The following is a 41,717-nucleotide window of genomic DNA, read 5'->3' as shown; positions in this document are numbered from 1 at the left end:
CTCGCTGGTCACCCGCGGCGAGCGCGGCGGCCGCGGCGGCAAGGGCCGCTTCGACCGCAAGGGCCGCAACGACCGTGGCGGCCGCTTCGACCGCGACAACCGCAACGATCGCGGCGGCAACAAGGGCGGCCATCGCGGCAAGGGCGGCGCCGGCCGCAACGGCGAGTGGCTCTCCGACGAGGAGTTCCGTTCCCGCCGCAACGCCAAGAACGCCCAGGCTCGTCTGCACAAGAAGGAGCGCAAGGCCCAGAACGGCAACCCGCACAAGGCCAACAACAAGAAGCGCGGCGGCGAGGGCGGTTACGACTATAGCCGCTTCTCCAAGTAGCATCGCGAAAGCCGTGCGATAAGAACGAAAGCGGTCGCTGAGCTGCCTCAAGCCATAAGCGTCGACGACGACCGCCAACGCGAAGCCAACGCCCCGGAACCATTCCGGGGCGTTTTTCGTTTTGCGGTCTGCAGCGCGTACGGCAGACGGAACCCAGCGCGCCAGACAAGCGCCGTCTCGGTCTTAAGCCCGCCGTAGCCGCGACGACCGGGCCGGGCAAAATTCCAACGAACAAGCCACCAAGCCGTATCGTGGACAAAAGACCGAACCTTGCCCGCCCGCGGCGCCTGGCAACCCATCGCCGCCCAGGATCGAAAGTTCGCCAACGTGCACAAAGCTCTCCCAGACAGCGCGTTCATCTCGTATGATATGAAGCGACGCTCCATCACGTAGACGAACGCCAAGGAGAAGCTATGGCAACGCCCGACAAGCCCTCGCAAAGCTCATCGAACGGTTCTAAGAACGGCAGCGGCGATAATACCGTGGCGTTCATCGTCATCGCCGCGATCGTCGTCCTTGCGGTGCAATACTTCCTCACGGGAACGAACTTCGCCTTAGATATCTGGGAGGAATTCACCGCTCCCGAGCTCTCCAATGCCGAGATCGCCGAATTCGAGGAGACCCTCAATCAAATCGACCAGAACGCCGCCACGTACGCATCGGGTGGATTTCAAACCGAAGAAGATGCCAAAAACGCCATAGCAGCACAAAAGTCCTACGCGAAGGAGCTTGAGGCGCAAGGGGTCGTATCCTCTTACACCGCCGACGACAACAGCGTGTACTTCAAGTTCGAGAACGGCCTGTCATATCTCTACATAGCCGCGCCCGAGGGAACCGATGCCTTGAGCACCGATTCCGAAGCCACCGTCAGCTCGGTGGAGACCACGGGACGAACCGATTCGCTCGCGGCGATCAGCACCATCACCAGCGCGTTTTCCTCAGCTTCCTCGAAATGGTCCGCCTCCACGGCGAAAACCCCGAGCAACATCACGCTTGCCGGGCTTAAAGAGCTCGGCGGCAAACAGCAGCTGCTTATCTGGGCCGGCCACGGCGGGTACAACCGCAAGACCGGCAGTGTCCTTGACACCGGGATTGATTCCGACCTAAGCGACAAATCCCAGCTCATCGAGATTAAGAACGACCGCGCCACGATCGTCAACGTTGCTGGGGATCCCGACAGCCACCTTGCGATCACGCCCGGCTTCGTCAAGCGCTACGTGCGCGGCATGGGCGGGTCGGTCGTGTACCTGTGCGCCTGCAGCACGGGAGAGGATAGCCAGCTGGCCGACGCGTTCCTGGACAACGGCGCAACGGCCGTCTTCGGCAACACCGGGTCGATCTCGCACGTCTACAACGTCGCCATGCTCCAGGGCGTGCTGACCACGTTTTTGACCCCCGACGAGAACGGCAACTACCCCACGCTGTCGAAAAGCCTGAGCACGGCGAAGAGAACCATCGGGAACGATTCCGCCGAATATCTTGAGCGCGTGGGCGCGGACGCCAACTTCATCGAATCGCAGCGCAACGTCAAGGTGAAGCTGTTCGGCGGAACCGAGGCCGGAGACCTCAAGGTGCAGGCAGACTCGGCGAGCAAGGGCAAAACCCAGGACAAACCCGCCGAAAGCAGCACGAGTTCCGGCTCGACAAGCAGCTCGAACAACTCGAGCACGGGCAAGGAGACCGAGTCCAAGTCGAGCGAGTCATCCGGCGGCAGCTCCGCCAACAGCGGTTTGCCCGCAACTGAGAGCAAGCCGAGCGAATCCACCGGCGGCAGCTCCGCTAACAGCGGGTCGAGCGCTTCCAGCAGCGGGCAGACGGCGCCCATGCCCGAGACCACGCTGACGAACAACATGATCGTGGGCCTTTGGAGCCCCGACCCGAACGCCCAGGAGCCCCGTTATATCGACTTCCTTGCAAAGGGCGATCTGGTGACCTACGACTATTACTCGCTCATCGACTCGCGCGCCCTTGGCAGGCCCCAGCCTTCCGGGCCCGTGAAGTTCGAATTCTGCAACGGCGTCGTCGACATGATGCTGAACCAGGGAAGATGCTCCTGCCTGACGAGGGACTCGAGCGGGGTGTACATCTCATTCTACATCGACGAGATGGCCAACGACGTCATCTATGACCAGGAGACCGGAACGGCGTGGCACCGCGTCATCCCGCACGTCATTGAGAACCACTGATAAACAGGACGCACATAGCGCGCAAAATGGCCCGGGGCCTATTCCCAGGCTTTTTGCGTTCGCTGATCGTTTCCCGTCTGACACTTGGGGACGTAGCGTTATGCGTCCGAAACCCGCATGCTTGGCGAACGCTCGTATATAGCGCAAAAGCCGTCGTTGATGACAGGTCCATCGGCAGATGGCTTCCCGATAAGCCCGTCATCTGGGCTTCGCGTGCATATGTCCCCCGCCGACACTGCGCGTGATACACTTTCCCCTTGTAGTTACAGGCAAGTCAGGAGTGTTATGCAGAACAACGGAAAGCATTCGCGCCCGGACCAGGCATATGGGCAACAGGCCAACCGTCCCGCCAACATGGGCCGGCAAGCACCGGCGCGCCCGCAACAGCCATACGGCCAGCAAGCATATCAGCGCCCCCCGTATCAGCAGCCGCGCTACGCCCAGCAACCTGGGCAGCAGCCGCCGCAAAACGGGTACGGCAACCCATACGGAAGGCAGGATTTCAACTTCCAGCCTCTTCCGAGCAATCACGAGCACGACGGCATGATCCGCGTGAAGAAGAAGCGCCGCAAGAAGCACACCAAGCTGATCGTCTGCATCGTCGTCATCGCGTGCCTGTTGGTGGGCGCGTGCGGCTACGGCGCGGCGCTGGCGCTGTCCGCAAAGGACGTGAAATCCCAGGCCGAGACCGCGCTTTCCAACGTCAACGGCATCCAAACCGCCATCGCCGGGCAGGACTTCGCAACGGCGGCGAAGAACGCCTCCAACCTGCAGTCTTCGGCACAGGCCATGAACGAGGAGCTCTCCTCCCCCGTTTGGGACGTGGCCGCCATGCTGCCCGTCGTAGGCAGCGACGTGAAGGGCGTGCAGGCCATCGCCTCCGCACTGGCCGACGCATCCGACAACGCCATCGTGCCGCTGACCAGCAGCCTGTCCACCACGCCGCCATCCGCCTGCATCGATGCCGACGGCAAGCTGAACATCGCCGCCATCACCACGCTGCTCGGCGCCATCCAAAACGGCGCCCCGGCCATGCAGCGCTGCACCGACGAGCTATCCTCGCTTCCCGCCTTCCATATCGAGAAGCTGCAGAAGCTGGTGGGGCCCGCCCAGGAGAAGATCACGGGCATCAACGACGTCTTCCAGGAGGCGAACACCTTCGCGCCCATCATCGGCTCCATGCTCGGCGCGAACGGCAACCGCACGTACCTGCTGGCCGCGCAGAACACCGCCGAGATCCGCGCCTCGGGCGGCTTCCCCGGCTCCATGGGCACCGTCTCCATCGACAACGGCGCCATCGAGCTGGGCGATTTCACCAAGGTCTACGACATGATGGCCGAGGAAACGCCCGCGCAGTGCGCCATCACCGACGAGGAGAACGCGCTGTTCTATCCCTGGTACACGCAGTATTCCTGGGATAACAGCTTCAACCCCGACTACCCGCGCGTCGCCGGCATTTGGGCGGCCGCCTATCAGGAGAAGACCGAGCAGTCCGTCGACGGCGTCATCTCCATCACCCCGACCATGGTCCAGGACCTGCTGGCCGCCACGGGCGATAGCTTCACGCTGTCCGACGGCACCACCATCGATGGCACGAACGCCACGAAGGTGCTGCAGCACGACCTGTACTGGAAGTACCTGTCCAGCGGCTCGAACATGTCCGAGGGCAACGACCTGTGCGATGCCCTGTTCGCCGAGGCCGCGGAATACGCGTTCGATTCGGCTTTGGAGAACATGAACGCATCCTCGCTCATGAAGCTGGTCTCCACCATGATGGGCGGCCTTGAGGATCGCCGCGTCATGATCTGGCTGGCCAACGCCACCGAGCAGAGCTACATCGAGGATATGGGCTATTCGGGCTCCATGACCGCCGCATCGCAACAGGAGCCCACCCTTGGCGTGTTCGTCAACTTCTGGGCAGGCAGCAAGCTTGGCTGGTGGCTGGGCATGGACACCCAGGTCTCCAGCCCCGTCACGGGCAACGACGGGTCCCGCACCTATCACGTGACCACCACGCTGACGAACTTCATGACCGCGCAGGAAGCGAAGCAAGGCGGCGGCTACATCGTCTCGGACAACGACAAGAGCCTGGGCGATGCCGACCCGTTCATCTACTTCTACGCTCCTGCAGGCGGCACGATCTCCGACGTGACGGCATCGAACGGCGCCACGCTCGGCAAGGCAACCTATCAGGGTCTTGACGTCACCTTCACCTGCCAGGTGGGCGACTTCTCGGTGCTGCCCAAGCCGAACAACCCGCTGCCCGTGGAGTCCACCGTGACCTACAGCTACACGGTCACCCTGCCGGCAGGCGTCGAGGGCAACCTGCAGCTGGCAACTACACCGACGCTGACGAAGTACCACCAGTAAACGACAACGCGGCTCACACGCCATGAGAAAGGCCCGGGGACACATCCCCGGGCCTTTTGCGTTCGCTTGTTTACATGCGGAACCCGAAGGGGATAGCGTTGGCTTCCGGCGGCATCTCGCCCAGCCAGCGGGTAGATGCCGTTTCTCCTAACGTGAAAGTTTCGCCGTCGTACGTCACCTGGGTGACGCTGGCGTTCTTGATCTTGAGCGGGTCGTTAACGCGCGAAGGATCCAGCAGATACATGACCGATCGCACCACGAACGAATGCGTGACCACCAGCACGTTGCCGCCGCCCGCGGCAAGCGCCTGCTTGCCCGCTTCGCTGAAGAAGCTTTCCAGGCGCGCCTTCACCTGGTCGAAGCGCTCCGCGCGCCCGGTGTCGTCCTGGTCGGCCAGCACCTCGGCCACCTGAGGCAGGCGCCGGTTCAGCTCATCGAAGGACAGATCCTCGCCGAAGCCGCGGGTGAGCGCCGCGTGCAGCTCGGCCCCCGGCCCCGCTTCAAGGTTGCCATAGCACCATTCGCGAAGGCGCGGGTCGGGAACGTGAATGAACGGCAGTTCGGCCTGCGGGTTCTCCTTGGCCCTGGCAGCGAGCACCGCATTGAGCGTTTGCACGGCACGACCGGCATCGCTGCAGTAGGCCTGCGCGAACGGGACCTCCGCCAGGCCGCGGCCCAGCAAGCGGGCCACGCGGATGCCCTCATCGGTGAGCTGCGAATCGCACCAGCCCTGCACGCGGCTTGCGACGTTGTAGACCGTCTGCCCATGCCGCGTGATGTAGAACGTCACCGTGCCGTCACCCGAGGTCAACGACGCCTGAGGATCTTTCTCTTCCAAGCTTCCGCCTTTCCCATGCAAAAGCGCCCGGATGTCCGGGCGCTTTCCCCTGCAGCGCATTGCACGCCGCAAACCGTTTCGTTAATCCCCGTAGTTCGCCAAGAACAGCTTCGTGCGCTCCTGTTGCGGGTTGTTGATCACCTGCTCGGCAGGGCCCTCCTCCACGATGTAGCCGCCGTCCATGAAGATGATGTGGTCGGCGACGTCGCGGGCGAAGCTCATCTCGTGCGTGACGATGACCATGGTCATATGCTCGTCGGCAAGGTCGCGGATAACCTTGAGCACACCTTTGGTGAGCTCGGGGTCAAGGGCGCTGGTGGGCTCGTCGAAGAACAGCACGTCAGGGTTCAGGGCCAGGGCGCGCGCGATGGCCACGCGCTGCTGCTGGCCGCCGGAGAGCTCGCAAGGAACCATGTTCTCCTTGCCCTCCAGGCCCATTTTCGCCAATAGCTCGTGCGCCTGGGCCATGACCTGGTCCTTCGGGCGCTTCTGCACGGATAGCGGCGCGTCGGTGATGTTCTTCAGCACCGTGTAGTGCGGGAACAGGTTGAAGTTCTGGAACACCAGGCCGAAGCGCGTTTTCGCCTGCGAGAGCACGGCCTTGCCGCCGTACACAGAACCGGAACCGTTGTCGGTCGCCACGGCAAGGTCGCCGTAGGACAGACTGCCACCGTCAAGGGTTTCAAGCAGCGTCATGCAACGCAGAAGCGTGGATTTGCCGCCACCGGAAGGGCCGATGATGGCGACGACCTGGCCCTGCTCCACCGACAGGGAGATATCTTTGAGCACCTCGGTTTTGCCGAAGCTCTTACGTGCGTGCGAAAGGGAAACAAGGGGGTTAGTCATGATAGTAGTTCATCCTTTTCTCGACGCGGTTGAGCACCATGACCACCACGAAGTTGAACACCCAGTAGATCAGGCCGGCGATGACGTAGGGCATCATGCTGGTTTGAGCGGCTGCGATGGCCTTGGCCTGCGTGAACATCTCCATGATGCCGAGCACGAACGCCAGCGACGTGTCCTTGACCAGCGTGATGACCTCATTACCCATGGCGGGAAGGATGCGCTTGAACACCTGCGGCAGGATGATCTTCATGAAGGTCTGCGTGCGCGTGTAGCCGAGCACCTCGGCGGCCTCGTACTGGCCGCGCGGGATGGACTGGATGCCGCTGCGGTAGATCTCGCCGAAGTAGGCAGCGTAGTTCAGGATGAAGCCGATGCAGCACGCGAAGTACTTCCAATCCGGGCCCATTGAGGCGCCGAACAGGTAAAACGGACCGAACATCCACATCATCAGCTGCAGCATAAGCGGCGTGCCGCGCATGACCGATATATAGAACTGCACCAAAAGCGACAGCGGCTTGAACTTGCTCATGCGGCCAAGCGCCACCAGCACGCCGAGGGGCAACGCGCCCACAAGCGTGATCACGAAGATGATGGCGGTGAACTGCAGGCCGGAGAGCAGCAGCCCCATCATGGTTCCGAATTCCATTGGTCTCCTTCCAAGAGAAACGCTCTTGTCTTAACACGCCGAATGCCAACCTTCGCAGGTTGGCGGGGTACATCAGCCGGAAGGCCGGGGATGCTTCCCCAGCCCACCATGCACGTGAACGCCGTTGGATTCGCGTCGCATCGTGCATAGGGGCAAGGGTTCGCATCTCCGGCCCTAATAGGATACGCTATCAAGCTGCTTGCCGGGGGCAAGCGGGGGCATTACTTGCCGAGCACCCAGTTGTCGTAGCTGATGCCATAGCTTGCGTACTTCTCGCACAGCTCCTTGACGGTGCCGTCGGCGTCGAGCTGCTTCAGGGTCTCGGTGACCTTCTGGGCCAGCTCGGTGTCACCCTTCTTGAAGCCCACGGCGTAGTGCTCGGTGGACAGCGGGGTGGACAGCTGCACGTACTTGTCGGGGTTCGCAGCGATCTGGTACTGCGCGATGGACAGGTCGCAGGCGACGGCGTCGATCATGCCGGAGTCAAGCTGCATGAAGGCATTGTTGTAGTCGCCGATGGTCTGAGCGGCACCGCCCTTGAAGGTGGCGGCAACCTCGGCCTGGTCGCCCTCGAGCACGTCAAGTGCGGCGGAGTCGACCTGGGTCATGACGGTCTTGCCGGACAGGCCCGCGAAATCGGAGATGTCGCTGCCGGCCTTCACGACGATGACCTGCTCATTGAGCATGTAGGGATCGGAGAAGGTGTAGCCATCCTCGCGGCCCTCCATGGTGAAGCCGTTCCAGATGCAGTTGATGTTGCCCTGGGCCAGCAGCGCGTCCTTGGCATCCCAGTCGATGGCGGACAGCTTCAGCTCCCAGCCGTTCTTGTCGCACACGGCCTGAGCCAGATCCAGGTCGAAGCCGGTGAACTTGCCGTCGTCGCCGACGAAGCCGTACGGCGGATAGCTTTGGTCGAAGCCGACCGTCAGGGTTTCCTTGCCGTCAGCGGAGTCGCCGCCGGTCTTGTCGCCAGAGCCCGAGCAACCCGCCAGCAGGGCGCCGGACAGGGCCAACGTGGCAACGCATGCCACCAGGCCGAGGAGCTTCTTCTTCATGTTCCCTTCCCTTCCGCGCATGCCCGCGGGCATGGCTGCTTGGTTCCTTAGCAATCACTTTATCACAGTAGAGTGCTGAAGTGAAGTATACCAGACGTGCGGGAACGTGCAACCGCTGGCGCGAAAACGGCCGCGAACGGCACAAGATGCGCTAACGAACCTTCCACGCGATGGTTACGAGCAAGCACAGCGACAGCACCGCCGAGAAGCCGAACGCCAAGTGGTACGGCAGCGCCGCAAGCGCATCCGGAGCAGATCGCAGGCCGTCGGCCAACCCGCCACGGGACGCGATCCCCTGCCCCGCCGAGATCGCCAGCACCATGGCCGACGTGCCGAAGCTGGCGCAGGCCTGGCGCACCGCGATAGACAGCGAGCTGCCGTGCGGCACGAGCGGCCGCGGCAGGTCCGCCAGGCTCCACTGGGTAAGCGGCCCGATGAGCAGCGACACGCCGCATGCGCGCACGCCTTGGAACACGACCGCCTGCCACAACGGCGAGGCGGCGTCCAAAAAGCACATGGGAACGGCACCGGCTGAGAGCATAAGCCCGCCCACCAGGCAAACCCGTCGCGCGCCCAAGCGATCGGTCAACACGCCGCCGAGCGGGTTGAGCACGAGCGCGGCAACGGTACCCGGCAGCAGCACCATGCCCGCCTGAAGCGCCGTGCCGCCGCACAGGCCTTCCACGTAAAGAGGCACTACCAGCGTGACGCCCATGAAGGAGGCAAACAGCAGGTTCTGCGCCCCGAAACCGGCGTTGAATCGGCACGAGCGGAACACGCCCAGGTCGATGAGCGGGTTGCCCGAACGTTTTTGGCGCACGATGAACGCCGCGCACAGAGCTACGCCCACGGCAAGCGGGCCCCATACATAGGGGCTGATCAGCGCGAAGGACGATGCGTTGCTGAAGCCCAGCAGCACGCCTCCCAGGCCCAGGGTGGACAAGGAAAGCGAGACCGCGTCCAGGCGGGCAGCAGCATCATGCGGCTTCGTGGGCTTCACCAGCACCAGGGCGCACAGCGTCAACACGCAGGTCAGAGCCGCCAGAAGAACGAAGAAGCTGCGCCAGCCCCATGCCGATGCCATAGCGCCGCCCACGGTGGGCCCGATATTGGGCGCGAAGCCCATGGCCACCCCCGCGATGCCCATGGCCGTGGCCTGACGGCCCGGAGGGAAGCTGACCATGGCGATGGTGGTCATGAACGGCAAAAGGATACCTGTGGAAACCGCCTGCAGGATGCGCCCGGCCAGCAGCACCCAGAAGCCGGGCGCAGCCAGGCACATGAGCGAACCCGCAAGGGAAAGCCCCAGACCGAGAAGCAGATGCTGCCTTGCGCTGAAGCGTTTGGAAATCCACGTGACAGCGGGCACGGCAACCCCGAGCATGAGCATATAGCCGGTGCTCAACCACTGGCCAAGCTCCACGGTGACGCCCATATCCGCCACAATACCCATCATCATGGCGTTCACGGCGGTTTGCGACAGGTTACCGCACGCCGCGGTGAGGACCACGAGCGCGAACAACGAATACGCAGCGCGTTTATCGGTTGCAGGCAAAAGGCCCTCCTTTCGCACGGCGCTCGTTAGTTGAAGCGTTGCTGGGTTTTCTCCAGACCATCCGTGACCAGGCCCAGGGCGGCCTGGCTTGCCAGGTGCGTGGCCTGGGTGAAATCGTCAGCCTGCTCCTTCTTCGGACGGCCCAGCACCCAATCGACCACCGGCATGCGTCCCGGCGGGCGGCCGATGCCGCAGCGCACGCGGAACCAGTCGCGCGTGCCCAGCTTGTCGCAGATGCTGCGAAGCCCGTTATGACCGGCATGGCCGCCGCCGAACTTCACGCGGATGGTACCCGGGTCGATATCCAGCTCGTCATGGATGACGATCAGGTGATCGGCCTTCACGCCATATGCGTTCATCAGCTGCTTCACCGGTCCGCCCGACGTGTTCATATAGCTTTGCGGCTTTGCCAGCACCACATCGTGGTCGCGCCACACGCCCTTGGCCGTGAGCGCGCCGCACTCGGTCTTCCAATAGCGCGCGCCCACTTCTTCCGCCACCAAATCAAGCGAATCGAAGCCGGCGTTGTGACGCGTGTGCTCATATTCCTCGCCTGGATTTCCCAAGCCAACGATTAGAAACATAGGTCCTTCCAAATCACCGATGCGCAACAGTTAGAAAGGGGCGCTTCTGCGCCGCGCTTTCGCCCAAAACCGAACACAGGGTTCGCCCTGGTTTCGGCATACGGCGAAGGCAAGCTGCAGAAGCGCCCGCTGTGTCGTATCTGCTACCGGCAACGCGCCGGCGGATACAGCTACTCGAAGAGAGAGGCGACGGAGCCGTTGTTGTACACGTTCTTGATGGTCTGCGCAAACAGCGGGGCCAGCGTGACAACCTTGATCTTGCCGGTCTGGCGCTCGAGCGGCACGGGCACGGCGTTGGTGACCACGACCTCTTCGATGCAGGAGTTCTCAAGTCGCTCGTAGGCAGGGCCGCTGAACAGGCCGTGCGTTGCGCAGGCGTAGATCTTCTTTGCGCCCTTTGCCTTGAGCGTGGTGGCTGCGGCCACCAGGCTGCCGGCGGTATCGATCATGTCGTCGTTGAGGATGCAGATCTTGTCCTTCACGTCGCCGATCAGGGCCGTGATCTCGGCCTGGTTGTGCTTCGGGCGGTCCTTGTGCATGATGGCGATGTCGCAATCAAGCAGCGTGGAGAACTTCTTGGCGGCCTTTGCACGGCCCACGTCGGGAGACACCACGCACAGCTCCTCGGACTTGAAGCCCTTCTGCTCGAAGTAGTCCACGAAGATGGGCATGGCCGTCATATGGTTGACCGGCTTGTCGAAGAAGCCCTGGATGGCGTCCTGGTGCAGGTCGATGGCGATGATGTTGTCGGCACCGGCGGCGGTGAGCAGGTCGGCTACCAGCTTGGCGGTGATGGGCTCGCGCGGAGCGGCCTTGCGGTCCTGGCGCGCGTAACCGTAATGCGTGATGACGGCACTGACGCTGTGCGCGCTGGCGCGCTTAGCGGCGTCGATCATGATGAGCAGCTCCATGAGGTTGTCGTTGACGTCGAAGCCGTTGGGGCTCGAGCACACGGACTGCACGATGAACACATCGGCGCCGCGAACGCTTTCCTGGTAGCGAGCGTAGATTTCGCCGTTGGCGAACTTCTCCAGCTTCACATTGCCCAGGGAGATGCCCAGCTCCTGTGCGATCTCATCGGCCAGCTTCAGGTTCGAGGAACCCGAAAACACTGCCATCCTCTTACGCTTTTCCATTTCCGCAGTCATGCGCGTGCTCCTTCGCATCGCTTCGCAGTTGTTCATACGGAAGTCATTTTACCTGGCGGAAAAGGAAAAGGCCAGCTGGCACGCGAACCCTCTATGAGGACTTCACGGCCAGCCGGCCCTGCGGATTGCGAAAGGCTTATGGCAGACGCGGTTTACTTGCCTTCAGCGGCCTGGCGGGCGCGTTTCTTGGCCGCCCAGCCGGGGATCTCCTTCTGCTCGGGGCGCGTGAGCGCGAGCGCGTCGGGCGCCACCTCCTTGGTGATGCACGACGCCGCGCCGATGATGGCGCCGTCGCCGATGGTCACGGGGGCCACCATCATGGTGTCGCTGCCCACGAACACGTTGTCGCCGATGGTGGTGGGCCACTTCTTCTTGCCATCGTAGTTGCAGGTGATGGAGCCGGCGCCGATGTTGACGCCCTCGCCCATGGTGGTGTCGCCGATGTAGCTGAGGTGCGGGACCTTGCTGCCGCGGCCGATGGTGGACTTCTTGATCTCCACGTGCGTGCCGGCCTTCGCGCCCTCGCACAGGTGCGTGCCCGGGCGCAGGTAGGCGCGCGGGCCGGCGGTTGCGGCGTCGTCGAGCTGAGCCTCGATGGCCACCGTCTCCTCAATGACGCAGCCGCGGCCGACCTTCGTATCGGTCAGGCGCGTGTTCGGGCCGATGACGCTATCCTCGCCGATCTCGGTGGCGCCCATGAGCATGACCTGGGGAAGCAGCTCGACGTCCTGGGCGATCTTCACGTCCGGGCCGATCCACACCTGGTCGGGATCGACCATGGTGACGCCGGCGGCCATATGCTCGTGATTGATGCGGCGTTGCATGACCTTGGTGACCTGGGCCAGCTGGATGCGGGAGTTGACGCCCAGGCACTCGGCGGCGTCGTCGGTGGCAAGCGCCAGCACGGGGCGGCCGGCGTTGCGGCAGATCTCGAGCACGTCGGTGAGGTAGAACTCGCCCTGGGCGTTGTTATTGCTGACCTGGGCCAACGCGTCGAACAAGGCGCGGGCGTCGAAGCAGTAGAAGCCGGAGTTGCACTCGTTGACCGCCGCCTCCTCGGGCGTGGCGTCCTTCTGCTCGACGATGCGCTCCACCTGGCCGTCGGCGTCGCGGATGATGCGACCGTAGCCAGTGGGATCGTCCAGCTTCATGGTGAGCACCACCACGGCGGCGTTGTTCTCGTCGCGCACCTGTGCCAGGCGGGCGATGGTCTCGGGCTTGATGAGCGGGCAATCGCCGGTGAGCACCGACAGGGAACCGTCGAAGCCGGCGAAGGCGTCGGCGCAGGCAAGCACCGCGCCCGCCGTGCCGTTCTGCACTTCCTGCACCACGACCTGCGTGTCGCCCTCGACCAGCGGGATAACCTGCTCGCGGGCATGGCCGACCACCGTTGCCACCTGGGTGACGCCGGCGGCGTGGGCGGCATCGACCACCCAGCGCACGAGCGGCTTGCCCAAAACCTCGTGTGCCACCTTGGGCTTTTTGGACTTCATGCGGGTACCCGCGCCCGCAGCCAAAACGATAGCGGCAGCTTCCATGCGATCCTCCTTGGTCGAAAACGCGAGCGCCGCGAATGCGCAGCGCCCGCGGGCGCGCCCGAGGCCTTTGCCGGCGGGGCGCCATAGGCCGATGCGCACATGAGCACATCGACGTTGCAAGCGATTGAACTGCCGAAAAGTATACCGCAACGATTCCCCCGCGCGCCGCGCCTGCGCAGCTTGCGCACACAGCGGCGGCGGCCCCGTCGCAAACGGCGGCGTTCAAGCAGCGAACGCAGCTCCTACGCTACGCCGCGCGGGTCGAGCTCCTCGTCCTCCTCCAGGTCGTGCAGCATCTCACGGCCCTCGAGCGCGGCCTCGCGCGCCGCGGTGGGCAGCGCCTCAAGCTCCTCGTCGGCGCTCTCGGCGGCCGGGTCCACGAATGCCACGCCCTGCCTCTGAGCGCCGCGCGCCTGCACCAGCAGGAAGGTGAAGCCCAGCACGCCAGCCGCAAGCGATGCCAGCAGGATGCCCAGCTTCGCCGTTGCCACCAACACCGCATCGGCGAAGGCCAAGTTCGCCACGAAGATGGCCATGGTGAAGCCGACGCCGCCCAGGATGGACGCGCCCAGCATATGCTGCCAGTTGACGTTCTCGGGCAGGCTGGCCAGCTTGAGCTTCACCACCAAAAAGCTCATGAGCATGATGCCGAGCGGCTTGCCCACCAGAAGACCGAAGAAGATGCCGAAGAACACCGGGGAGGCGAACAGCGACCCCACATCCATGCCGGCGAAGCTCACATCGGCGTTGGTCAGGGCGAACAGAGGCAGGATGCCGAAATACACCCACGGGTACAGCTTGTGCTCCAGGCGCGTTGCCGGCGGCACCACCTGGCGCGCCACATGCGACAGGTGCCGGACGGTTTCCATATAGCGACCCTGCGCCAGCACAGGCTCCTCGGGATCGAAGGCGCGGTTCGCTTCTCGGACCTTAGAATCGGACCAGGTGGCGAAGGTGCGCAGGTTCACGCGCGAACCGGACGGGATGGCGAACGCCAGCAGCACGCCGGCGATGGTGGAGTGCACGCCGGACATATATACGCAGTACCACAGCAAGGCGCCCACCAGCATATACGGAAGCAGCGAGTACACATGTCCCCTGTTCATGGCAACCAGCACGGCGAGCACCACGCCCGCAGCCAACAACCAGGCCAGCGACGGGCTTTGACCGTAGAAGATGGCGATGACCAGGATGGCTATGATGTCGTCGGCGACGGCGAGCGTGGAAAGGAACACGCGCACGCCGGCCGGCACGCGGTTGCCCAGAAGCGCCAGGATGCCTAACGCGAACGCGATGTCGGTTGCCGTGGGCACGCCCCAGCCGCCCACGGTTTGCGGGTCGGCGGCGTTGAACACCAGGTAGATGGCGATAGGCGCCAAAACGCCGCCGACGGCCGCCATGATGGGCAGCAGCGCCTGGCGGATGTTCGTCAGCTCGCCCACCGTGAGCTCGTATTTCACTTCCAAGCCCACCAAAAGGAAGAACACTGCCATGAACACGTCGTTGATCACGTGCGCAAGCGACATCTCGACGACGGATTCTCCGAAGAAGACGCCCACGTGCGAATGCCAGAACTCCAGGAACGGCTCGTGCGCGGCGGTGTTTGCCACTATGAGCGCCGCCACGGCGGCAAGCAGCATGGCACCGGCGGCCTTCGTGGACGAATGCGTCAGCTGGATGAGCTTCTGGTAGCGATGCTGGTGGCCCTGCACCTCTTTGATATAGATACGGCTGTCGGTCATGTCCTGCCTAACTTGCGGGAAGCGCCTAAGCCGCCCGCGAAACGAAGCTTGCTCTTTCATGAGGCCCGTTTTATGGCGAAAACGAGCCGGCGGGGATTCGGAACGCCCCCTGTCGCCCTTCGCGATAGGCGCCTTGCGGGCCGTCCTCGCGGATTCGGCACAGTCTATCATGGCGGCGTTGCGACACGCCCGGGAACGTGGCGTTGACGTTTTCAAATCGTTTACGAACGAACCCGAAAATACCGGGAATTCGCCGATTAAATCAACGTAAAGTGCGCTATGCTGTACCTACAGATTCGACGGAAGGGGATAACCTGCCACCCATATTGAAAGAACTTTTTACGGTTCTGAGCAGGAAAAACACCGTCGGTCTTTTTTGTCCGCCGCGAAGAAGAGGTGATTGACATGAGCATTACCGTCACCGGACGCAAAATGCCTGTAACCGATGCGCTGCGCGAGTACGCCGAAGACAAAATCGGCAATTCCATGAAGGTCATGGACATCAATCCGCTGGATGCCGAAGTCGTGCTGCATGTGGAGAAGAACCCCGCCAACGCCACCCCTGCCATCTGCGAGGTCACGCTGCGCACCAAGGGCCACATCGTACGCGTGGAGGAGTCCGAAGAGGACATGTACGCCGCCATCGACGTTGCGGCAGCCAAGGTCCTTCGCCAGCTTCGCAAATTCAAGACCCGCGTGCTCGACCGTAAGCCGCGCGAGGCTGCAGTCGCCCCTGTCGGCGAGTTCGATCCCGAAAGCCTGATGGCCGAGTTCACCGCCGACGAGGAAGTCGTGCGCGTGAAGGAGATCGAGTTCGCGCCGCTGACCGAGGAAGAGGCCCTGGTGCAGATCGACCTGCTGGGTCACGACTTCTTCGCTTACACCGACCGCGACACGAACCTGGTCAACGTGCTGTATCGCCGCGACGACGGCGGTTACGGCCTGCTGAAGCAGACGGAGTAGCGCGAACGCACCGCATCTGCGCGGTGATCGCCAGTGCGGGACATACGCATTTTGCAAGGGGGCGGCCTTTGGGTCGCCCCCTTTTCGTACGCGGCATGCTTGCGAGCGGGATGCGCGGCTGCAAGCAAGGCGCATGGTGCTCGAGCAAGCTCGAGTGCCGACTGCGCGGGTCAGCACGAATAGGGCGCGGGCGAATTCGAGCTTTCTCGCACATGGGTGCGAAGGTCGCATCGGGGCCTTCGCGCCCATAAGAGGCGAAGGCGACTCGCACGCTCCGCTGCCCGCTTCCCCGTTATCAGCTTGAAGGCAACAAGCAACGGGAAAAGCGAGAACCGGCCCCGGGCGATTCCGGGCCGGTCCTCAACATCCGACTTAAAAGTCGGCTTCGGTTATCGCGCTTTTGTTTGTGCAGTCGAGCGCGCTAGCCGAGGGCTAACGTGCTCGATAAGCTTTGCGGCTTACAGGGAGTCGATGTACTCGACCAGCTCGCCGACGGTCTTCAGGCCCTCGGGCTCGCCGAAGTCCACGTCGCACTTCTCCTCTAGGTCGCAAATCAGCTCGACCATGTCCAGGGAGTCGATGCCCAGAGAGTCGAACGTGGAGTCGTCGCTGACGGTTTCAGGATTGATGTCCAGGTTCTCTTCCAGGACTTCCTTAACGGTGTCGATGGTAGCCATGATGGCGGTCCTTTCTCAAACATTGCAACGCTCGTATGGTAGCACACGCCGCGCCGCGCGCCCGGTTTTACCCCGCGTCCCACACGTACGAACCATACGCGTTACGCGGGTGAACCATGCGGGCGGCGGGAGGCCGAGGTGCGGGCAAATCTATGAGTAACCCCTACCCCTAATGTGGACCCCGCAGCACGAACGCTCGAATCGGCTCCCGCGCGAAACCTGACAGCAGGGGGGCGAAAGCAGGCGCTATTCGCCTGCGAGCAGGCCCGCTTCTCGCAAGGCCCGTTTGGTTTGCGCGATGCTGTACAGGCTGCCGAACGCGCAGATGATGCCGTCGGGGCCGGCAAGTTCGCCGGCATTGCGGGCCGCTTCGGCATAGGTTTGCGCTGCGCAAATTGGCAGGTTTGCGCCGATCGCGGGCGATTCTGCGGCTATTCGGACGGCTTCTGAGGCGTATTCTGCGGCAGGCAGCGCTCGGGGATTGTCGGGAGTCACGGCAACGAACGCGGCGGCGTGAAGCAACACCGTGCGCAGCATGGCGGGATGGTCCTTGTCGGCCATGACGCCCGAGAGAAGCACAGCTTTTCGGCCGGCGAACACATCCGCCAGCGAATCGGCAAGCGCCTGGGCGCCCTGCGGATTGTGACCGCCGTCGATGACCACCGTAGGTTTACCCGGCACGTGCGGCAGCACCTCGAAACGGCCGGCCCAGCGCGTGGCGGCAACGCCGCGTTCGATGGCGGATTGCGGGATATCCCAGCCGCGACGCTGAAGCGCGAACACTGTTTCCAAGGCCAATGCGGCGTTTTGCGGCTGATAGCTGCCCAGCAATGTGGTTTCGTAAGCGTTGCCCTTGTAGGTGAAGGGACGGATAATCGCAGGCTTGCCGGGTTCGATCTGCTCGGGGTCAAGGTGACGGACAGGCGCGATGTCCAGTTCACCGAAATCAGGCTGCACAACCGTGCAGCCTGCCGCACGCGCCGCCGCTTCCACGGCTTCGGCGGCGTCGGGCTCCTGCGGCCACGACACCACCGAGCTTCCCGGCTTGATGATGCCAGCCTTCTCAGCAGCGATCTTGCCGATGGTGTCGCCGAGCAGATCGGTATGGTCAAGGCCGATGCGCGTGATGACGGCAACGTCTGGTGCCGCAATGACATTGGTGGAGTCCAGGCGGCCGCCAAGGCCGACTTCCAGCACCGCAACTTGGCATCCCACCTGGGCGAAATACAGGAGCGCCACCGCCGTCATAAGCTCGAACTCCGTTGGGTGGTCACCGGTTTCCACCGACATCTGCTCGGCATGCTCGCGCACCTGCAGCGTGACACGCGCAAGATCGGGCATGCCGATGTTCTTGCCGTCTACGCGGATGCGCTCCTCGAAGCGTTCGATGAACGGGCTGGAGAACCAGCCCACGCGGTAGCCAGCGGCCTGCAGCACGTTGGCGATATAGGCGCACGTGCTGCCCTTCCCGTTCGTGCCCGCAACATGCACAATGTGCAGGCTGTTTTGGGGGTCGCCCAGGCGCCCAAGCAGCTCGCGGATGCGATCAAGACCCAAACGCGACGCCTGCCACCGGGGAGCGTTGATATAAGCGATAGGATCGAAGTCTTGCGGGGGGTTTTGCGGGGGTGTTTGAGGCATACGGGATTCACCTTGCTCGAAAGTCCATTGTTCGTTAGCAGGTTAGCACGGGATGACAACCCAAGCCCCAGCATGCGCAGGTTCTCCAAGCCGTTGAGCGATTGACTGCAACGGCCAGACACTTGGGGACGTAGGCCTATCTGTCATAAATCGCTCGCAACATGCGTGATCGGCGCGTCCCAAACGATAACCCGACCCGAAGCTCATGCCTTTGAGCCCGGGTAAACCAGCCAAGCTGCGTTTACCCTCTACGACTTGCGCACCTATCCGGCCCCCCCGATTCCGGCCCCTTCTGTTCTCGCCGACCCCTCAAGCGCTTTTGCTGGCCTTCTCCCCTGTTGCGGCTACTGACCGTTTTGCTGCCCTGCCGCTTTCGCCGCTTTTGCTTTTTGCTCATCTAGTTGATGCAGCAGCTGACCTAGGGTTACGAAGTCGTTTTCCAGGGCTTCGCGCTTTGCGCCGTCGTAAAGCGCGGCGGCGGGGTGAAAGATGGGAAAGACGAGGAACTTGCCCGCTCGCTGCACGCGACCGTGCAAGCGCGTGATGCCCACTTGCGTCTTCAGGACGAACTGTGTGGAGAACTTCCCAAGCGTGACCAGGACCTCCGGGTCGATGGTGCGCGTTTGCTCACGAAGAAACGGCGTGCAGGTTTGGATTTCCTCGGGTCGCGGGTCGCGGTTTCCGGGAGGGCGACACTTCAGCACATTGGCGATGAACACGTCCTCGCGGCGCAAACCGGCGCACCCGAGCAGCTCGTTGAGGTAATGCCCGGCGGCGCCGACGAACGGCTCGCCCTGCAGATCCTCGTTTTTACCCGGCGCCTCGCCGATGAACATCACACGTGCGTGCGGGTTGCCGACGCCGAACACCGTTTGCGTGCGGCCATCGCATAGCGGGCAGCGGCGGCACGATTCCACCTGCACGCGCAGCTCATCGAGCGGGATATGCGGTTTCGGCATGGTGTGCCCCTTTCCGTACGCTGGATTCCGTGCGCTGCACGGCGATGTCTGCTGCGCGGCTGGCGGGTTTGCGAACCGGAAGCCGGGAGGTTTGCGAACCGCGCAAGCCGAGGATGCGCTCGCGATGCAACAGGCAAAGCCAGGGAGCTCAACCGGGCATCCAGACCAGTATCCGCACAACATCGACAACGTTTTCCTTGGTCAACAGCCTAGCACAACAACGGCAAGCTCGCGGCGAACGAAGCGATGCTTGCGAATCCGCAAGAGATGACTGCCGTATCCGCAAATGGCGATCGGCAAGATCCGCAGAGGCGACTTTCCGAGCCCGAAAGAGGCAAGCGCAACTTCTGGGCGGTTTTGAAGGCTAACGTGGGTTTTTGCCAATTTGCGACCTGGGCCTTTGCTGCGCGCAATCAAGATTACGCCCGCGAAACCACCCAGAACTCCATGGGCCATGTCAAAATCAGGTCCCAAAAGCTGCAAAACCGCCCAGAACTTGGGAGAGTCGCGCACGAACGTGCCATAAAACGACCAGCACTAGGAAGGAGTCGCGCACGGACGTGCCGCAAACCGCCCAGAACTTGGGAGAGTCGCACACGAACGTGCCGCCAAACGACCAGCACTAGGGAGGAGTCGCGTAAACAAAGCGCGCAACCGTGCCGTTAACCGTCCAGAGCAAGCAAACCCCATTACCGTTCCCGTGCCGCCCGCGGGCAGTGGGGCGCCGTTGCTAACGGTTGCGTTAAATCGCGGAAACATCGGGCTGCGGCGGGCTTGCCAGCTGCTACGATGAACGATAAGTCGAATCATCTTCCTTAAGGAGAGACCATGCCTACACGCGATGAGAGAAAAGCCGCCGCCGCAAACAACCTCGCGCTGATGCGCGGGGCGTTTTCCAAGGATACCCAGGAAACCATCGACGCCGCGATCATCTACGAAGATGGCGAGGGGCGCGAGCTTGAGCTGCCCGAAGTCGAGGAAGACGCGGCAACTACCACCAGCGTGACCAGCGATTTTACCGTGAAAGCGGTGCATAGCGCGAAGGGCAAGACCGTGGTCGTGGACCCGTGCTCGTTCATGCGCCCGGGCGGCGCGTACGAGGACGGCGCGTTCGGGCCCGAGCAGATCCTGTGTTCGGAGAGCAACCTGTACCCGGTTTTGTGCGGCTGCAAAAGCACGTATCATGCCGCCAACCGTGGGTTTGCGTCCGGCCAGCTTTACACCGACCGCGCGCTGTACCTGCCCCAGGTGACGTTCGTCCACGACGGCGACATCCGCCGCGCCGACGTGCTCGCCATCCCCGAGCCCAACCGCACCCATGCGTTGGAGAACCACCGCTCCGAGCGCGAGGTCGAGACGGCGTTGCGCGCCCGCGTGGAGGCGCTGTTGCGCATCGCCGCAGCTAACGGGGCCGAAACGCTGATCGTAGGCGCGTTTGGCGCCGGCCCGCAGGGTTTCGATCCCGAGGTGGTCATCGAGCTGTTCCGTTCCTGGATCGCCGCACACCCCGGGGCCATCGGCCACATCATGTTCGCCGTGCCGCGCGCCGTCTTCGCCCCCTTCGAGGATGCGTTCGGCGAAGAGTGCGAACCCGAGCCCGTTGTCGCTGCACCCGCCGAAGTCGAAGAGGACGACGAGGACGATTTCGACCCTAACGACCTGCCCGAGGGCATTACGTTCCGTTCCTAGCGCATCTGCGCCTGAAGTGAGGCGAACCTGGCGAAAAGCCAGGGCGCACGCGAGACGAATCGGCGGGGCGCCCGGCGCGGAACCTAAATAGCGAAGAATGTATCTAGGGCGAAGCAAAGTTGGCGAAATCAGCGCGGCACGCGCAAAGCAGAACCCACGCCGCAGAATGGTGATCGGTCGCGCACGCAAGTCAGAATCAGCAGCGGCACGCCCGGCGCAGGGTGCAAGCGCCGGGTACAACGCAGACGAAGCAAAGTAAAGCATCAAGAGCGAAATGCGCTTCAGCGTACACGAGGCAAAACATGGGTAGCGAAGACATAATCAGGGAATTCGATGTTTGCGGCAATCACGTGACCGTGCACGTGCCGGCGCATTGCGCAGGCGAAGGGCTCTTGGATAGCGAGCGCTACGGTCGCTGCTCCCAACAACAAACTTTCAGCAGCCGGAATCAGCACGCAGACGACAATGGACGCAACGAAGGCTACGCTCTAGAGCCGTCATGCGGCCAAGAATGCACAGACGCCCGAAGCGGCAAGTATACCGGCAGGGCAAATCCTTCCCCCTCGGACGGTCTTCCGGTGGTTTACCTGCATGTTCATGATGGCGATGGGTCCGAGGTGCTGCAGCTGTGCCGCGAGCTTGGCTACCGGGATTTCGTGCTTGCGGCCATACGGCCGCGTTGCTGGAACGACGACCTGACGCCTTGGGAATGCCCCGGGTTGTTCGCCGGCGACGCGCCGTTCGCGGGCAAGGCGGCCGAACAGCTTCGCCTGCTTGAAGGCGAGATCATCCCGCGCGTCGAGGGAGACGCGCCGCGCAAACCCGAGCAACGCGTGCTGGCGGGTTACTCGCTTGCGGGCCTGTTCGCCACGTGGGCAACCTTCAACAGCGCGGCGTTCGGGCGCGTTGCGAGCGCATCGGGGTCGCTGTGGTACCCGGATTTCACCGGCTATGCCGCTGCGAACGAGTTCGCCCGCAAGCCCGCCTGCGCATATTTCTCGCTTGGCAGCAAGGAGGCGCGCACGCCCAGCCGGCTTTTGCGCAACGTGGCGCAAGGCACGCACGATGTCGTCGAGCTGTTCGAAGCCAGAGACGTGCCCACCATCTTCGAGCAAAACCCCGGCAACCACTTCAAGGAACCTGCCCTGCGTATGGCAAAGAGCATCGCCTGGGCGCTAACTCGATAACCCTTCTGAACCACCGGCAAAAAACAACAACGAGGCTTTTGCGCTCAGGCAAAAGCCTCGTTCTCATTTTGAAAGCACCGCAAACCGCCGACTGCGCGTTTTTGCGGCAACCCAAAACCGCCGAATGCAAAAAACGACACGCTTCAGGTCATGGCTGCACGAAGCCGCACCATGCTTTAACCCGCCCCGCAAAACCAGGGCGAAGGGACCGGCGCCACAAGCCGCTAGCTCGCAGGTTTGCGCTGTCGCAAAAGAGCGGTGCTTCGCCTGCGGCACCGCTCGCCCACTACCGAACAAGATGCGCCAACCCAGAGGCCGGCGCACCCTGCAACGCTATTCCTTTACGCGAAACCGCAGCGCGAACCTGCTACTTGCGGATCACGTTCTTGCCGCTTTCCAGCTCCTTGCGCGCCCAATGGCCCCAGTGGTACAGGGCATCGGACTCGCTGACGGTGCCGTCGCCGAACATCAGGCGGATCGTGCCGCGATATGGCTGGAAAATGCCCGCGCCCAGGAAGATATGCGCCAGGCCGAACACGGCGATCAGCAGAAATCCCAGATCATGCAGCCACAGAATCACACCGGAAGCGCCGCCGAAATCCACAAGCCACCCATTGAGCACGAGCAGCACGCCTGTGACGCCCATGAGCGCGCCAGCCACCCACAGCATGCCGTCGGCGAAACGCTGGCCGGACTTCACCTCGTCCTGATCGGGCATGTGGATCCACTTCGCCATGAACAGGTACGGGAAGAACAGCAGCATCCACTTCTTGTCGTCGCTGTTCCATTTCGCGAACAGGTTCTTGAACACATGCGCAACGCCCTTCGGGGCCATGATCGCGCTGATCAGCGGCACGAGCACGAACACGGCGCCGATGACGCGATGCGACATGCGTATGGTGAACACCGCCTGCGCGCCAAGGACCTGCCCCAGCGCCGGCACGAACACGAACAGGCCCGATACGCACAGAAGCAGGCAGCAGACGATGGTGATGCCGTGCGTCCAGCGCGTCTGACGCGAGTGGCGCTTGATGCGCCGCTCTCCCGCCACGGCCTCGCGCCTCAGGAAATCCTGATCGCTTGCCCAATCCTGCGGGGAAACGCTCACGCCCTTGCTCATTAGCGGCCTCCCTTCCGGCCAATGTTCTCCGTGATGTGCTCCATCACGCTCATCTCATCCTGGCCGTCGCCTTGCTTGACGACCACGCCCTTGTCCACATCGATCGTGTCGCCCGTCTCGGGATTGTAGGCCAGCTTGCTGCGCTTGTACCCCGCTGCCAAGCCGAACATGGCGGCTAAGCCCACCACCGTCAGGCCGGACAGGGCGCCGGTGATCGGTTTCATCACGCGGGTCATCTCCACCGTCGCCGGCACCTGCGGATGCTCGACCATGCCATGGGCCTCGCAGCCGTACTTCAACACATGCAGCACATGCGTAGGATAGTCCTCGGAATCGCCGGCCACGCAAGCGTTCTCGTAGCCGCGTTCGCGCAGCCATGCGACCTTCTCGCGGGCGGTGGCAACCAGCTCATCACGGTCGCCGAACGTGAGCGCGTCGGGCTGGCACGTGGCCACGCACGCCGGCTCCATGCCGTGCCTCACGCGGTCCAGGCAACCCGTGCACTTCTCCAGATGAAGCTGGGCCAGCGGACCATCGCCGCCGTCGTAGCGCGGGACATCGAACGGGCATGCGCTCGAGCAATAGCCGCACCCGACGCATTGCGCCTGGTCAACGTTGACGAATCCCGTATCCGGGTCCTGAGTGAGCGCACCATGCGGGCACACGGCAACGCACGGGGCGTTGTCGCAATGCTGGCAGCTGCGGCGCCCGAACGCCCAGCCGATGGGCTTGGTCGCAAGCGCGGCGGCCGGCTCGGTCTCGTTGAACGAGATGATCAGGCGCGTGATACCGTTGATATCGGGCGGGTTCTGGTACGTTCCGGTGAAGTTCGCCGCGCATGCGTTGAGCTCCGTGGGGCTAGGCAGCTCGTTCCAGCATTTGCACGCCACCTGGCAGCCCTTGCATGCGGTGCACTTGGAGGAATCGAACAGGATCGCTTTCTCTGACATGTTTTCCACTCCTCCTTATGCCTTCTCGATGTTCACGAGGAACGCCTTGTATTCCGGGATGAACGAGTTGGGGTCGCCGACGTTAGGCGTCAGGTCATTGACCGTGTTGACGTCCGTGCCGAACACGCCGGCCCAGCTGTAGTGGTGCGTCATGCCAACCAGGTGGCGCTTCTCGCCGTTGACGGTGAGCGGCTGCACGCGGCGCGTGACCACCGCGGGGATCTCCACCGATCCGCGGTTGTTCCACACGTGCACCTTGTCGCCGTTCTTGATGCCCTTTTCCGCCGCCAGCTCCTCGGACAGCTCGATGAACTGGGTGGGCATGGCCTCGATGAGCGCCGGGCACATGCGCGTCTGACCGCCGGTCTGCCAGTGCTCGGTCACCGAGTACGTGGTTGCCACATACGGGAACTCCTTGAAGTCGGCGTGCGCCGTGGAGGCGTTGCCGGCGAACTTGATGCACGGGTTCGCCAAGCTGCCGTTCATGATGTTGCGCTCAAGCGGGCTTTCGAAGGGCTCGTAGTGCTCGGGCATGGGCGCGTCCACCATGCCGTAGCTGATCAGGCGCGCGTTCTGCTCCCATGTCATGAAGAATGCGTTGTTGTTCGGCTCCACCGGCTTGCCGCCCTTGACGGCCACGAAGTCGGCGTTGTCGTTGAGCTCCCACTTCTGGCCGTCCCATTCGCACAGCGCGCGATCGGGATTCCAGGGCTTGCCCTTGGTGTCGGCCGAGGCGCGGTTGTACAGGATGCGGCGGTTGTTCGGCCAAGCGTAGGACCACTTCGGGTACAGGCCCAGACCCGTGGGGTCGGACAGATCGCGGCTGGCGCAGGGCTGCTCGGCGGCGTCGAGCGGGGCGTCGTTGTTGTTCCAGAAGCCGGAATACACCCACATGCCGCATGCGGTGGAACCGTCGGCGGCAAGCTCGGCGTAGCCCTTGAGCAGGTCGGTTTTCGGGTTCGCGGAGCTAGCATCGCAGTCGGTGCCGGCGATGCGGTAGCCGTTGAGGGCCCAGGCCACGGGGCGCGGGTCGATCTTACCGTCAACGTAGTAGTCCCACTTGGTCTTGAGGATCGGGTCGGGGTTGGCGCCGCCCTCCTTCTTGTACAGATCGCAGATAGCGGTCCACAGAAGGTCGCACATCTCGTAGTCGGGTTTCGCCTCATCCCACGGCTCGACGGCCTGGTAGCGGTACTGGATCCAGCGGCCGGAGTTCAAGATCATGCCCGGCTTCTCGTAGATCAGCGCGCACGGCAAGAAGTACACCTCGGTCTGCACGTCCGCGGGGTTCATATCGGGCGCGCGCCAGAAGCAGGCGGACTCGGTTTCGACCTGGTCAGCCACCACAAGCCAGTCGAGCTTGGCCATGGAGCGGCGCACGAAGCCGGCGTTGGGAGCCGAATGGCACGGGTTCATGCCCCAGTTGAAGTAGCCCTTCATGATGCCCTTGTCCATCAGCTCGAACGTGGAGATGTGCGTGAAGTCCTGCGCACCCTTATCCGAAGGCACCTTCGGCCACCAGTCGAAGCCGTAGTCGTTGTCCACGGTGGCGTTCTCGCCGAACCATTCCTTCAGCGCGCTGACCATGAACTTCGGCTTGTTGGTGTAGTAGCCCGCCGAATAGGTCTGGGACTCCAGCCATTTGCGCAGGCTGGAGCGGTCGGTGGTGTTGGCCCACTTCAGATAGCCGGGCTGCTCGTCGACGAGCATCGCCATGTCCGTGGCGCCCTGGACGTTGGGCTCGCCGCGCAGCGCGTTCACGCCGCCGCCGGGGATGCCGATGTTGTTGAGCAGCAGCTGCAGAATGGACATGGCGCGCGTGTTCTGACCGCCGTAAGAGTGCTGCGTCTGGCCGAGCGCGTACAGGATGGTGCCCGATTTGCCCGGGGCGCCCGATTCGCTATACGTTTTGTACACGAGCTCCAACGTGTCACGGTCCATGCCGCACACGCTGCAAACCGTGTCAAGGTCGTAGCGCTCGTAGTGCTTCTTGAACTGCTGATACACGCACATGGGGTCCTGCAGCGTCATATCGCGCTTGGGCTTGGTGAACGTGGGCGGCGTGAACTCGGGCACGCCTTCTCCCTTGACCCATGCGTAATCGCCCGTGGCCGACGTGTCCCACTCCTCGGTGGATTCCGTCTGGTAATGCCACGAGTGGTTGTTGTAGGTCTTCGTCTCCTCGTCCCAGCCGCTGAACAGGCCCGTTGCGGCGTCAAAGGCGAAATCGGGGTCGAGCAGGTAGCTGGCGTTGGTGTAGTTGACGAAGTACTCGAAGTTGTAGTTCGCAGGGTTTTGCCCTGTGCGGTTGTACTCGGCCAAGCCCGGCTCGATGAGATTCTCGATGATGTAGTTGTACATGCCGCCGTAGAAGGCGATGTCGGTGCCGCTGCGCAGCGGGCAGTAGATGTCGGCCTGCTCGGCGGTGCGGGTGTAGCGCGGGTCGACGACGATCCACTTCGCACCGCGCTCATGGGCACGCTCGAGATGTAGGCTGCTCACCGGATGGCTCTCGCAGCTGTTCGAGCCGCAATGCAGGATGTAGTCGGTGTTGGCCATGTCGGTCCAGTGGCTGGTCATCGAGCCGCGGCCGAACGTGGGAGCCAGGCCCACCACCGTGGAGCTATGGCACACGCGAGCCTGGTTATCCAGGGCGACGATACCCAGGGAGCGCATCATCTTGGTGATGAGATACTGCTCCTCGGAGTTTTCCTGGGAACCGCCCAGACTGGCGATGGCCGGCGTGTAGTTCACCGTCAAGCCGTCCTCACGGCGCTCGACAAAGGTAGCATCGCGCGTGTCCTTCACGTGGCGCGCGATCTCCTTGACGGCATCGTCCCAGGTGATCGCTTCCCAATCGCTTGCCCCAGGACGACGCACCATGGGTTTGGTCACGCGATCAGGATTCTTCACAACCTGGCGCGTATCCGGGTCCACGATGTTGCGCAGCTGGAACATGGTGGCGCCCTTTGGGCACAGGCCGCCCTCGTTGATGGGATGGTCCGGGTCGCCTTCCAGGTTGATCAACTCGCCGTTGCGCGACGAGCACAGGCTGCCGCAGCCGCCGGCGCAATAACAGCAGATGTTGGTATGCTCCTCGGTTCCTTCGAGCTTCCATTCTTTGTCGGCTTCGGCCGCAAAAGCCGTGGTTTGCGAGGACAGCTCAAAAGCCAGGCTGGTGGCAAGCGCGCCGCCGGTGGCCTTGAAGAAACCTCTTCGTGATAGATTCATAGGATTCGCATCCCCTCTCACAGGTTCGCGCCGGACACGCCAAGGCAAAGCACGCTGCGCAAAAGCGCAGCCGATCGGCGGCACCCGCGCAGAGCGCTCGATCTTGACGGCAGCAGCCCTCACCCTGCCGAAGCGCGCGAAGGCGCACAAAGGTCGGGTAGGCACACCGCGCTCTCGCACACGCGGCACATAACCTGTTCACTCGTCAACAGCGATTTCGTTTTTCAGAATGGGGTCCCCTCTGTAGGCACGGCGCCTCGTCATGCGCCTTGCAGAAGTCGCCTTGCTTGCCGTCAACGCCGCGCAGATCGGTCTCGACCGCAAACATGGAAGCCTAACACGAGGGTTCGGAAAGGTCCGGAACCTTCAAGAACCACCATACGCCTAAACGGATTGCGCACCGTATTGAGATAAGGGTTATGCGGGTTTTACCGGTGAACGGCCGCAACGCTTTACGAAATATGCACACCCCCTTATGAATATCTGGTCGCTCTTTAGTTTTCGTGCATATTGCCGTAGCGTTTCGGCATGAAGATAACTTGCTTAGGCGGGGACTGTTTCGCGGTTTCAGCCCCTGCAGCTTTTCGAGATCGCCCATTTCCTTCGTTTTGCCGGGTTTGCCTGGCCTGCTTTGCCGCCCGGACGGCTTGCCGGATAGGCGGCTCCGTCGAACGGGCGCCCAACCGGATGCCACCTCCCCGCACGATCGCCTTGCCGCCCGGCGCCTTCGCCGCCCGCGCGCTTCGTCACACGCTGGACATGGCGATGACGTAAAATCATCTGCAACGCAAATCGCGGACAACGGGAGCAACACGGCAAAGGAGACGCAATGGACGCAAGCACCGCACGCATCGGGTTCATCGGGTTCGGCAACATGGCACAGGCCATGGCGAAGGGGCTGGTGGAACACGCCGGCTTCGATGGCGGCCGCATCACCGCCTGCGCCGCGCACTTCGACAAGCTGGAGGCAAGCTGCAAGCCGCTGGGAGCGAACGCCGTGCACACCCCCGCCGAGGTCGCCGAGGCAAGCGACCTGGTCATCGTGGCCGTGAAGCCCTATATGGTTGCCGACGTGCTGACGCCGGCGCGCGAGGCGCTTGCCGGCAAGGCCGTGGTGTCGGTTGCAGCGGGCCTGCTGTTCGACTTCTACGAGGACCTGCTGGGCGCCGGCAGCCACCACCTTTCCACCATCCCCAACACGCCTATCGCCGTGGGCTGCGGCGTGATCGCCTGCGAGCAGAAGCATTCGCTCAGCGATGATGAATGGGAAACGTTCACTGGGCTGTTCGGCGGCATCGCGCTCATCGAGCCCGTTGCGGGCCATCTGCTCTCGACCGCCAGCGCCGTCGCCGGGTGCGGCCCCGCCTTCGCCGCCATGTTCCTGGAGTCGCTGGCAGACGGCGGCGTGAAGAACGGCCTGCCCCGCGCCACCGCGTATCGCCTGGCGGCGCAGATGATGGCCGGCACCGCGCAGCTGCATCTGGCCACCGGCACGCACCCCGGCGCCATGAAGGACGCCGTGTGCAGCCCCGGCGGCACCACCATCAAGGGCGTCGCCGCGCTTGAAGCGGCCGGCCTGCGCAACGCGCTCATCAGCGCCGTCGACGCAACGCTGCAGTAGCGGGAAGGCATCACTCGCCAGAGAGAACGCCACGGCGAAAGGCGCCGCAAACGCAAACGGGAAGATTCCCAAGGCGCCATCGCGTAAGCGGCGCGCATCGGAAAGCGTGGCGGAGGACCTCAAAGCCCGATACGCATTCTATTCGGGCCATCGCCGAACGTACGAACACCCTGGTAGATCGGGGCCCGAAACCGATGGTGCGCCTAGCCCCTAAAACCGCATACGCAAAAAGGCCTTCTACATCCCGACCAAAGGGAAGCAGAAGGCCTTTTCATTCACTTGAGAAGAGTTACCAGGTGCCAGCTTTGACAACTTACATAGGGGGATTTAAGCAGGACCTCTTGACGCGGAATCACCCCGGGCGCAAACCCTCAAGCCAAAACGTGCTGGAGCCCGGCTATAGCCGACCGAATCGGAAGCCTCGGGTCGGAGTCGCTCCGGCGCAGCCCCGCTTCCCCGCTTACACGTAGTAACGCGGCATACGCTGGGCGAACCCGATGCACAGCTCGTGCGGGATGGTGTTCAGGGTTTCGCACATCTCCTCAATGGTGACCATGGCGTCGCCTTGCTGGCCCACGATGAGGACCTCGTCGCCCACCTGGGGATCGACGCGGCGACGGCGCGCGTAGCTGCGCAGATCCACCTCGAACATGCACTGGTCCATGCAGATGTTGCCCACCTGGCGGCAGCGCACGCCGTCGACCAGGAAGTCCGTGCGGCTTGACAGCCCGCGGCGCAGGCCGTCGCCGTAGCCGACGGGCACGGTGCAGATCTTCACGCTGCCGGGGCTGCGGTAGTTCAGCCCGTAGCTGACGCCCTCGCTCATGGGCACCAGGCGCGTGTCGGTGATGCGCGCGTGCACGCTCATGGCGGGGCGCAGCTCGATGAGCGGCGTGGTTTCAGGGCAGGGCTGGTAGCCGTACAGGCCGATGCCCAGGCGCACCATGTCGAAGCGCACGTCGGGGTAGCGGATGGCGGCGGCGGAGTTCGCACAGTGCACGATGCCGGGGTTTATGCCCGCCGCGCGCAGCCCCTCGACTGCCTCGATGTAGCGCTTCGCCTGGATATGGAAGTCGAGCGTTTCCGGGCAATCCGCCGTGGCGAAGTGCGTGAACACGCCCTCAAGCTCAAGCGCGCGATGGAAGCCGATCTGATGCATGAAGTTCACCACTTCGTCCCAGCGCACGCCGATACGGTTCATACCCGTGTTGATCGCCAGGTGATACGGCGCGCGCAGCCCCATGGAGTCTGCGGCCTCGGCGTATTTGATGGCGAACTCGGAGGAGTACACCGCCGGCATGATCTTGTAGGCAAGCAGCAGCGGGATGGCGCTGGCAGGCGGCTCGGCAAGCATGAGGATAGGCGCGTTGACCAGGCCTTCGCGCAGTTTGATGCCCTCGTCGACCGTGGCGACGCCCAAGTAGTCGGCGCCGGAGTTCAACGCCGTCTTCGCAACGCGCACCGCGCCGTGGCCGTATGCGTCGGCCTTCACGACGGCCATCATATGGCGGCCCGATCCGATCATCTTCTTGACGGCGGAGGCGTTGTGGCGGATGGCGTTCAGGTCGATTTCCAGCCAGGCCCAACGGCGATCCTTTTCAGGGATGGTGGCCAGCTTCTCAGGGTCGAACTCCACGCGGCCCTCGGTGTTTTCGCCGTCTGCGGAATATGACGCCGCCGCTTCCTCGCGATCGCGGTTGTATTGGAACGCGCCGCGCACCTCGTTGGCAGCGTCGGATGCGGCTTCGCGCTCGGTCAGGAAGCCGTTAACCCCGCCACGGCGAGGCGTCTGCGCAGGCGCAGGCTGACCGGCATGAGCCGCGCGCTGGGCTTCGCGCTCGCGGATGGCGTCCGCCGCGCTGGTACCGCCCGCCGGCTTGCGGAACGCGAAACCGGTGAAACCGTTGGGAAGCTGAGTATTGTCTGCCATGTTCTGCACCCTCTTGAAACCATTGCTTTGCCCGAATGCGCAGGTCGGCGATGCCGACGCACGGCGAAGCCGCGACGCGCGACGGGTCTGTCGTATAGCGGACACAAGTATATCACTGGGGAATTGCGGGGACGCTTCTGCGCAAACCCTGCAGATACCGGCCGGCGGCAGGCAAAGCGCCGCCTGACACTTGGGGACGGAGGGTTATCTGTCCGGACACTTGGGGACGGAGGGTTATCTGTCCGGAACCCGACGCTTGGGGACGGAGGCCCTTCCTTCGGAGAACGAAGCGAACCATCCGCTCAAATACCGAAGCCCGGCGAGGAGAAGCCGATTGGCGCGGCCAATCGGCCTGCAACGCGTCTGCGCGACGCGCGCTTTCTACCCCACTCCCCTACGTTTACCGGGATTATGCAACGCTTTTCATGGTAGTCGTCCATAAAAACTGCACTGATAAGCTACAATAAGCACAAGTAGTTTACGGGCTGGCAGCGGTTCGCAATCAATTCATTCGCAAGGCCCGCCCGGGACAAGAGAAATGGAGTACCGCCATGCTATGCCCCAACTGCGCAACCGAGAACGTCGCCGATGCGAAGTTCTGCGGCAACTGCGGAACGCCCCTGAACGCCGCGGCGCCGGAGCCCGAGGCGCCTGCTGCGCCCGAAGCTCCCGCAGCTCCTGTTGCAGCTGCTGCGCCGGTTCCGCCGGCCGTACCCGCGACGACCGCTGCGCCGGTCCCACCTGCAGCTCCGGTCCCGCCGATCGCCCAGCAACCGGCCGTAGCCCCACAGCAATATGCTGCCGCTCAGCAACCCGCCGCGCCGCAATCACCCTACGCCGCTGCCCCGCAGCAGCCGTACGGCACACCGCAGCCGCCTTACGGCGTTCCCATGCCTGAGAAAACATACGTTGTGGAGGGAAGCAATCAGACGCTTCGCCTCATCGCGTTCATCATGAACATCGTGGCCCTGGTCGTCATTGGAATCGGCGGCATCGCAACGCTCGGCATCGGGCTGGTCCCCTTAGCGTGGGGCATTCCCATGACCGTTCGCTCCTGGGGTGTCTACAAGGGCAAAAAGCCCAATACCGTGGCCCTTGGCGTTTGCACCCTGCTGTTCCTGAACATGGTTTCCGGCATCCTGCTACTGGTTGCCCAGAAAGACGAGTAGACAAAAGGCGCTTTGCCTGGCGAAGCAGCGCGAAAGGCTGCAAAACGCGAAACGACACGATACATCGCGAAACGCAAAGCGGGTCCCGCAGCTCAAATCGAGCTGCGGGACCCGCTGCCGTATTCGCGCCACAACAATCGCGAAGCCCCCTTGCACGCATTGCCTTCAGCATGCAGTTTACGGCAAACGGAAGCTAGCGCCATTTCGCCCGCGGCCAGACACTTGGGGACGGAGGGTTATCTGTCCGGAAGAAAACGCACTGTACATTTCGCCTGGCCGGGTTTTGTTTGCGGCGCAAGAATCGTTCATCTTGTCCACCTGTGGCCAAAACGGGCGATTCTTGCTCGCTTACACGCTCCGTGATGGACCTTTTCGATGATTTTTTGCTCATGGAGAGCCACTTCTCCCCAAAACCGCACTTCTGAGGGCTATATCCCGCGAAGAATCGTTCATCTTGTCCAGAGGCGGCCAAAATGAACGATTCTTCACAGCTCACGAAAGAAAACGCCTGCTTCGGCCACGATAGGCTAAAGCAGGCGTCCCTTAGGCTACAACAATCGGGAAGACCCCTTGCACGCATCGCCTTCAGCATGCAGTTTACAGCAAACGGAAGCTAGCGCCATTTCGCCCGCGGCCAGACACTTGGGGACAGAAAGGGCGCGCGAGGCGCCCCAGCAGCCCACGCCCGAATCGAACAGCTCGGCGGCATGACTCCTCGTCTCGACGTCGTACTTCACTCTGAGATCGACGCGCATAAGAAGACCTCCCATTTCTCGTGTCCAAGAAATGGGAGGCGGTTCACGATAGGCTAAAGTGGGCGTCCTATGCGCTATGCATTGCTGCGCATCTTGGTAGCTACCGCAGCTCCAACCTTAATGGCGCGGTGGAAGCATGATGCGGTGGAAGCTCGGTGGTCTCTAGTGGCCGCCGCCGGCCATCATCTTCACGGCGTGCGGAAGCGCGGCTACGATGCCATCCCAGTTCTCGCGGGCGGCCTTCTCGCTGCCCGGAAGGTTCACCACCAGGTGCGTGCCACGCTGCATGCACAACGCGCGCGAGAGCATGGCGAACGGCGTAATGGCCAGGCTGTGAGCACGCATGGCCTCGGCGATGCCGGGCACGTTGCGGTCGCACACGGCCTGCGTGGCCTCGGGCGTGACGTCGCGCAGCGACAGGCCGCTGCCGCCGCAGGTCAGCACGACGTCGGCGTCGATGGTGTCGCATGCTTCCACGATGGCGGCGCTGATCTGCGGCACCTCATCCTTCACCACCACGTGGCTTTTGCATACCCAGCCGTTGTCGGCGATGAGCTGCTCGAGCGCCGCGCCGGCGGTGTCCTGCTTCATGCCGCGCGTATCCGAGCAAGTGATGATGGCGAACGTGATGGGCGCGGATGCGTGATCGTGTTCGGTCATTGGTTCCTCCTTATTTAAAGGTTAAACGCCGGCGAAGCGTGTGCCGGCCGTCTCGGCTGCAGGCCTTCCCTGCCCGCAGCCCGGCTTGTCTGGATAAGGCTTGTGCCGGCTATCCCGACTGCAGGCCTTCCCGGCCGCAGCCGAGCTTGTCGAGATCGGGCGCTTCCCGATCATCGGCGCCGCAGGCCTTCCGGCCCACGGCCCGCCGTCAACCGATCGGGCAAGCGCCGGTTACAGGCACACGTCCTCGTTGACGTCGAGCAGGATGCACTCGACCAGGCTTCCCGCCGTGCGGCCTTCCCCGCCCTCGGGCAGGACGGCCAGGCAGTTGCTGCGCTGGATGACGCCGAACAAACCCGAGCTCTGGTTCTTCGCCGGCTCGACCGCATAGGCGCCGTCGGCGTCCTTCGTGATGGTGGCGCGCAGGTAGATGCGGCGCGCGTCGCCCTTCTTCGCATCGCGCGCGAGACGCGCCTTCACGAGCGGGCGCTGCAGATTGGAATACCCCTGCATCTTGCGCAGCGCCGGACGGATGAGCATCTCGAAGCCGCAGTACGCCGCAGCCGGGTTGCCCGGCAGACCGAATACGGGCGTGCCGTTGACCAGGCCGAACGTCTGCGCTTTGCCCGGGCGCATGTTCACGCGGGTCATAAGCAGTTCACCGGTCTGCTCGACGCAGGGCTTGATGAAGTCGAAGTCGCCATCGGACGCGCCGCCGCTCGTGACCACGAAGTCGTACTCGCGCACCGCTTCGAGCACCGCGACCTTCAAGGCCTCGAGCGAATCCTTCACGATGGGCAGCATGGTGGGAAGCGCGCCCGCGGCGCGGGCGGCCGCGGCCAGCGCATAGCCGTTGGAATTGCGGATCTTGCCCGCGGCGGGAACCTGGGTGGGCGGCACGAGCTCGCTGCCGATGGAGATGATGGCCACACGCGGACGGCGCGGGGTGGGAACCTCGGTCACGCCGCAGCCGGCCAGAAAGCCCACGCCGGCGGCGTTGATGACCTCGCCGGCGCGAACGACGGCCTCGCCGGCGCGCGCCTCCTCGCCCGCTTCGCGCACGTTACCGCGCAGCTTGGCAGGCGCCTCGAAGGCGACGCGGCTGCCGGGGCGGCCGTCGCCTTCCACGTTGCGCACGATCTCGTACTTCACCACGGCGTCGGCGGCCGCGGGCAGCGGCGCGCCGGTCATGATGCGCACGCATGCGCCCTCGGGGATGTCGCCCTCGAAGGTGTCTCCGGCGGCAACCTCCGCGATAACGTCCAGCTCGACGGGTGATTCGGGGCTTGCGGACTGCAGCTGGGCGGCGCGCATGGCGAACCCGTCCATGGCGGCATGGGCGAACGGCGAGATGTCGATATCGCTTTTCAGGTCGACGGCAGCAACGCGGCCGGCCGCGTCCAACACGGGGACCGTTTCCGCAGGCAACTGGGAAACATGCGATAACACCAGGTCACGCGCTTGCTCGACCGAGATCATCTCCGGCATGGCATGTCCTTTCGATTACGAATGATATTGAACCACTGCATTATACCGCTTGCCGAATAAAACGGCACGGATATCGACAAGGCCATCGCAAAGGACGCACCACGCGCAAACCCCAAGCAGGGGACGGAAGCGTGTTCGCCGCCGGGGACGAGGGGGATGCGTTCACGTTCGCACGGGACGCGCGCGAGATCGGCGGAACGCCGCCACACGTGAACGCGCCTCCGTCCCCTGATCACCCGTTCGCTGAGCGGCGCTATCCCTTGGCGCCCGAGAGCATGCGGCAGGCCCATTGAGCCGCCACCATGCTGCCCTTGGCAAGCACGTCCTCGTCAACGGTGTAATGGCAGCTGTGCTGCGGATGGTCGGCTCCCACCTGGGGGTTCCTGGTGCCCACGAAGCAGAACACGCCCGGCACGATGCGAAGGTACTCGCTGAAGTCCTCGCCCGAAAGCGTGCCGCGGTAGTCGGCGATGCCCTGCTCGCCCAGCGTGTCGATCACCGCCTGGCGCGCCACCTCGGCGCACGTGGGGTCGTTGGCAAGCCCGGCGTTGCCCGGCTCAAACGTGAAGCGCGCCGTCGCGCCGAATGCGTGGGCGATGCGGCTGACGATGTGCTCCAGGCGATCGGGGACCTCAGAGCGCAGGCCCTCGGACCACGTGCGCACCGTGCCGGTGAGCCACGCGTGGCCGGCCATGATGTTGCGCGCCTGGCCGCCGTGGAACTCGCCCACGGTGACCACCACGGGTTCAAACGGGGAAACATCGCGGCTGACCAGGATTTGAAGCGCCGCGACCATCTCGGCGCCCACCACCACGGCATCCACGCCCTTGTGCGGCATGGAGCCATGCGCCGAAACGCCGTCGATGTCGATGCGGAACCAATCGGTATTGGCCATGCGCTGCCCGGGCGCGCAGGACACGGTGCCGGCGGGCACCTCGCTCCAGATATGCGCGCCGTAAATAGCGTCCACGCCCTCGAGCGCGCCGGCCTCGATCATGGAAAGCGCGCCGATGGAGATCTCCTCGGCGGGCTGGAAGATGATGCGCACCTCGCCCGCCAGCGAATCGGCGGCATCGCGCAGGATGCGCACGGCGCCGAGCATCATGGCCATGTGCGCGTCATGGCCGCACGCGTGCATGATGCCAGGGTTCTCCGAGGCGAAGGGAAGACCCGTCTGCTCGGTGACGGGCAGCGCGTCCATGTCGGCGCGCAAGGCGACGCGACGCGCCGGCGCCCCATCGGCATCGTAAGCGCCGGGCGCGGTGCCGGCGATGGTTGCGATGATACCGTTGCTGTCGAGCTTTCGATACGGGATGCCCAGCTCATCGAGCTGTTCGCACAACAGTTTCTGTGTATTGGCCTCATGACCGGACACCTCGGGGAAGCGATGGAGCAGGCGGCGCGCGGCGACGATGTCGGGCTGCGCGGCGGCGCCCAAGCTGCGAACGAGATCGGCGGTCGCAGCACCCGCCTGCGGGGTTTGCGCGGCGGCGTAAACGGCGGGAAGCATGGATGCGGCATCAGTCATGACGGGCCCCTTTCGAAGGAGTGCGTTCTCTTTTGGTCCGCTAGCCTACCACACGCGGGGCCGGCCTGCGCGGCACGCGGCGCGCAAGCAGCGGGAAGCAACCGAAACCGCACATGAAAGCGCAGGCAAGCACGCGAAAGCAGGCAACGAAGAGCCCGGCGCGGCAGCGCGAAAACCCGGCGCGTCGACCACCCGGCAGCGGGGGCGGCGCGGCGGCGGGCCCAACGGCGCAAGCCCGGCGCGCGCCCAACACGCAACGCTATCGTCCGTCCAACTCCTTCAGCATGGCGTCGATATGCTGCTCGGCAAGCTGGAGCTCGCCGCGTTCGGCCAGGGCGTTGACCACCTGGACCTGGTTACGCAGATCGTGGCGAAGGCGCGCCGAGCGCTGGGCCATATCGACCGTGTCCTGGTAGTCGGCCAGATACCGGTCGAGTTCGCCGCTCAAATCGGCGGCGCGGGCATCGTCGCGCACCTTGCCGCGAAACCTGCCCACCGCAAGCAGTAGCACGGTGTCCACACCGAAGCACAACAGCATGAGCAGGCCGAACAGTCGCAGCAGCAGCGAATCCCCGTCGCACGGCCCCACCGCCACGCTGAAGCACAACGCCAGCAGCATGGCCTGCACCACGGAGAACACCGCGAACGATGAGGCGATGACCGACGCTCGGCGCGACGACGGCGCGGCCACATCCACCCCTTCTTCCGGATAGAACCTTCTCACCAGCGCGGTAAGCCCCCAGAACAGCGTTATCTCCACGAACACCTCGAACAACGTCGCACATGCGAACAGTGTGGCGTTGGCTGCCACCTTTGCGTGATCGCCGATGGTGGCGCCCGCCAGGATGCCGAACGTCATGTCGAGAAACAGATCACCAGGCAGCACTATGACCAGACCGAACACCGACAAAGTGACGCGCCGCGCCAACGTCCCCCTTCCGAACAGCAAAGGGGCCGAGGCCATGAGCGCGCCGAGCAAAAGATTCGCGAACTCCGCCAAATCGCCCCTTACCAACACGGCGAATACCATGAGGGAAATGCCCACGACCCAATACGCCCATCGATTCCGCAGGTGCAGGATGTGAGACTCGAACCCCAGATACACCAGCCACGTGGGAACGACGACGGACAACACCACGAACGCACCCGCGGGAATGCCGAGGATCATCGGCTCCATCCGCCATCACCTCCATCCTGCGCGGCCCGGTCCTGCTTCAAGATCACGCGCGCACGGTACACGCCGTCGACCTGGCCCGCCTCGAACGTGCCGTCGTGACGTCGCGCCACCTCGCGCACGATGCCCTGCCCCCAGCCATGAGGCACGGATAGATCGGGGAACGGGCCGGCCGCACCGCCATCGCCATCGCCCGGACCGCCGACGCCGCCCGATGCCGGGACGCCTGCGGCCCGTCCCCGCTCCTGAGGAGGCAGGTAGCTGTTCTCCACATCGATGACCAGGTACATCCCCCACAAGCGGGCGGTTGCTTCGACGCGGCGTTGCCCGTCAGGCGATTTCGCGCAGGCGTTCAACGCGTTGTCGAGCAAGTTGGAGAACACGGCGCACAGTTCCACGCCAGGCAGCTGGATGTCCGCGGGGATGTCGAGTTCGGCACAGAAGCGCACGCCCGAATCGCTTGCCGCACGGGCCTTCTGCTCCAACAGCGCATCGACGGCGGGATGCTGGCAGAATCGCTGGGGCCGCGCCCCGATAAGGGAGATAACGCCTTCCAGGCTTTCACCCGCCTTGCCCGCTTGCTCCGCCCGCAAGTCGGCACGCGCCTGCTCGAGCCGTTCGCGAAGCTGATCGCGCAACGCGCTGGCCTGGTCGCGCTCATGCCGGGAACGTTGCCGCAAGGCGCTTTGGACCCGCAGCTGCTCCTGGAGCATGTTCACCTTGCTGGACGAATCGAACCATCGGCACGCCTGGTCGAGCGCACGGAACAGCAGCAGGTCGACCGGCCCGCACGCGATGCCGAGCACGATGAGCGACACGTACACGGCGGCCGACAGCCCGTAACGCGCCGAGCACGCCAAGGGAAACGCGATCAAGCAGATCTGGCTTATGGGGAACAGCATGCACAGCAGCTTCTGCATAAGCCGCGCATCGCGGAGCTTGGTTATGAAGTTGAAGGCGACGACCAGCAGATACGCCGTCAACACGCACAGAACGGCGAATTTCAGCGAGGACATGCTGCTCCTGCGCCTATCGCGCGTTAAGGCCCACGTAGTGGAAGAACGAATCGCGCGCCGACGTACGCTGGCGCTGGCTGACGGGCACTTCCCTGCCCGAACGAAGCAGCACGCTGCTTGGGCGCAGCTCAACGATGCACGCCATGTTCACCAGATAGCTTTTGTGACATTGGACGAAGCACTCGGGCAGCATGTCGAGCATCTGGCCGAGCGTCGCGTACGTTTCAATGCATTCCCCGCGCACGGAGTGCAGGCGCACCTTGCGGCGCTCGCTTTCCACGAACTCCACCTCGGAGGGGTCGACCATGGTTACCGTGCCGTTGTGCTGAATGGCGACGGGGAGCTGGCGGCTGTCCTGCAGGTTGGACAGCGCCTTATCGAGCGCGGCATCGAAATCGGACTGGTTAATGGGCTTGAGCAGGAAATACGTATGCTCGGTCTGGTAGACCGACGTGCAGAACTCGACATGACCGGAAATGTAGATGACCTTAGTGGGGCTTCCCGCGGGGAAATAACGGCGAACCAGCTCGATGCCCGAGGGGTTGCCTTCACCCAAATCGATATCGGTGATGAAGATGTCGATGCGATCATCCGAGGCCATAAGCGCTTCGAACGTGGTGACCCCGGATATGATGTCGACATCAAGCCGTGACCTGCCGGGGTATTTGGACAGCATGCTGCGGAGCACCTTCTGATACTCCTCATTGTCTTCCAATGCGAGAAGGTGAAAAGCCCCCATTGTGCACCCCGATCCCGATTTCCCAAATCCCTGAATTCGCAACAGCGGTTTTCCGCTGCTCCTATTGTTCACCTCAGATTATATGCAATAAGGCGGAACCCCCCCCCTTCACATTTTGTCCAAATGCAACAAAATACCTGGTAGAAGGAATAAACGAAGGTTTTTCAGTAGCAAGCGCAGGAGTTTTGGAAATGAACGCGGCGCGATACGGCAGGGCAAACGGAACGGATGGTTGGCGAACGGTTCGAGTGAATGCTTCGCCGTCATTGGGGTCTGTTGCGAAGCCCGGAATCGAGGCGATGCGGTCATGCTCGCTGAGCCGATCGAGGGTTGGCAACCCGACTTTCGATCCCACGCGCCTCTGCCCCCGTTCATGGGGCTGATGCAGCGCGAATTCGGGAGATAAGAGACGTGCATCGTGCATATGGGGAGCGATGCATAAACAACGGCGAACGGCAAGCTACGACATGGCATCGGAGGGGTGCTTGTGCTGTGAATATCGAACGCAGGGTCGGCCGGTTTCGAGCGACCTCACTATAATATGTCGGATGAACAACTACGAACATACCGGATCCTCGGCAGGCAAGCACGCCGCGCAGCGTCCCGATTTGGAACGCGTGCAGCTCAATGCCGCCGAAAGCCCTTACCCCACCGCTCCGCGCAACGTGCGCGAGGAGCAACGTGCCCAAGCGCAACGCCAGCGCGCGGCGGCCGTGGCGAAACAAGCATCGCAATCGGCCGCAACGGCCCAAGCTGCTACCCTAGGCCAGCAGCCCACGCAGGCCATCCCAGGTCAACAGCCTACCGAGGCCATTCCCGGCCCACGCCGCGGCAAGCATGGCCGCGCGCGCAACGCGCAGCAGGTGCGCAACGGGTGGGATGCGCAGCAGACGCAGACCATCCCGGGTCAGCAGCCTACGCAGGCCATTCCCGGGCAGCAGCCCACCGCCGCCATGCCGGGCGGCCAACCCACCGAGGCCATGCCGCGCGGCAAGCACGGCAAGCGCTCCCGCAACGGCAAGCCCCGCAAGAAAAGCTTCGTCACCCGCAAGGTGGAGGCCTGGTGCTCGCGCGTGCTGGGCGCCGTGAGCGGCGACGGCCTGGCCGAGCAGGAAGCCGAGTATGCCTCCGGGCGCACCACGCGCGACTATGTGTGGAACACGGTGGGCGTGGGCCTGTGGGGCATGGTGTTCCCCGTGCTCACCATCGTGGTCACGCAGCTTGCCGGCGCCGAGCAGGCGGGCATGTTCTCGCTGGCCTTCGTCACGGCGCTTCTGCTCATGTTCGTGGGCAACTACGGCGTGCGCAACTTCCAAGCATCCGACCTTGACGAGGAGTACTCGTTCGCCGATTATCAGGCCAACCGCGTGCTCACCGTGGTCATCATGCTGGTGGCGGGCATCACGTACTGCAAGTTCCGCGGATATACCGACCAGATGTGGCTCATGAGCCTGGGCGTGTACCTTTATAAGGCGGTGGACGCCCTAGCCGATGTCTACGAGGGCCGCCTGCAGCAGGTTGATAAGCTCTACCTTGCCGGCATCTCGCAGGCGTTCAGGTCCGCCGCGGCGCTCATCGGGTTCTCGCTGGCGCTGCTCATCACGCGCAACGTGGGCGTTTCGAGCATCGTCATGGCCGTCATCGCCGCGCTCACGTTCGTGGTGTTCACGTTCCCGTTGGCGCAGCTTGAGACGCCGAAGTCGCGCAGCGCGAACGCCAAGCGCGTGATAGCCCTGCTCAAGCAGTGCTTCCCGCTGTTCGTGGCGCTGTTCATGTACAACCTCATCGACAACATGCCGAAGTTCGTCATGGAAGGCGCGCTGTCCTACGACAACCAGCTGTACTACAACGCGTTGTACTTCCCCGCGCACGCCATCCTGCTGACCAGCGGCTTTATCTACAAGCCCATGCTGCTGAAGATGGCCAACGCCTGGGCGGACCCGGCCAAGCGCAAGAAGTTCGACCTGATCATCGTGGTGATGTTCGTGATCATCGTGGCCATCACCGTGGTGATGGCCGGCGCCATGAGCTGGTTCGGCCTGGCGATCATGAGCTTCCTGTACGGCATCGACTTCGAGCAGTACCGCGGGCTGTGCTTCGTGATGCTGGCGGCGGGCGGCGTGACGGCCGGCATCGAGTTTCTGTACCAGGTGATCACCGTGCTGCGCCGCCAGCGCGCCGTGACCAAGCTGTACCTGATCACCTTCGGGTTCAGCCTGTTCGTGCCTGTTCTGCTGGTGAACTTCACGGGGCTGCCCGGCGCCGTGATCGGATACCTGATCGTCATGTGCATCCTGCTGGTGCTGCTGGTCAGCGAATACGCGTCCATTCGCATGGACCTGCATCGCAAGCTCACCGGCAAGGCCGCACCCGACGCCGAGATG

Annotated in this window: 30 protein-coding genes and 1 pseudogene; 9 read left to right on the top strand and 22 right to left on the bottom strand. The window is 63.5% G+C overall.

The genetic code is table 11. The features are described from left to right. The 3 genes and pseudogenes from SFHG_RS10795 to SFHG_RS07125 all read left to right on the top strand — a co-directional run. Positions 1 to 328, top strand: a pseudogene (locus SFHG_RS10795) (hypothetical protein); the annotation flags it as partial. Between the two features lie 413 nt (positions 329 to 741). Further along, entirely contained in the window at positions 742 to 2,514 is a 1,773-nt protein-coding gene (locus SFHG_RS07130; RefSeq protein WP_042435689.1) for a hypothetical protein, read from the top strand. A gap of 285 nt (positions 2,515 to 2,799) precedes the next feature. Next, on the top strand, positions 2,800 to 4,884 hold the full coding sequence (locus tag SFHG_RS07125) for a DUF4012 domain-containing protein (protein ID WP_042435687.1): 2,085 nt from the start codon (positions 2,800 to 2,802) through the stop codon (positions 4,882 to 4,884). A 70-nt stretch (positions 4,885 to 4,954) separates the two neighbouring features. Here the strand turns inward: SFHG_RS07125 and SFHG_RS07120 are convergent, their stop codons facing one another. The 9 genes from SFHG_RS07120 to nhaA form a co-directional block, all read right to left on the bottom strand. Next, positions 4,955 to 5,722, bottom strand: a complete 768-nt coding sequence (locus SFHG_RS07120) for a histidine phosphatase family protein (protein ID WP_202898145.1) — start codon at positions 5,720 to 5,722, stop codon at positions 4,955 to 4,957. Between the two features lie 81 nt (positions 5,723 to 5,803). Then, positions 5,804 to 6,568: an amino acid ABC transporter ATP-binding protein gene (locus SFHG_RS07115; RefSeq protein WP_042435685.1), complete on the bottom strand. Its 765-nt coding sequence runs from the start codon at positions 6,566 to 6,568 to the stop codon at positions 5,804 to 5,806. After that, positions 6,561 to 7,214 (bottom strand): amino acid ABC transporter permease, encoded by a 654-nt coding sequence (locus SFHG_RS07110; RefSeq protein ID WP_042435683.1) that lies wholly within the window; start codon positions 7,212 to 7,214, stop codon positions 6,561 to 6,563. Before SFHG_RS07110 ends, SFHG_RS07115 begins: the two co-directional genes overlap by 8 nt. 221 nt (positions 7,215 to 7,435) lie before the next feature. Then, positions 7,436 to 8,269, bottom strand: coding sequence for a transporter substrate-binding domain-containing protein (locus SFHG_RS07105; protein ID WP_042436175.1), 834 nt, complete (start codon positions 8,267 to 8,269; stop codon positions 7,436 to 7,438). 151 nt (positions 8,270 to 8,420) lie between these two features. Further along, entirely contained in the window at positions 8,421 to 9,824 is a 1,404-nt protein-coding gene (locus tag SFHG_RS07100; RefSeq protein WP_042435680.1) for an MFS transporter, read from the bottom strand. A gap of 26 nt (positions 9,825 to 9,850) precedes the next feature. After that, positions 9,851 to 10,408 carry an aminoacyl-tRNA hydrolase gene (gene pth / locus SFHG_RS07095; protein ID WP_042435677.1) on the bottom strand — a complete coding sequence of 186 codons (558 nt, stop codon included), beginning with the start codon at positions 10,406 to 10,408 and terminating at the stop codon, positions 9,851 to 9,853. A gap of 170 nt (positions 10,409 to 10,578) precedes the next feature. Further along, positions 10,579 to 11,556 carry a ribose-phosphate diphosphokinase gene (locus SFHG_RS07090; protein ID WP_181859389.1) on the bottom strand — a complete coding sequence of 326 codons (978 nt, stop codon included), beginning with the start codon at positions 11,554 to 11,556 and terminating at the stop codon, positions 10,579 to 10,581. 152 nt (positions 11,557 to 11,708) lie between these two features. Then, on the bottom strand, positions 11,709 to 13,094 hold the full coding sequence (glmU, locus tag SFHG_RS07085; RefSeq protein WP_042435674.1) for a bifunctional UDP-N-acetylglucosamine diphosphorylase/glucosamine-1-phosphate N-acetyltransferase GlmU: 1,386 nt from the start codon (positions 13,092 to 13,094) through the stop codon (positions 11,709 to 11,711). Between the two features lie 242 nt (positions 13,095 to 13,336). Then, complete coding sequence (gene nhaA, locus SFHG_RS07080; RefSeq protein ID WP_042435671.1) at positions 13,337 to 14,836, bottom strand: Na+/H+ antiporter NhaA; 1,500 nt, start codon at positions 14,834 to 14,836, stop codon at positions 13,337 to 13,339. Between the two features lie 405 nt (positions 14,837 to 15,241). Here nhaA and hpf point away from each other — a divergent pair, with 405 nt between their 5' ends. After that, entirely contained in the window at positions 15,242 to 15,799 is a 558-nt protein-coding gene (hpf, locus tag SFHG_RS07075; protein WP_042435669.1) for a ribosome hibernation-promoting factor, HPF/YfiA family, read from the top strand. A gap of 458 nt (positions 15,800 to 16,257) precedes the next feature. On the opposite strand, the gene SFHG_RS07070 is transcribed toward hpf, so the two are convergent. From SFHG_RS07070 to SFHG_RS07060, 3 genes are all read right to left on the bottom strand, one after another. Beyond that, entirely contained in the window at positions 16,258 to 16,476 is a 219-nt protein-coding gene (locus tag SFHG_RS07070) for an acyl carrier protein (RefSeq protein ID WP_042435666.1), read from the bottom strand. Positions 16,477 to 16,722: 246 nt separating this feature from the next. Next, positions 16,723 to 18,117, bottom strand: a complete 1,395-nt coding sequence (locus SFHG_RS07065) for a bifunctional folylpolyglutamate synthase/dihydrofolate synthase (protein ID WP_042435664.1) — start codon at positions 18,115 to 18,117, stop codon at positions 16,723 to 16,725. 344 nt (positions 18,118 to 18,461) lie between these two features. After that, positions 18,462 to 19,076, bottom strand: a complete 615-nt coding sequence (locus SFHG_RS07060) for a uracil-DNA glycosylase (RefSeq protein WP_042435662.1) — start codon at positions 19,074 to 19,076, stop codon at positions 18,462 to 18,464. Positions 19,077 to 19,904: 828 nt separating this feature from the next. Between SFHG_RS07060 and SFHG_RS07050 the strand changes: the two genes are divergently transcribed. Both SFHG_RS07050 and SFHG_RS07045 read left to right on the top strand, forming a co-directional pair. Further along, on the top strand, positions 19,905 to 20,765 hold the full coding sequence (locus tag SFHG_RS07050) for a TIGR02452 family protein (protein WP_042435658.1): 861 nt from the start codon (positions 19,905 to 19,907) through the stop codon (positions 20,763 to 20,765). A 578-nt stretch (positions 20,766 to 21,343) separates the two neighbouring features. Next, positions 21,344 to 21,952, top strand: a complete 609-nt coding sequence (locus SFHG_RS07045) for an alpha/beta hydrolase-fold protein (protein WP_042435655.1) — start codon at positions 21,344 to 21,346, stop codon at positions 21,950 to 21,952. Positions 21,953 to 22,319: 367 nt separating this feature from the next. Here the strand turns inward: SFHG_RS07045 and SFHG_RS07040 are convergent, their stop codons facing one another. The 3 genes from SFHG_RS07040 to SFHG_RS07030 are packed head-to-tail and all read right to left on the bottom strand — an operon-like array spanning position 22,320 to position 27,253. Beyond that, entirely contained in the window at positions 22,320 to 23,072 is a 753-nt protein-coding gene (locus tag SFHG_RS07040) for a cytochrome b/b6 domain-containing protein (RefSeq protein WP_042435652.1), read from the bottom strand. After that, complete coding sequence (locus tag SFHG_RS07035; protein ID WP_042435649.1) at positions 23,072 to 24,022, bottom strand: 4Fe-4S dicluster domain-containing protein; 951 nt, start codon at positions 24,020 to 24,022, stop codon at positions 23,072 to 23,074. Before SFHG_RS07035 ends, SFHG_RS07040 begins: the two co-directional genes overlap by 1 nt. A gap of 15 nt (positions 24,023 to 24,037) precedes the next feature. Beyond that, the gene (locus SFHG_RS07030) at positions 24,038 to 27,253 is read right to left on the bottom strand and encodes a molybdopterin-dependent oxidoreductase (RefSeq protein WP_042435646.1); all 3,216 of its coding nucleotides are present in this window, start codon (positions 27,251 to 27,253) and stop codon (positions 24,038 to 24,040) included. A gap of 829 nt (positions 27,254 to 28,082) precedes the next feature. Between SFHG_RS07030 and proC the strand changes: the two genes are divergently transcribed. Beyond that, the gene (proC, locus tag SFHG_RS07025; protein WP_042435644.1) at positions 28,083 to 28,874 is read left to right on the top strand and encodes a pyrroline-5-carboxylate reductase; all 792 of its coding nucleotides are present in this window, start codon (positions 28,083 to 28,085) and stop codon (positions 28,872 to 28,874) included. Positions 28,875 to 29,334: 460 nt separating this feature from the next. On the opposite strand, the gene alr is transcribed toward proC, so the two are convergent. Further along, a complete protein-coding gene (gene alr, locus SFHG_RS07020) occupies positions 29,335 to 30,804 on the bottom strand; it encodes an alanine racemase (protein ID WP_081469034.1) in 1,470 nt (489 codons plus the stop codon). 551 nt (positions 30,805 to 31,355) lie between these two features. Here alr and SFHG_RS10790 point away from each other — a divergent pair. Further along, positions 31,356 to 31,973, top strand: a complete 618-nt coding sequence (locus tag SFHG_RS10790) for a zinc ribbon domain-containing protein (RefSeq protein WP_081468995.1) — start codon at positions 31,356 to 31,358, stop codon at positions 31,971 to 31,973. A 917-nt stretch (positions 31,974 to 32,890) separates the two neighbouring features. Here the strand turns inward: SFHG_RS10790 and SFHG_RS07000 are convergent. From SFHG_RS07000 to SFHG_RS06970, 6 genes are all read right to left on the bottom strand, one after another. Then, positions 32,891 to 33,388, bottom strand: coding sequence for a MogA/MoaB family molybdenum cofactor biosynthesis protein (locus tag SFHG_RS07000; protein WP_042435639.1), 498 nt, complete (start codon positions 33,386 to 33,388; stop codon positions 32,891 to 32,893). 231 nt (positions 33,389 to 33,619) lie between these two features. Next, the gene (locus SFHG_RS06995; protein ID WP_042435637.1) at positions 33,620 to 34,876 is read right to left on the bottom strand and encodes a molybdopterin molybdotransferase MoeA; all 1,257 of its coding nucleotides are present in this window, start codon (positions 34,874 to 34,876) and stop codon (positions 33,620 to 33,622) included. A gap of 253 nt (positions 34,877 to 35,129) precedes the next feature. Continuing rightward, complete coding sequence (locus tag SFHG_RS06990) at positions 35,130 to 36,404, bottom strand: amidohydrolase (RefSeq protein WP_238318300.1); 1,275 nt, start codon at positions 36,402 to 36,404, stop codon at positions 35,130 to 35,132. A gap of 259 nt (positions 36,405 to 36,663) precedes the next feature. After that, a complete protein-coding gene (locus tag SFHG_RS06980) occupies positions 36,664 to 37,581 on the bottom strand; it encodes a hypothetical protein (RefSeq protein WP_042435633.1) in 918 nt (305 codons plus the stop codon). Then, the gene (locus tag SFHG_RS06975) at positions 37,569 to 38,594 is read right to left on the bottom strand and encodes a GHKL domain-containing protein (protein WP_042435630.1); all 1,026 of its coding nucleotides are present in this window, start codon (positions 38,592 to 38,594) and stop codon (positions 37,569 to 37,571) included. The genes SFHG_RS06980 and SFHG_RS06975 overlap by 13 nt, the downstream gene beginning before the upstream one ends. A 13-nt stretch (positions 38,595 to 38,607) precedes the next feature. Further along, entirely contained in the window at positions 38,608 to 39,270 is a 663-nt protein-coding gene (locus SFHG_RS06970) for a LytR/AlgR family response regulator transcription factor (protein ID WP_162096564.1), read from the bottom strand. A 611-nt stretch (positions 39,271 to 39,881) separates the two neighbouring features. Between SFHG_RS06970 and SFHG_RS06965 the strand changes: the two genes are divergently transcribed. Next, positions 39,882 to 41,717 (top strand): lipopolysaccharide biosynthesis protein (locus SFHG_RS06965; RefSeq protein ID WP_202898144.1); only part of this gene is annotated, 1,836 nt, incomplete at its 3' end.

It is taken from the genome of Senegalimassilia anaerobia JC110 (assembly GCF_000236865.1).
Lineage (GTDB): Bacteria > Actinomycetota > Coriobacteriia > Coriobacteriales > Eggerthellaceae > Senegalimassilia > Senegalimassilia anaerobia.
Note: the sequence above shows the minus strand (reverse complement) of the source record. Positions and strands in the feature narration are given on the sequence as shown.

What these genes read in the sequence shown, in the direction of transcription:
- SFHG_RS06995 (WP_042435637.1), bottom strand. Translation starts at nt 34,876, where the DNA reads ATGCCGGAGATGATCTCGGTCGAGCAAGCGCGTGACCTGGTGTTATCG.
- SFHG_RS07000 (WP_042435639.1), bottom strand. Translation starts at nt 33,388, where the DNA reads ATGACCGAACACGATCACGCATCCGCGCCCATCACGTTCGCCATCATC.
- SFHG_RS07060 (WP_042435662.1), bottom strand. Translation starts at nt 19,076, where the DNA reads ATGCCGAAACCGCATATCCCGCTCGATGAGCTGCGCGTGCAGGTGGAA.
- hpf (WP_042435669.1), top strand. Translation starts at nt 15,242, where the DNA reads ATGAGCATTACCGTCACCGGACGCAAAATGCCTGTAACCGATGCGCTG.
- proC (WP_042435644.1), top strand. Translation starts at nt 28,083, where the DNA reads ATGGACGCAAGCACCGCACGCATCGGGTTCATCGGGTTCGGCAACATG.
- SFHG_RS07105 (WP_042436175.1), bottom strand. Translation starts at nt 8,269, where the DNA reads ATGAAGAAGAAGCTCCTCGGCCTGGTGGCATGCGTTGCCACGTTGGCC.
- SFHG_RS07125 (WP_042435687.1), top strand. Translation starts at nt 2,800, where the DNA reads ATGCAGAACAACGGAAAGCATTCGCGCCCGGACCAGGCATATGGGCAA.
- alr (WP_081469034.1), bottom strand. Translation starts at nt 30,804, where the DNA reads ATGGCAGACAATACTCAGCTTCCCAACGGTTTCACCGGTTTCGCGTTC.
- SFHG_RS07090 (WP_181859389.1), bottom strand. Translation starts at nt 11,556, where the DNA reads ATGACTGCGGAAATGGAAAAGCGTAAGAGGATGGCAGTGTTTTCGGGT.
- glmU (WP_042435674.1), bottom strand. Translation starts at nt 13,094, where the DNA reads ATGGAAGCTGCCGCTATCGTTTTGGCTGCGGGCGCGGGTACCCGCATG.
- SFHG_RS07050 (WP_042435658.1), top strand. Translation starts at nt 19,905, where the DNA reads ATGCCTACACGCGATGAGAGAAAAGCCGCCGCCGCAAACAACCTCGCG.
- SFHG_RS07115 (WP_042435685.1), bottom strand. Translation starts at nt 6,568, where the DNA reads ATGACTAACCCCCTTGTTTCCCTTTCGCACGCACGTAAGAGCTTCGGC.
- SFHG_RS07070 (WP_042435666.1), bottom strand. Translation starts at nt 16,476, where the DNA reads ATGGCTACCATCGACACCGTTAAGGAAGTCCTGGAAGAGAACCTGGAC.
- nhaA (WP_042435671.1), bottom strand. Translation starts at nt 14,836, where the DNA reads ATGACCGACAGCCGTATCTATATCAAAGAGGTGCAGGGCCACCAGCAT.
- SFHG_RS06970 (WP_162096564.1), bottom strand. Translation starts at nt 39,270, where the DNA reads ATGCTGTCCAAATACCCCGGCAGGTCACGGCTTGATGTCGACATCATA.
- pth (WP_042435677.1), bottom strand. Translation starts at nt 10,408, where the DNA reads ATGTTTCTAATCGTTGGCTTGGGAAATCCAGGCGAGGAATATGAGCAC.
- SFHG_RS07030 (WP_042435646.1), bottom strand. Translation starts at nt 27,253, where the DNA reads ATGAATCTATCACGAAGAGGTTTCTTCAAGGCCACCGGCGGCGCGCTT.
- SFHG_RS06990 (WP_238318300.1), bottom strand. Translation starts at nt 36,404, where the DNA reads ATGACTGATGCCGCATCCATGCTTCCCGCCGTTTACGCCGCCGCGCAA.
- SFHG_RS06980 (WP_042435633.1), bottom strand. Translation starts at nt 37,581, where the DNA reads ATGGAGCCGATGATCCTCGGCATTCCCGCGGGTGCGTTCGTGGTGTTG.
- SFHG_RS06975 (WP_042435630.1), bottom strand. Translation starts at nt 38,594, where the DNA reads ATGTCCTCGCTGAAATTCGCCGTTCTGTGCGTGTTGACGGCGTATCTG.
- SFHG_RS07130 (WP_042435689.1), top strand. Translation starts at nt 742, where the DNA reads ATGGCAACGCCCGACAAGCCCTCGCAAAGCTCATCGAACGGTTCTAAG.
- SFHG_RS07040 (WP_042435652.1), bottom strand. Translation starts at nt 23,072, where the DNA reads ATGAGCAAGGGCGTGAGCGTTTCCCCGCAGGATTGGGCAAGCGATCAG.
- SFHG_RS10790 (WP_081468995.1), top strand. Translation starts at nt 31,356, where the DNA reads ATGCTATGCCCCAACTGCGCAACCGAGAACGTCGCCGATGCGAAGTTC.
- SFHG_RS07035 (WP_042435649.1), bottom strand. Translation starts at nt 24,022, where the DNA reads ATGTCAGAGAAAGCGATCCTGTTCGATTCCTCCAAGTGCACCGCATGC.
- SFHG_RS07110 (WP_042435683.1), bottom strand. Translation starts at nt 7,214, where the DNA reads ATGGAATTCGGAACCATGATGGGGCTGCTGCTCTCCGGCCTGCAGTTC.
- SFHG_RS07065 (WP_042435664.1), bottom strand. Translation starts at nt 18,117, where the DNA reads ATGCCTCAAACACCCCCGCAAAACCCCCCGCAAGACTTCGATCCTATC.